The following is a 57,671-nucleotide window of genomic DNA, read 5'->3' on the forward strand; positions in this document are numbered from 1 at the left end:
TCGCCCTCGTTAAGAAAGGGCCGCCGGTACTCCGTCATTTCCGCATCACTGAGTTCCCGAAAAATTCCGGCCGGCAATACTTTTTCGATAAACACATTGTTTTTTAAAATCAACTCCTCGCCTGCCGGAGAGCGAAAAGCCCGGAATAAATCACGTACTTTAGGTTCAAATTCATCCCACTTAAAAGGAATCGCCAATGCTTCCATATAAACGATACCCTGAATGCGGGAACGGTTATGATTTGCCCAATCAAAGCCCAATACAGAGCCCCAGTCATGAAGCACAAGTATCACTCTTTTCTCCAGTTTCAACTCTTCCCAAAGTGCAAAAAGAAAATCGCGTTGCTCTAAATAAGAATACCGTCCGGGCCCTGAGTTGGGAAGCTTTTCCGAGTCGCCCATGCCAATCAAATCGCAGGCAATAAGGCGACCAAGACCACGGCAATAAGGCATTATATTTCGCCAGAGATAGGATGAAGTAGGGTTGCCATGCTGAAATACAATAGGGTCGCCTTCGCCTTCATCAATATAAGCCATGCGGCGGCCTTTAATCTCAATAAATTTCTTTTCAGCAAAAGGCTTTTCGCCGAAGATATCCTGTACGTTTGCTTTGCGTTCCATAAGTGTAATGATTTATACAACAAAGCAACGATCCCTCCGTTCGCTAAAAAATAATGTACATTAAGTTTTTTTGCGAAACATAGTTGCTTTCATTTGGCTGAAAAATTCTGGGGTAACACCGATGTACGAAGCAATATATTTTTGCGGGATCCGGTTTTCAAGATCAGGGTAAGCTTTTGTGAATAGATCATATCTTCCTTCCGCTGGTTGTGAAAGGTTGGCATTTATTCTGTTTTGATGAAAGACAAAAGCGTTTTGAAATAACACCCTGAAAAATCGTTCAAATTTTGGCGCCTGCTCGTACAAAATTTCCAGGTTGTCTTTGCTGATTTGTAATAAGGCTGTAGGCTCCAGCGCTTCCAGGTTGTTGACACTCTTCTGCCCCGAGAAAAAGCTATACAAATCACCACTGCACCACCAACCTTCGGGTGCGAACATCAAAACGTGCTCCTTGCCGCCGGGGTCAATAGTATAAGTCCGCAGGCAACCGTTGATCACAAAAAACTGATGTCTTGCAACATCACCTTCTTTCAATAAAAACTCTTTCTTCTTAACGGTTTTAGCAACCGCAAGAGATAAAAAAATTTCTATTTCTTCCCTGGTCGGCTCAATGTGCCTTCGTATATTATTTATAAAAGCTTCGTGCATGTTCTATTGCTGAAATTTGTTTATTGTCTGAACAGCCTGATTACATAAGGATCAGGCATGCGACCCTATGCCTCCCCTGGCGAAGATCTTAATAGCACCCGCCAGCATTTCCTTTGAAAAGCCGTCGCGGCTGTCCACTTCATGTTTCAGTTTATTATTGTCGTAAATAAGCACCACATAATAGGGCGGCTCACTTACACTGTCCTCATAACTCATCAGCTTCAAATGGATTCCAGCCCTGTTAAAACGCCTGGTCTTTCGTCTCAGATACTGTCGGTACTCCACTTCAAAAATATCTCCCTCAATGCGGATAGCAGCAGTGGTTTTACGAGATAGCCAGTACCATATTAGCGGTATAGCCAGTAACCCGAAAGACAAGGCGATCAGCAGCAAAACAATAGGAACGAAGACCCTGCGGATCTCATAGGGATACTTTGTACGAACAAGGGCACACGAAGCGCGGAATTCTTCCATAGTGTATACTTAAAGGCAGGGCAAAGATAGGTAAGTTCGGCCAGCCAGCCGTTTATCTTGAAGGAATGGTGCAGTATTTGCGTTACCGTAAATAAAGACTTTGATATGCCCTGGTATAATGGAGATTACCCGCCATCTTATAAAAACCAGCCGCCCAGGCTACGCGAAAAGGCTGTTGAGATTGCTAATGAGATGCTTTTAAACGGCGCAGAGGAAGGTGTAGCCATCGCTACCGGACTGAAGCAGGCAAGGCTGTATTTCAAAAAAGAGGATAAAAAAAATTTAAAGAAGACCAGATAAAACTTTAGCATCGTTACCACGAGAATGATTTCGAACCGCGATATAGCACGCCAGTTCAGCCTGTTTGCCGAATTACTGCTGGTGCATGGGAAAGATGAGCGCTTATCCCACCTCTTATCTGGCGCATCCTACCGCGTTCGTAACGCTTCCGTGGAAGTTGCATCACTTACAAAAAAAGAATTAAAGAATTTCCTGAGGCCGGAGCTGGTGAAGTTGGTGGAAGAGATGAACAAGACAGGAACAATCGCTGTTCTTGACGAACTGATCCAACTGACGCCGCCCGGACTTTTTGAAATGATGCGCATCAAGGGCCTCGGTGGTAAAAAGTTATATGCTTTATGGCACCTCGCTAAAATTGATGATGTGGAGACGCTGCTGGAGGCATGTAAAAACAACAGGCTGACCATTGCCGGTTTTGGTGCGCGGACACAACAGAACATCGCGGCCGCCATTGAAGCGCTGAACGAAAGCAAAAACCGCTACCATTATGCCAGTGTGGCATCCACAGCCGAAGGACTGGTCGACTACTTAAAAAAAGCCGCTAAAACGCCTCTTATCAGCTTATGTGGAGACATCAGGAGAAAAACACTCACGGTAGAAGGAATAGAAATCTTAACAGCGATACCTTCGTCGAGGTTCGCCTCACTGCCGCTTCAAAAAGCGCTTCTGATTAAAACGGCTTCTAAAGAAATCACCCGCGGGTACACACTTGATGAAATACCGGTAACAATCTATCATACGACAAAGACGGGCTTTTATGAAAATTTGTTTCGCCGCACGGGCGCACAGGCACATGTGGACAAGGTGATGAGCAGAATTAGCAGGATTAAAAAGCTTTCTTCGGAAGATGCCATTTACCAGGCAGCCGGTTTCCCTTTTATTGAACCGGAACTTAGGGAAGACCTTGCAGAATGGGACTTCGTCAAAAAGGGAAAGGAGCTCGTTTCCTTTGAGGACATCAAAGGAGTTGTCCACAACCATACCGACTGGAGTGATGGCGTGGATGACCTGCAGTCATTTATCACAGCCTGCAGGGATAAGGGATATGAGTATTGCGTCATCTCCGACCATTCTAAAAATGCACATTATGCCGGCGGGCTCAAAGAGAAGGATGTCCTTAAACAATTTGCTGCCATTGATGCCTTCAACAAAAAGATGAAGCCCTTCAAAATTTTTAAAAGTATTGAATGCGATATCCTTGTGTCCGGAGAACTGGATTATTCCAGTGACCTGTTAAAGCAGTTCGACCTGGTAATCATATCCGTTCACCAGCAACTGAAAATGGATGAGCAAAAAGCGACCAGGCGCCTGGTCAAGGCAATCGAAAACCCGTACACAACGATATTGGGCCACATGACCGGCAGGCAACTGCTCATACGCCCGGGTTACCCGCTTAATTTTAAAAAGGTCATTGATGCCTGCGCGGCCAATGGGGTCATCATTGAAATCAATGCCAACCCATACCGGCTGGATATGGATTGGACGCATATTCCTTACGCAATGGAGAAAGGCGTCATGATTTCCGTCAATCCCGATGCCCACAGCATTGGAGAAATAGACAATATCCGCTGGGGAATCGAGGCAGCCCGTAAAGGCGGCCTTACCAGGGATATGACCTGGAATGCCATGCCGCTGGCAAAGATTCAGCGCTGGCTCAGCAGGCGGGGCTCTATGTCGTTACGGTAGATTCGAAAGGCGCCAGTTTTACAAAGAAGCTCATTGTTCATTGACAAATTTCTCATCCATTCCCTGAGAATGCTTCGCAGGAAGCATGCTCTATTCTTGTGTATGGATGGACTGGCTAATAGCTTTCACTTTGAACACTGTTTGCCCCTTGTCCGGCAGGAATGTCTTAAACTTTTCATTGAAAAACGACTGCAAAAAATCCCACCCGCTTGCATTCATTCCGCCGCTACCATTTTTATCAAGGTGATCAACAATTTCTATGTTGCCAACAAGCTCAAAGTTGTCCCGAAACTTCATAAAGTCTTTGCGCCAGATTATAAGTGCATAAGAACTTAAATCATAAGGTTTGACTTCAGGATGAATGGTCCACATTCTTTGCAGTTCGCTGTCCGAATACTTGAAATAGTCTCTTTTACGATTGCCTATTCCATAAAACTCACTTTCATAAATACTTTCAACTGTGGGCTTGTCTACACTATCATATGTTAATGCTGCAAAGGTGAAATTCTGAGGACTTCTTTCTTTATCGGTACTCGTGCAAAGTAGCACTTTGTATCTGCCATCGGCGGCTTTGAAAGTCAGTAGGTCGCCTTGATTTACATCTTTAATTTTCTGCATGAAGTTTCAATAGCGTTGCTGGTAACAAGATACCCAAAAACTATGTATCAACAACAATAATTATCAATAACTTATACTACAAGCCTGTGTTCTGCGTGGCCTTGTAGCGGGGCGCCTTCTCCCACGGAAGGAGGCAAAGCTGCCTCCGTCCAGACAATATGCGCCTCCCACAGGTGTGCTGCAGTAGTTTATTATCGGGGGACATATCCGTACCGATACCCCGCATCCTTCATACCTCCTTTTTTATTAAGTTTACACCCATTAAACCGCCTCCTTATTGTCAACCAACGCTCCTGATATCACCAACAACCTCCTCCCGCTTGTCGCCACAGGCAACGAAGAGGCATTCCGGGAGCTGTTCCACCTCTATGCCGATCTTCTGCACATCTATATCCGGAACTTAACCAAATCAGACGAGCTGGCGGAAGACATTGTGCAGGACATCTTCCTTCAAATATGGACCAGCCGGGAAACCCTTGTCAACATCCGCAATTTCAAAAACTATCTGTTTGTTATCTCCCGCAACCATGCATTAAATATCATCAAGCAGATGATCCGGGAGAACAAACGTAAAAAACAATGGGAGGAAAACCGGGCGCTCCTGGGACAAGACCATCCCGAATACCTGGAGCCCGGCTTAAGCCTGATCGAAGAGGCCGTCCGCTTACTTCCCCCTCAGCAACAGAAGGTCTGGATCATGAGCCGGAAAGATGGCATGAAATATAGCGAAATAGCCACGGCAACCGGTCTTTCGAGGGAAACCGTCAAAAAATACCTGCAATACGCCACCGCCTCCATCATGCAATATGTTGGCTCCCGGATAGACCTCCTGCTCATTGTAGCCTTATTTGTACAGCATTAAAAAAAAAATTCCCGGACATAGCCCCTTTTTTATTTTCACGTTGTTCCTATTATAAAGCCAGATTTTTCTATGCAAACACCATCCAGGCTTTCTATATTGTTCCAACGCTGGTTCGATGGCCAGGCGACTCCTGCTGAAAGCGAGGAGTTAATGGACCTGCTGGAGCATGCAGACACCGACCAGGAGCTTCCTCCCCTATTGAAAGCCGCCTGGAACGATTTGAAGGCCGGACAGGTATATTCCACCCAAAAGAAAGACGAAATGGTGGATAAGATCCTGCGGAAGTCGACCGCCCAGGCCCGGCTACGCCCTCTCAGGTCGCGCTACTGGTGGTGGGCCGCCGCCGTACTCTGTCTTGTCGCAGGCGCAACCCTGTGGCAAACCACCCGGCCCTTAAAAAACAAACGCTTGCTAAAGTCAATATCGTTAATGACGCCGTCCCTGGCAGACAAGGCGCCATACTAACCCTGGCCAACGGAAAAGATATTGTATTGGATAGTATCGGCAACGGGATCATTGCCAGCCAGAACGGCACACAACTAAGGCTCAGCAATGGCAGTCTCCACTATGACGCTGCGGGAGCTGCAGGCGTCAGCTATAATACCATCACTACGCCTCGCGGACGTAAATTCCAGCTGGTGTTGCCGGACAATACAAAAGTCTGGCTCAATGCGGGTTCCTCCCTGCGGTACCCCACCGCCTTCACAGGCGCTGAACGCATGGTGGAGGTCACCGGGGAAGCCTACTTTGAAATAACCAAAGACGCTGCCCGGCCTTTTTCTGTCCATGTAAATGATCAGATGCAGGTGAAGGTACTGGGCACCAGCTTTAACGTTAATGCCTATCCTGATGAAGCCAGCATCAACACCACCCTACTGGAAGGGAGCGTACTAGTGGAAACTACCGGGGGCAGGAAGCTGCAGATCAATCCCGGACAGCAGGCCAGCATGCTGCCGGACGCATCCATCCGCTTGGAAAAGGATGTCAATACCAACCAGGTAATCGCATGGAAGGACGGGTATTTTAATTTTGATGGGGCTTCACTGGAGCAGGTGATGCGACAATTGGCCAGATGGTACGATATAGCAGTGATCTATGAAGGTAAAATACCCGATATCACATTTGAGGGGGAACTACCAACTTCTCTTCAATTGTCCCAGGTACTGAAGATATTAAACAGGGTTGAAGTCAGATACCGTATAGAAGAAGGAAAACGTCTTATTATTTTACAATAACCAAAATCAAAAAGAAATCGCGACAACCACGCTGTCAGCCACGTAGCAGGTAAGCTTGTAATGAAAACAGGGAAGTGTTTGCGGCACCTCCCTGCGGATAATTTCAGGTAACCAAACAAAAAAAGTCTGCGAGGACTACTTCTTATTCTTAAACCTAAAACCATTACAAAAGTATGAATTTTTGCACTTTTTGTAAGCGTAGCCCTCATGCCCGTACAGTAAGGGCGGGGCTTCCAGCCAAAGTCCACTACGCCTCCGCGGCAGGGTGTCAGCATCCTGAGCGCCGGATGTTAAAAACACTGGTGAGAACAATGAAACTGACTTCCATCCTCCTACTTGCTGCATGCCTGCACATTAGCGCTGAAAGCCACTCTCAGACAGTCACTTATTCAGGTAAGCAGGTTACACTATCAAAAGTATTTGAAGCTGTCAAAAAGCAAACAGGCTATGTTTTCTTCTACAATAAAAATATACTCAGGAACTGCGGTTCCCTGGATATAAACGCCGTTAATCAACCACTGGAGGTATTTCTGCATAACATCCTGAAAGACCGGCAGCTCGAATATGTGATAGAGGACAAAGCCATTATTATTTCCCGGAAGCCGGATGAGGAAAAACAAAAAGAAGTTCTGCCACCTGACAATGTGCTGAAGGGTAGAATTACAGACGAAAAAGGATCTCCACTGCCAGGGGTATCCATCAAAATAAAAGGCACCAACCGGGGCACCACCAGCAACGCTGATGGCGTTTACAGCCTTACTGATCTGCCGGAGAATGCCGTGTTGGAAATATCCTACCTGGGTTTTCAGTCTAAAGAAGTGAACGTACAGGGGAAAACGGTGCTGGATCTGCAGCTGGCGCCCGTCACCAAAGATATTGAAGGCGTAACTGTTGTAGGCTACACTTCCAAGAATGTTAAATACTTATCCAGCGCTGTTACTACTGTTGGCGGGGAAAAACTGCGGGATGTTACTTCCAATGACATCGCCGGTTTGTTGCAGGGTAAAGCGGCAGGCGTAGTAGTATCTACTGCTTCAGGCGATCCTACCGCAGGTTCCGCGATACTGGTACGCGGACAGGGTACGCTTGGTGCAAGTTCGGCTCCGCTCTATGTAGTAGATGGCAACATCGGCGGCACTTTCAACCCCAATGACGTGGAGTCCGTCACTATCCTGAAAGATGCTGCTGCCACCGGTCTGTATGGCTCAAGGGCCGCCAATGGCGTGATCATCGTCACCACCAAACAGGGAAAGGCCGGTAAGCCCAAAATATCATTCAGTTCTGCAGTGGGATATAATAAGGCGAACTTCGGGAAGTTCAGGCTCATGAATTCCCAGGAGTTATATGACTACCAGCAGACCTTCACCACCCGTCCTGACACGGTGCTGAAAACAAACACGAACTGGCTGGACCTCGCTTTCCAAACCGCTATAACACAGCGTTACACGCTCTCTGCATCCGGCGGCTCCGAAAGAACACAGTTCTTTGTTTCCGGGAATTATTACGACGAAGAAGGAACATTGCTCACCAATAAATCTACAGCTTACAGCTTCCGTACCAATGTTACGCATAAGATTACGGATAAGCTAAAAGTAAGTGTGCTGGTGAACGGCGTCTTCACGAAGAACAACAACCAGCAAAGCAGCACCCTGTATGATGCCTATGTGAACCTTCCCTGGGATAATCCCTATTACCCGGACGGCACACCAAAGCCAGGCAACAGCGAAGGATGGCTGGGTCGCGACCAGCACAATTTCCTGCATTCTTTGCAGTATAACCTTTCTAACGATAAAAGATTTGAAGGCACTGCAGACCTGAATATTGACTATGCGATATTCAGGCACTTTACCATCTCTTCTTACAACAGGGCTTATTACGGTTCCTATAAAGCAGTGGAATATTACGACAGGCGCTCGCAGGAAGGCACTGCAGACAATGGCTACCTCTATAACGGTAACAGCTATAGCAGCCGGTTGCTAAGCTCCAACAGGCTGCGGTATGATAACAGCTTCGGCGATCATAACCTGTCAGTACTGGCGGTACAGGAAGGCGAAAAGTACTATTATGATGAGAATATTGCCACCGGCCGCGGGCTGCCACAAGGGATGACGGCCATGTCTACCGCCACTGAAGTAAAGAACAATCCCACCGGCGGCTGGAACCAGTATTCATTCACCAAGTGGCTGGCGCAGGCCGATTATAATTTCGCTAATAAATACTTCCTGGTAGCATCTTACGTGTATGATATCTCTTCTAAGTTCGGTAATAACAATCCGGGCGGCAGCTTCTATCAGCTGGGAGCTTCCTGGATCCTGAGCAACGAACACTTTCTGTCTGGCAACAGCACCATCAGCTTCCTGAAGCTGCGCCTGGGGCATGGCACGGTGGGCAACCCGCCCACTGGCGATTACCAGGCATTGGGACTGTACTCGTATGACCAGAGCGCCAGCTATGCAGGACGAGCTGGCTCCTACCCTTCTCAGAAAGCCAACCCAGACCTGACCTGGGAAAAGATCCGGGTGAATAACATCGGCCTGGATGTCAATTTCTTCGGAGACCGTATAGGACTGATAGCAGACGTGTATGACAAACACGCCAAATCGCTGCTGATGACAAAGAACCTCCCCTACACCAGCGGCTACTCTTCCATATTAGAGAACATTGGCTCTGTAAACAACAGGGGCTTTGAATTAACGTTGAACACCCAAAACCTTACCGGCCAGTTCAAGTGGGAAACCAGCTTTAACATTGCCCATAACAGGAACAAGGTCACCAGGCTGAATGGCAACGACAAATTCGCCAGCCCCGGCGCCTGGCAGCCCGTAGGCCTGGGAGAAGACATGGATAAATGGTACATGCGTATATGGGCCGGAGTAGACCCCGCTAGCGGAGATCCGCTCTGGGAAAAAGTAGAGACAGACCAGAACGGCAAGCAGACCGTCACACTCACTAACTCCTATAACAAGGCCACGCTGCAATATACCGGCACTTCCGCCGCTGCGAAATTCACAGGCGGTATACTAAACACCTTCTCCTACCGCGGTTTCAGCCTGAGCGTCTTTTTCAATTTCGTCAGTGGCAACCAGGTGTATAATAATTCCAGGCAGTTCTTCGACTCTGACGGATTGTACGACAGCTACAACCAGATGGTGCTGGCTGACGGCTGGAACCGATGGCAACAGGCGGGCGATAAAGCCACCCATCCCAAGCCTCTGCTGGGAGGCAACAAGTCCTCTAACCAGCCATCATCAAGATACCTGGAGGACGGCAGCTATATCCGCCTGCGTAATGTGCGGCTGGCATACGACCTGCCCAAAGACCTCCTCAGCAGGATCAGTCTCAGCAGCGCTAGGATCTTCGTGAGTGGCGATAACCTCTGGACGGCCACCAGCTTTTCAGGCATGGACCCTGAAGTGGACCTCAGCTCCGGAGAATCCGGCACTAAATATCCTATCAGCAGGAAATTATTATTGGGTGTAAATATTGAATTCTAAAAACAAGCACATGAAGCGTCATATTCTCTGTATATTCCTCTCAGCCGCGCTGTTGTCTGGCACAACAGGCTGTAAAAAATACTATGAGCCGTCTACCGCTAAATCGGAAAAGGATGCGCTGAACACCCCGGAAGATGTAGCATCTGCCACCATAGGCACATACGCCGTGCTCAAAGATCCTGAGTATGTCAGGAGTATCCATTTCCTGTCGGAATACCCCAGTGATGATGTTGCCCAGGGCCAGACCTCTTCCGATGATTTGTCTAACTGCTACCGTTACACGCATCTGGTGGATGGTACACATGCTACCAATGTATGGATGCAGTCCTATTCCGTGATAAATGCGGCAAATAAGGTGATCGCCTTTGTAGCGGATAACCAGTCGGATGAACTGAACCAGCTTAAGGGGGAATGCCTTTACCTGCGCAGCATGATGTATTTCAACCTGACACGCATATTCGGCAGGCCCTTCCCGCAAAACGGCGGGGCGGGAGAAGCTGTGCCGCTGGTGCTGGAAGACACGAAGGAAGAATTTCCCAAACGGAACACCGTGAAAGAAGTATATGCCCAGGTGATCAGCGACCTGCTGAAAGCCGCCTCGCTGATGACAGAAGAGAAGAACAACAACTTCGCTTCCAGAGAAGTAGCCTATGCTTTGCTTTGCCGCGTTTACCTGTATATGGAAGACAATGACAAGGCCCTGGAATATGCCAATAAGGTGATCGGCTCCGGCCGCTACAGCCTTCTGCAGGGCGCTGACTATCAACACTACTTCAGGGGTGTACCGGAAGACAATGATGAGACAATTTTCTGCATCCGCCATATGACCACTGAGAACCGTGATTTCTCCGCCATTGGCTCCATGTATTTCAGTGAAGGCGGACAAGGCGTGACCGGATGGGGAGAGATCTATGCTTCGCGGCAGTACATCAACTTGCTGGATAGACATCCGGAGGATATCCGCCATAGCTTTATCTCGCCGTATACAACAGCTGGTACACTGGAATATCCATATAGCATCCCGGTAACGACCATACGTTATAACACCAGGCTGAACCCCAACACACCTATGTACTATATCAACAAATATAACTACCAGGAAGGCCTGGTCAATCTCAGCTCCCCCGTATACCTTCGCCTGGCAGAAATCATACTCAACCGTGCAGAAGCCAATGCCAAGAAAGGAAATTTACAGGCCGCGCTGGATGATGTGAACACGATCCGTCAGCGTGCCGGATTGAGCGGCAATTCGCTGTATACATTGGCCAGCGTTAACGCCAGCGGCAGAACAGTGCTGGACGTGGTACTGGAAGAACGGCAGCTCGAACTGGCCTTTGAAGGCCACCGCATTTATGACCTGTTCCGGAATAACCTGCCCCTGAAACGGGATTATCCGGGTACGCACAGTCTCAATAACACGCCGTCTACCAACATTACGCAAACCATACAGCCCGCTGATAACAGGGCGATCTTTTTTATTCCCAACAGGGAAATCCTGATCAATCAAAACCTGACACAAAATCCATGATGAAAACTAAACAAGCTATGCTCAGTATCTTCCTGCTCATCACCGGACTGTTTGCCTGTAGCGAAGAGCAACCCGATACAATGCCCATCCACGGCTACACGGCAAGCACCGTACCACCGGAGTCCACTTATAATGTAGCCCTGGCGGGGAACGGGTTCGTTACCACGCTGCCCGCCGGTGGCAGCGAAGTGATCACCGCCAACGGGCTGGGTAACTGGACCAGTTCATCCAGTATTACCAGTGTTTATTTCCGCCTGGGCCTCCCCGGTCAGCTCACCGTGGCCGTAAAGGCGAAGGTACCTTCAGGGAGCAGCGTTATAAAGGTAAGTATCAACGGTAAGGGCTTTAACGTGAAGCTCGCAGGAGATGCCTGGTCCACCTACACTGCAGGCAGCGTAGCTATCGCCGCAGCCGGATATGTAAAAGTGGAGCTCCAGGGTGTCAGCAAGACCGGCAACTATTTTGCGGATGTATCTGATATTATCATTAGCGGGACCTCCACAGCCAGCGATGTAGTGTATGCCAATGATCCTGATAACTATTATTGGTCAAGGCGGGGACCTTCCGTGCACCTGGGTTTTACACCTCCCTCCGGCACAACACCTGAATGGTTCTATAGCGAGCTGAATGTACCGCCTGGCCAGGATAAGATTGGTTCTTATTTTATGGCCAACGGTTTCAGCGGCGGCTATTTTGGTATACAAGTGAACAGCAACAGAGAAAGACGGGTGCTCTTCTCTGTATGGGATCCCACAACGGGTAAGACGTCACTTGTGCGGAAAGGTCCGAATGTCGTGGATAACACATTCGGCGGAGAAGGCACCGGTGGACAAAGCTACCTGCTATTCAACTGGAAGGCCGGCAATACTTATAAATTCCTGACACAAGCTAAGCCCGATGGCAACGGCGCCACCGATTTCTCGTCCTGGATCTATACCCCTGAATCCGGCAGCTGGCGCTTTATCGCAACCTGGAAAAGACCTAATACCGTTACTTACCTGACAGGCCTGTACTCTTTCCTTGAAAATTTTAATGATACAAAAGGATACCTCGGAAGAAAAGCGCTTTACAGTAACCAATGGATCAGGAGCACTGCCGGCGACTGGATCGAGCTAACCACCGCCAGGTTTACGGCAGATGCCACCGCCGCCAACGACCAACGGCGGGATTATGCAGGTGGCGTTGAATCAGGAAAATTCTATTTGCGGAATTGCGGCTTCTTTTCAGATTATGTCAACTACAATACAAACTTTACACGCACCGCTACAGGCGTACAGCCGGCTGTAGATCTCAGCACGCTGCCATGAACGTACGCCAGCTGGTACTAATCATTAACTACAAACAACTATTATGACACATCGTCGAACTTTCCTTCAGCAGAGCCTTGCTGCTGGCATTGGTCTATCGTTATTAAATACTCCGGCAAAACTATTTTCACAAATTCAAAAACCCAAAGTAAGAGTAGGCCTGATAGGCGTAGGCGCACGGGGCCAGGGTCACCTGAACCTTTGTTTACACCGCCAGGATGTGGACGTAATAGCGATCTGTGATCCGGATACTAAATGGGCCATTCCAAAATCAAGAGACCTGATCGCCAAAGCCTATGGCGGAAAAAAGAAAGTGGCGGAATACAGCAATGGCAATGAAGATTTCAGGAACATGCTGAAGCGCGATGATATTGACGCGGTGATCATTGCCACCCCCTGGGAATGGCATACCGTACAAGCGGTAGCTGCTATGAAGGCGGGTAAAACACCGGCGGTAGAAGTATGCGGCGCCAGCGATATACAGGAATGCTGGGAACTGGTGAACACCAGCGAAGAAACCGGCGTGCCCGTATTCGGGATGGAGAACGTATGTTACCGCAGGGATGTAATGGCGGTACTGAACATGGTAAGACAGGGATTGTTCGGCGAGCTCACACACCTGCAGGGCGGGTACCAGCATGACCTGCGCGGGGTGAAGTTCAACGACGGCAAACAGGTGTATGGCGGCGGTGTGGAATTTGGAGAGAAAGCGATGTCGGAAGCCAGATGGAGAACCAATCACTCCGTACATCGCAACGGGGACCTCTATCCTACACATGGCCTGGGGCCTGTTGCCAATATGATCAACGTCAACCGGGGCAACCGTTTAATATCACTCAGCTCAGTGGCCACCAAATCAAGAGGGCTGCATAAATACATCGTGGACAAGGGCGGAAAAGATCATCCCAATGCCGGAGTGCAGTTCAAGCTGGGAGATATTGTGAGCACATTGATCAAAACGAATAATGGGGAAACCATTATGCTGTCGCATGATACCAACTCTCCCCGCCCCTACTCGCTTAACTTCCGGGTGCAGGGCACTAATGGCTTGTGGATGGATGATATCGACTCCATCTACGTGGAAGGCAAAAGCCCGTATGATCAGTGGGAGAAAGCTGGTAAGCCGGATCAGGCAGACAGTTATATGAACCGGTATGACCATCCTTTATGGAAACGTTATGCCAATGATGCTTCGGGAGCAGGACATGGCGGTATGGACTGGTTTGTGATCAACTCTTTCATTGAAAGCATCAAGCGCGACGCCCCTTTTGCGCTCGATGTATATGACCTGGCCACCTGGTATGCCATAACACCGCTGAGCGAACAATCAATTTCAGAAGGCGGGAATGTGCAATATATCCCCGATTTTACACGTGGCAAATGGATAAACCGGCAGCCGGTTTTTGCGTTAAATAGCGAATGGTGAGTAATCTTCTGGTTCGAATCCAGTCACCCCGACATAGACAATAGCCTGTTTCTGATCCTATTGCTTCAAATTGAGTGAACAAGGCGGTGAACAGGTACCGATTGTATAACCTACTCTAAAGCGCATAAACGTAAACGTTTATGCGCTTTTTTCATATTTCCACTTCAAGTATTGCAAACAATTTCAGTGCTCTCGTGAACAAAGCGGTGAACGTCTTTGAGAACAAGCTGGGACCTTATATTTGTTCACAAATGGCCTTAACTATTGAAGCGGATTTCTAAAGCGTCCTGCTTCGTATTGCTTCTCTCATATCATCTAATTCCTTAAGCCAACCCTGCTTCTTCTGCAATTGAGCAGTGAGTTTAGCTATTTTTTTATCCTGTGTTTTTGTATCATTATCTGCATCGGTAGCATTTTGCGCATTCTTATAAGCCTTATTTGCTTTCTTTTTTGCGCTTTTGGCATCGCTTAAATCACCATTAGTGGCCCTCGATGCCTGTTTGCTACTTGCATTAGCGCTGCTTTCCGCATCAGCAGTGGCTTTCCCCGCTTTAGCATGATAATCGGGCAGGTTATTTTGAGCTATAGTAAGCTTAGAAGTAAGTTCAGCAATATCATTGCTGACGTCTACATATTCTTTATTTAGCTTAACAGTATCCGCAGCCGTTTTGTACTTTTGCGAATAAGCAGTCGATGCAAAAAACAGGGCTAAGCCGGCTAGTAGAAAAACTTTTGTTTGTTTCATTATGTAAGATTTTTTTGTGATGAAATAATATTCAAGACTATCGGTATTGTGCACGACTAATAGAAATAGCCAGGCGCAACCTTTCGATTATAAGATTATTTTTTAAACGCTAATGAAAAGTTAAGGAAGGCATCAGTAAGAATTGAAACCAATATGTGACAGAAGTAGGAATGGATACTGTTGCTATCGAATGCATGCAAGGTACGTTATTAAAATGGATAATGCTGAATTAGTTTTATCGTTAACTGTACAAGTAGTGGTTGCAGAAAATTAAGGCGCGAGGAATTTATAAATCTAACTTTACTTAAGAACAGATATTTGCCCATTTCATTAAGAGATTAACAGAGACGTATATTTGAGTCGTTTTGAGCTTTCGGATAATCCCGACTTATTAAGACTTCTTTTGAAGTAATTGCCCACTAATAGCAATATCAGTGGGCTTTTTCTTTTTGTTCCTATCAATTTATATCATTTAACATCATTACGCATGTGAGTAATCCCGTGAGTAAATTTTCAATTTAAATTTACTCAAATTAACGATATAACATACTTATTATCAATCAGATACATTCATTTGAAATGGTGCTGTTTGATTACTCCTCTTTTAATCCAACCCATGGGAGTATGGCAGTGTCTGATCAACGGCATATTCTTCATAGCGTTTGTGCCTATTGCTGAACATTTTTATGGACGTCGCCTAATACTTATCTATTTTGCAGCAGGCTTAGTGGGGCAAATGGTTAACTTTTATTGGCATAGATCCGGAGGCGGTTCATCAACCGCTTTATAGGGAGTAATCGGTTCATTATATTTATATATACTTATTAATCAAAAAGCTTTTCCTAAGGAATATATTTGGCTATCAACAGGCGGTTTTCTGGGTGCAACAATACTTTGCTTTTTCAAAGATGGCCATGCACCATCTTTATTGGCTGGCGGAATGCTATCTTTAAATGGGCCGTGATGGGTATAAAAGTTGTCGATTTGGACCAAATTGTCCAGAAATAGGTTCGAAAAGTGTCCAGTCATCCCGACTAAAAATGAAGCCCTTCAGATTTTTAAATTTGAAGGGCTTTTAATTTAAGTAATCTTTGGTCACCACATAGTTTGAAACATTTCCCGCCCTTATCTGAAACATATGACCACCCCATTTCCAGGAACATCCAGGTATTTTTACCCTATCAGTTAAGAGAAAGATTCCCGTTATGAAAATACGTTTACTTCCACGAAGCGTCCCGGGGCCATCCCTGCATAATGTCATCTTGTCAGCCCTTTCGCAATTATTGATTTACCTAAACCATAAACCTGTATGAAAACAACACTTCCTACGCAGTTCAGGCAAAAGGCACTTGCCTTTTTCTGGTTACTTCCCATTATTATTACACTTCAGGGCTATGAAACGAAGGCCCAAACCGGTTATACCTGGAATAATTTACCTATTGGCGGTGGCGGATTTGTTTCCGCGATCATTCCCAGTAAAACCGAGCAAAATCTGATCTATGCCCGGACGGATGTGGGCGGGGCCTACCGCTGGAACGCTTCCACTTCCAGCTGGGTACCTTTGTTAGATTGGGTGTCCGACAATGAAGTTGGTTTCCTGGGTGTTGAGTCTTTGGCCATAGATCCCAAATTGCCGGGCAGGGTGTATATGCTGGTAGGGATCTCCTATTTCAACGGTGGCAAAACAGCCATTCTGCGCTCTTCCGATTATGGCAACACCTTTACTGTTACAGATGTTACCAACCAATTCAAAGCGCACGGCAATGGTATGGGGCGGCAAACCGGCGAAAAGCTGGTAGTAGACCCTAACAACAGCAACATTCTATACTGCGGCACGCGGTGGAATGGATTATTCAGAAGCACCGATGCTGGCGCCACCTGGGCCCGGTTAAGCTCACTTAATGTAACCACCACCCCTAATGAAAACGGGATAAGCTTTGTGATCTTAGATGGGAGCAGCGTTTCAGGCGGTGTTACCCAAAGGATCATTGTGGGGGTATCACGCAGTGGAAGCACCAACCTTTACCGCAGTGATAATGGCGGGCAGTCTTTTTCGGCTGTTCCCGGCGCTACCACCACCTTTATGCCGCACCGGGCAGCATTGGCCAGTAACGGTACCCTGCTCATCACTTATGGCAATGGTGCGGGGCCGAGCGGGCATTGGGCCCTACCGGAGCCCATGGATAACGGGCAGATCTGGAAGTACAACATTTCCACCGGTGCATGGAGCAACATCACCCCTTCCGGTTTCAGCAGGGCATTTGGAGGTATCAGCGTTGCGCCTGATAATCCCAACAGGCTGGTGGCTTCTACCATCAACACCTATATGAACCAGAACGGCGCATGGGGCGACAGGATGTTCCTGAGCACAAATGGTGGTTCCAGCTGGGTGGATGTGGTAGACCGGGGATTTACCCTGAATCCCGATGGCATTACCTGGGTTAGCGGGCACGCCATCCATTGGGCCGGCTCAATAGAATTTGACCCCTTTAATACGGAAAAGGTTTGGGTTACTTCGGGCAATGGCCTTTTTGTAAATGACAACATCAGTTCCAGCGGTACCTGGCGATTTGCAGTAAAAGGGCTTGAAGAAACCGTGCCGCTTGGCCTGGAGAGTATTCCCAATGGTCCGGTGATATCTGTTATTGGCGATTATGACGGATTCAGGCACACCAATGTTGACCAATACGCCCCCATTCACAATCCGCAAATGGGCACCACCACCGGATTGGCAGTAGCTGCTCAAAACACCGGCAAAATTGTGCGGGTAGGCAACAACATGTATTACTCCACTAATATGGGATCAACCTGGACCCAGAATAGCATGAATGGCAGCCAGGGACAGGTGGCACTATCCGCTAACGGTAATACGGTGCTGCATTCGCCGAAGGAATCTTCTACCACCTACCGGTCAACGAATAACGGATCTTCCTGGTCAACGGTAAGCGGTTTAAGCTTTACCGAAGCACGGCCGGTTGGCGATCCGGTTAATTCCAATAAATTCTACGCCTACAACCCCGGAAATGGGACGATACTGGTGAGCACCAACGGCGGCGCTTCATTTTCTCAGGCCAGTTCAGTTGCCAGCGGCGGTTCAAAGATCATACGGCTGGCTCCCGGAGTGGAAGGGCATGTTTGGATAGCTTTGAACGGTGGCGGGCTGGCACGTTCAACTAATTCCGGTCAATCATTTTCAACCATAAATGGCGTCAGCAATTGCGGGGCCGTTGGTTTTGGAATAGCTGCTTCCGGAGCAAATTATCCTACCATCTTCATTTGGGGTACCATCAACAATGTCAGAGGTCTTTACCGCTCAACAGACCAGGGGGCCTCGTGGGTACGTGTAAATGATGATGCGCATGAATATGGAGGTCCGGGTAACGGGCAATTCGTGCAGGGAGATATGAATGTTTTCGGAAGAGTATATATGAGCACAGCAGGCAGAGGTATCGTTTATGGAAGCCCCGCCGCGTGTACGCCTACTGCTATCACACCATATTTAAATGTAAATAACGGCGCCTGGCAACAAACAGCCAATGCTTCCGTAGCTGCAGGCGGCAGCGTGCAGTTTGGCCCTCAACCTACACAGGGTGGCTCCTGGAGGTGGAGCGGGCCAAATAATTTTAGCGCTGCTACACGGGAAGTATACCTTTCAAACGTCCAGTCCAGCCAGGCCGGGAACTACGTGGCCACCTATACGAACAGCGGAGGATGTAAAAGCACGCAGACCTTTAACATCTCCCTGAACGGTTCTTTATTGAGAGCAGGCACTAGTGATACTTCGGTTACCAGCATATCCCAAAAAGGCGGCATTAATGAGGATGCTGTCAGCATTTATCCTAATCCCTCCAATGAGGGAAGGTTTACTATCCTGCTGAAGGAGATCTTAAAACATGCGATCGTGAGGGTTTATGATAATCAGGGCAGAATGCTTTATGAAAAGAAAACACAGGGTAGCAATAAAATAGAGATCGATTCCCGGTTGAATGCGGGGCTCTATGTCGTTACGGTAGATTCGGAAGGCGCCAGTTTTACAAAGAAGCTCATTGTTCATTGACAAATTTGCAGCATAACTAAATTTATGGCCAAAATCCTTCATATCGCAGTTCCATTATTCGCTTTGACAAACCCGCTTATTTCACGCAGGTTGATGTTTAGGCGGCTGCGTTAAATCAACGGGACTCGGCTTTTTGGCCAGCGTCCCTCTCTTGTTATATTATTCTGTTCAGGTTATTGTATGGCCAGGGAGAACCGTTCCTGATCAACATTGGACTCGGGGCACAGGACACACTTCGCTCCATTGATTTTTCACATACTATTTCAGAATACAGAAAATGTTTATTTAATTCGGCAAAATAATGTTGGCTGTTAAATTTTCATTATAATGGAACAAGAAAAAGTTTGCCTGATTACAGGAAGCAGTAGCGGCATAGGAATGGCTATTGCAAACGCCCTGGCATTGGAGAAAAAATACCGCGTAATTATCACCGCCAGGCGTGAAGAGCGTCTAAAGGAATTATCCGCCCCCAATATGGATGCTGTTGCCGGAGACCTTACCTCAGCAGGATTTCAGGACTTTTTAGCAACCTATATATGGAACAAATATGGCAGATGTGATTTTTTATTCAATTGCGCCGGATCCTTGGAAGTCGGTGCGATAGAAGAAATTGATATAGACAAAATGGTCTCCATGGTACGGCTGAATGTCGAGGCCAATTTCCGTTTGACGTACCTGTTTTTAAAAAGATTCAGACAGCAGGGTTTTGGTCATATAGTCAACATAACAAGCGTTTTGGGTACGAAAGTGAGGCCCACAGCCGGGGCCTATGCCGGAACCAAGTATGCAGTCGAGGCATTATCCGAGGCCTTACGGATGGAACTGGCTGGCAGTAACATAAAAATCTCTTGTATCGAGCCAGGTCTGGTGATGACAGAGCTACATAAAGATTGGAAGACCCATCCAAAAGAAAGCATGAACATCAAGGAACCCTTAACAACCGATGATATTGTTGAAGCTGTAAAATTTATCCTTAATCAACCGGTGGCGGTCAGTATCCCTAAACTGATGATACTACCCAATGACCATGTTATATAAAGCATCAAAAGATGCTTATTAGCATATAGCTTATACAACAATGATTTATACAACAAAAAATGGCCTTTATACATTGCTTACACCAGGCTACCGCCTGATCTTTACAAGATCAAACCATTACAAACACATGAAAAAGCAATCTTTTTTAAGCAAAATGGCGGGCCTGCTGGCCACCGTTATTGTATTGTTATCAGGCACTGTTGTTCATGCGCAAGGCACCGCTCCGGTTAAAAATATCATCCTGGTGCACGGGGCATTTGCAGATGGCTCCGGCTGGGAAGGTGTTTATAAAATACTAAGTGGCCGCGGTTATCATGTGACCATTGTGCAAAATCCGTTGTCCTCCCTCGAAGATGATGTAAACGCCACCAACCTGGCATTGGATAAAGCTGATGGGCCGGTCATCCTCGTAGGCCACTCATGGGGAGGCGCTGTTATCAGCCAGGCAGGCGTTTCTCCCAAAGTGAAAGGATTGGTATATGTAGCCGCTTTTGCGCCCGAAGCCGGTGAAACAGTATTGCAACTGGCCAGTTCAGAAGCGCCTGCTCCTGAAAACGGTATCTTGCCACCAGACGAAAAAGGCTATATCTATTTTAGCAAAGAGAAATACCATGCCGGTTTTTGTGCAGACCTTAGCAAGGAAAAGGCAGACTTTATGTATGCCAGCCAGGGAGCCTGGAGCGCCAAGTGCCCCACTACTCCCCTCACACAGGTTGCCTGGAAAACAAAACCTTCCTGGGCAGTGCTTGCAACAGAAGACAAAGCTATCAATCCAAGCATTCAACGTAAGATGTATGACCGTGCAGGAGCGAAGGTTACGGAAATAAAAGGTAGTCACGTAGTATTCATCTCCAAAGCCCAGGCTGTTGCTGACGTTATCGAAGCTGCCGCCAAAGGAGCCGCTGCCAATTAACAGCAGCACACTGATCTTCGACGGCTCGAGTAGCAAGGGCGCTAAGGCAGATAGCATTGCCTTAGCGCCCTTTACTTGGTCATTGTTGTTGTGCTGTCCGCTCCGTAACAGCAACATGGATTTCGCCTTACCCGGGAATAGCCTTACTTTTGTGGTTCATTTTTTCCGGTACATATGACTTTTGAAGACTTAAATCTGAATAAATCCCTACTGGCGGCGCTAAAGGACCTTAAATTCACCACGCCTACCACTATTCAAAGCAGGGTATTTTCCGTGACCATGTCAGGGCGCGACCTATGCGGCATTGCTCAAACAGGCACCGGTAAGACCTTCGCTTATCTCCTGCCCTGCCTGCGTATGTGGTCTTTCACCAAAGACAGGTTTCCCCAGATCCTGGTTATTGTGCCTACCCGGGAACTGGTATTGCAGGTGGTGGAATCTGTTAAACGGCTCACACCTTACATGAGCGTAGCTGTAGCAGGCTTCTATGGTGGCGTGAATATGAACCCGCAAATGGAGATAGCAAAAGGTAAGCTGGATGTGGTGGTCGCCACACCGGGCAGACTGGTGGATATTGCGCTGAGCGGCGCCTTAAAGTTAAAAGCCATCAAACAATTGGTAATAGATGAGATGGACGAAATGCTGAACCTTGGCTTTCGCACCCAATTGAAGACCATCCTGGACCTGTTGCCCGCAAAAAGACAAAACCTGCTTTTCTCCGCCACCATCACCGAGGATGTGCAGGCGCTGATCAATACTTTCTTTAATAATCCCGTTACGATTGAAGCGGCTCCTGCAGGAACTCCTTTGACGAACATCTCTCAACACGCCTACATTGTTCCCAACTTCAATACAAAAGTCAACCTGCTGAAGCTATTGATCCGCGAACAGGCAGATATGACGAAGGTACTAGTGTTTGTCTCTACCAAAAAACTGGCGGATGAGCTGTATGAACCACTGGCGGAAGAATTTCCGGAAAAGATCGGCGTGATCCATTCCAATAAAGAACAGAATTTCCGCCTGAACTCCGTAGAACAATTCAAGGAAGGCAATTATAGGATATTGATCGCTACAGACATTATTGCGCGTGGACTGGATATCTCCGAGGTTACGCATGTGATCAACTTTGATATGCCGGAACAGCCTGAAAGTTATATTCACCGTATTGGTCGTACGGGCCGCTTAGATAAAAAAGGAATAGCGCTCAGTTTCATAACAGAGAAAGAGCAGGACCTGCGCACAAAAGCAGAAGCATTGATGAATTATAAAATCCCCGAGATACCTTTACCAGCTAACCTCGAGATCTCAGATCAGCTTACGGAAGAAGAAGACCCGGTCTTTATTGTACCCAACATCGTGTTAAAACAAGCTAAGCGCGAAGGCGCCGGAGCGGCTTTCCATGAGAAATCAGCGAAGAACAGGAAAGTAAACGTAAAGATCCGGCACGCTGATAAAATGAGGATGAAATATGGCAAACCTAAAACACGGGGCGCTAAAAAGAAATAATACTATACTGCATTACTGTCCGAACCAACATCCTGCGTGCTTGCCACCATCAGAAAGTAATGAATAGTCTCAAGTGTTTCTGCATAAGATGTCGGCTTGGTAAGATAACTATGGGCGCCCTTTGAGATACACTGTTCCTTTTCAAATGCATTAAGGGACGTTGAATAGATAATGACCGGGATATGGCTAAAACGCGCGGAGGATTTCAATGATTCCAGTGTTTGCGAGCCATTCATTCTCGGCATGTTCAGGTCCAGGATGATCAGGGAAGGAACAATACCGGATATATAATCGCTATCCGCCATAACAAGCGCTTCCTCACCGTTGGTAGCATAACGGATCGTCACATCAGCATGTATATCTTTGAATACGTCGCTGAGGATCGCCAGTTCTTCGGGATCGTCATCAACGAAGAGGAAATGTGTATTATTCATAGATCATTTGTTATTGACACCAGTGGGGAATGTAACAATAAACCTGGCGCCATGTGACTGGTTGGGCAGGGCTGTAATATTCCCGTGATGTAATTCCGCAATCTTCTTGCAAATTGCCAGCCCGATACCGTTTCCCTGGTACTCCCTCCTGGAATGCAACCGTTGAAATAATTCAAACATTTTGGGGACATATTTATCTTCAAACCCGATTCCATTATCATCAAAGAATATTTTTACGGCCTCCTCCTCTTCTTTTGCATAAACATCGATCACTGGAGGAGCACCTTCCCTGCTATATTTTATAGCGTTTCCGATTATGTTTTCAAAAAGCTGTTCAAGCAGGCTCTTTTCCCCCATTATTTCCGGCAAACTGCCGATACTGACCACACCATTTTTTTCTTCCAGCCTCATTTGGAGGGCCTGGGCAGCATTTTTCGCAACATGCTCTAAATTTACGACATCAAAATTTATTTCTCCGCTGCTCACCTGTGAAAATCTGAGCAGGTCCTGGATCAGCGTGCGCATCCGCGCAGAAGCAGCATGTATGTTGGCAAGATATAATGATCCCTTTTCATCCAGCTGATCCTTATATTGGTTCAGCATGTAGTCGCAGTAATAAAGCACCTTTCTCACAGGTTCCTGCAGATCATGCGAGGCGATATAAGCAAACTGCTGCAGTTCATGATTACTCCGGTTAAGTTGGCGGATGGTCCCCTCCAGCTCGTGGTGCTTGTCTTGCAGGAGTTGCTGTGCTTCTTTGAGCGCCTTGTTGTCCTGGAGTGTTTGCTCAATGATCTTTTGTGCATGGATATCCACCATATAGCCTATCCAGGAAGAAATTTCCTGTGATTCATTTTTCAGCGGTATCACTGATACCAGGTGCCATATATATTCCTGGTCAATACAATTTCGCAACCGGCACTGCATTTTGATAGGGAAAACCGCGGAAGGCAGGTTATTGGAAAGCAGGATGGAGAACACCGTGTAATCGTCCGGGTGCACAACGTCCTGCCAGGCCTGCCTGTTCAATTCTTCCGACGTTTTACCAGTGAACGCTTCCAGCCATTCATTTGCGTAGGTGATCGCACCGGAGCTGTCCAGTGTAACTATCAGCTGCGGCAGGGTATTGGTTAAGGTTCTGTACTGCTGTTCACTTTTTAGTATTTTTTCAGACAGCTCCTGTAATTGTTCATTTTTTCTTTTTAGCTCATCGTAGGGAGAGATGGGCTTCTCATTCCGGAATATGATCCGCCATTCATCGACTTTCTGCATATCTATTTTCGCGGCGCCGGGAATCGCATAAAATAATTCTATGGTGGCTTCTTTTCCTTTTTGCGATAACTGGTACTTGCTAACCAGCTTTTTTGCATATTCGAGTCCCGCGAGCTTGTCTTCTGCTATCGGCTCTTTGTGGTTCACGGAGGCCACAAGGTAGCTGTTTAATGGAGTATTGTCCACATATAGTACCATGCAGCTGATCCCGCCTTTTTCCAATGCCCAGCGTGCAAGCTCCGATACGGCGGTAGCAAAAGTGGTTTGGGCAGAAAGTATCAACCCTGCCAGCTCCCCGAGCTTCATGGATCGCTTATGAGCCAGGATAAGATCAAATTCGTTTTCCAGCGTAATCCTGTGAAGTTCGTGCATGAGGTTACAAGTTTATTTTACAAACTACAATACCGGTATCATCTGTATGGCGCGCAAATTCGTTATATATAACAGCAGCAATAATGGAAGGGTCACTTCGTTGAATAGCGCTATGCCGGGTCAGGTCTACCCTGCTTTTAATGCCATCACTGCAAAACAGCAGGTACTGGCCAGGCTCATATGGAAACTCGCGTTCCTTGAGACTGGTGGGAATGTTCATGCCGATGATCCCGTTATAAGGCATATAACCATATTGGTTGCTATGGCTTGTCAGCCTTGTATAAATGTTCCCAACCCCGCAAAGGCTCCACATCTTCCCCGGGATATCCAGTATTCCAATAGTCCCAACCAGTCCACGCGTTTTCTTAACATGTTCATGCATGTGCCTTATCATGGCAACGGCATTAGTAGAAGTACATGTTTCCAGTGATTCAATAGCCGCCAATACTGCCGTCTCGGCATGTAGCCCGTGGCCGAGGCCATCGCCGAGGAAGACAATCAGTTTATTCTGGTCAAGCCTTGAATAATAACCGTCTCCGCAATACTTTTCATTTGATTTTGGTACCAGCAGGGAACTGATCTCAAACGCAGCTTTCTTCTTAAATAGCGGCTGGCCTTCATTGAAGATCCGGGAAAGAACAACAGTTCCCCAATTCGGCAGCGAATAGATCTGAAAGTTATCCGATAATCTTTTTATAGCGCCAAGTCCCTGTCCCAGTGTATTTTTTGTAGAAACGCCGTCTACCATCATCCGGTTAACGTCTGCCATCCCGGGTCCTTTATCCAGCGCAAGGATCTCTATACCCTGCTGGCCATTGTCTTCAATCAATTTCACCAGTACTTCTCCACCGCCGCCATGATTCACCAGGTTAGTGCCCATTTCCGCTACAACAATGTCAATCTCGCCGATCTTCCGATCATTAAATCCCGCGCCAGCTACCAGGTGATGTATCTCTCTTTTCAAAAGTGCAAGATAGCTTCTCTCTGCCGCCTTAATGCCAATATTCGTGCGGCTAACCATTTTTCCATTTAATTATAGTAACTACAGTTCCTTTTCCTACTACACTTTTGATATCGAATTCATTTACCAGCCTTTTGGCTCCCGGGAGCCCTATTCCCAGGCTTTTGCCGGTAGAAAAACCGTCTTTCAGCGCAAGGGCTATATCCTCGATACCGGGGCCCTTATCATCAAAGACCAGTCTTATACCATTGTCTCTTCCCTGGTTGATGATCTCGATGGCAACGCTGCCGCCATCCGCATATTTCAACATGTTCCGCACCAGCTCACTTGCTGCGGTGATCAACTTTGTCTGGTTTACCAGGCTCATGCCTATTTTTGTTGCAGACTCTTTAACCCGGTTTCGGAATGGAACTACATCCTGTTCCTTTTCTATTTTCATGGTTGTTTTACTCAGCACCGTCTTCATCGTCAGCTGGTTCATTCTGATTTCCAATCTTCTCCTGTAAGAAAAGCATCCCCTTTTCGACGTTTAGTGCGGTACTTACCCCTTGTAATTCCAAACCAAGTTCAACTAATGTGATGGCAACTGCAGGCTGCATGCCTACAACAACCGTTTCAGCGTCCATAATTTTGGACATGTTGCCAATGTTACCTAAAATGCGGCCCATAAAGGAGTCCACAATAGTCAATGCCGATATGTCGATCAGTACTCCCCTCGCACCGGTTTTACTCACCATTTGTACCAGGTCTGACTCAAGGTTCACGGCAAGCCGATCATATAAATCGATTTGGATGGTTACAAGTAAGAACTGCCCCATTTTTAAAATAGGAATCCTATCCATGCAATATATTAGTTTTTTCCTTTTGCGATTTTCTTACTTCCAGCTGCAGTAATCCAAATGAATATTTAAGCGCAGAAGCAAGGCTTGATTTCGTCATTATTTTCGACAGGTCAATCCCTAAATGCACGATCGTCTGCGCAATTTCAGGGCGGATGCCGCTAATGATACATTCTGCGCCCATTAAACGGGTAGCTGCCACTGTCTTAATTAAATGCTGGGCAACCAGCGAATCGACAGTAGGTACTCCGGAAATATCAAGTATCGCAATGCTGCTCCCTGTTGCCACAATTTCCTGGAGAAGCGCTTCCATTACCACCTGCGTACGGGAGCTGTCCAGCGTACCGATGATCGGAAGGGCCAATATGCCATCCCATACGCGGATCACAGGCGTGGATATTTCAGTGATCTCGTCTGTTTGCCTGAGGATCACTTCTTCGCGCCCATGGATAAAAGTTTCAAAGGTTACGACGCCAAACCTATCGAAGAGCCTGCTGATCTTCAACATTAAATCATACAGCAGAACGGGGTCATTGGGTATTTCCGCCTGCAGGGAATGGATGACCGCATCCTTCAGGCTGAAAATGAAAACACCGGTTTCCCTGGGAGAAAACCCCTGCTGTGCACGGGAGATCGAAAGTGCCTGCAGCATGTCATTAACAGGTTCAAAATCGGTAGAGGATGGGTCTGCTATATTCGTATTACTAATGGAATCTAACAAAGCGTCCAGTAAAGCAGTACTTTGCTCTCTCGCTTCTTCATTACTTATCAGGTCTTCACGGAGTGATTCGTCAAGCAGCTGGTTATTTAACCAGGATTCAAATATTTCTTTTTTCTTCTTCTTAAGCAGCTTAGAGAACGTCTACTTTCATTGTGCATATGATTTGATGCTAAATATAGGGGTATTTCATTGTTTAAAATAAGATTGTTCATTTTGAATGAGATATAACATACCTGCTACTGCCTAGTTCGCTAGTGCAGCAACGTAAATGACTATATTAAAATGTTCATGTTTAACATTACAGCTGCGGGGGAGCGGCCTGATCTTTCTTAGATGGCATTTTGCTTTTTTGCCAATAGTTGATAATCCGGGCTAAGGATTCGCGCCAGTCTTCATAGGTGGCCTCCTTAATAAAGAAACCGTGCACTTTTAATTCATAAGCTTTGTGTATCTGGGCTTCGGATGGAGTGAGCGACCAAAAAATGAAGGGAACAGAATGAAATTTTGAATTCGTGGCCGCCAATAATCTTTCGCGCAATTCAAAGCCATCCATTCCGGGCAGATTCACTTCTGAAATGATAATAAAGGGAGCTTCTTCTGCGATGTCAAGACGGGCAAGCAGATCTTCCGGATGAGTAAAAAGTACCAGGGCGTTTTCGATCTTAAGATCTTCAAAGATATCCCGGATCAACTCGTGCTCATCTATGTCATCATCCACAATCCATATAGGTCCTTCAAGCATAGCGTAAGGTTTTGTCTTGCTTAACCAAATTACATGCCGGTAACCAGGCGGCGAGTGGCACGATTTTTCCCGCCTCACCTGTAAAAGATATCATGGATAGCATCAACCAACAGCAACCCGAGCAAAACCGTAAAAACCTGCAGGGGCATGAAGCACATCTTAAGTTGAAACACCTCGCCGAAAAGGCAGGCAACTGCTTCTTCTGTACCCGCATCAGGTCTGGCGGGCAGTTCAATACCCGTCCCATGGCGGTATTGAAAGTAGATGAGGATGGCATTTGTTGGTTCCTGAGCGAAAAAGACAGTCAAAAAAACCTGGATATTGCCACAGATCCCATGGTACAATTGCTCTTTAAAGGAAGCGACCATGCAGATTTTATGTCCCTCTATGGGCAGGCTACTATCAACGAAGACCGGGAGAAGATCAAAGCGCTCTGGACCCCGCTTGCCAAGACCTGGTTTACGGAAGGAGTGGACGACCCACGCATTTCCGTGATAAGATTTGAACCGCATGAAGGTTATTACTGGGATACAAAGCATGGACAAGTTGTTGCATTTGTGAAACAGCTCATTGGCGCAGCTACCGGCAAAACCCTGGATGACTCGATTGAAGGCAAACTTAAAGCATAAGCGGGCAATAAACTTACCTGGAAAGGGCTGATCTGCGGACCGGCCCTTTTTTTATATTTTCCATTTAAATGTAGTTTTCCCGTCTTTTATGCAACTAATAAAGAAAAGCGCATCAGAAAATACATTCAATGGCAAGATCTATCGATAAGGACTTTATTGAACAGGTAAATCAGCATCTGGGCATTGCACACAAAGTATGCAGGATGCATTTTTCGCAACCAACCGAACAGGAAGATGTATTGCAGGAAATGATGTTCCAGCTATGGCGTTCGTATAAAAGCTACGGCGGTGCAGCAAAATTTTCAACATGGATGTACCGGGTCTGCCTGAATACAGCATTGGTGCAGCTACGCACTCATAAAAAAATGGCTACTGTTCCATTTTCGCAGGATCATCTTCAAATACCCAGCTTACCAGCCAGCAGCAAAAAGCAGGAAACCGAACTGCTCATGCAAGCGATCACTGCCTTATCGCCTGTTAACAAGTCGATCATACTGTTATACCTCGAAGATCTGTCGTACCAGGAAATAGCGGACATCACAGGATTTACCAGATCCAACATTAGCGTAAGGATTGTCAGGATTAAACAGGAATTGGAAAATAAATTAGCTGAAAAATATAAATCGATACATCATGATGACAATAGATGAATTAAAGCAACAGTGGGGACAACATGAAGAAAAACCAGTAAAGCCCTCCCCCTACAGCGGGGAAGATTTTAATAAAATAATTAAATCCAGGATGATGAAAAATAAGAACATTGCCTTTCAATACTTTTGGGCATCCTTCACCTTACAAATGATGGTATATGCCATGCTTTGCCATGTGATTATCAGGTATTGGCCGCAACAGCCTGTAAAAATCGCCGGTCTGATCGGGATAGTCCTTTATATTCCTTTCACCTGGATGTTGCTGAAAAAATATAAAAGAATAGCCAATGCAGGCTTAATGAATAAAGTAGATGCCTCTTTATATGAGCACATTGCTTTTTGCCGCCACGAATTAGGGAGCTTTTACCGGTTTAAAAAATGGTATGAAATAATCCTGGTTCCAATAAGCGCAGCAATAGGTGTTTTTCTGACCTTTGAGCTGTACCTTGCGGGTGGTGTATTTGCCCATCCCGTAGGCGCAGTCATCACACTCGTCATTGCATTACTATCCTGCTTATATGCGATCAGGATGGAGAATGAGAAAAACTTCAGACGGCCATTGGCGCAGTTTCAGCAAATGCTGGACGAAATGGGATGAGGGCGGATGCTTTCACACCTGCCCTTTCACTCCCTGGCTCAAAATAACAACGTCTCTTCCTCGCCTCTTTCCCTATTGAAAATCAGTTTATTATAGCTACAATTCGGCTGTAACTCGCTGCTGTTTTGGCTTTGACTGGGGATATCTGCCCTATATAAGGGAGTTGTAAGCGGGTTATAAGCGAGATATAAGCCCCTTTATAGATAGCAGTTATCCTTGTAGTATCTGGTATAGTACTAGCAGGTAGCAGTAAGTTCTCATACAGTATTAATAAAGTACTAATAGATTATAAACACAAAATCAACATCATACAGGCCAACAATAAAAAATGAAGACAACTTATCCTGACCCGGCCATGAATTCCGGCCGCAGTAATCAGATTAGCTCGTTTTTAATTACATTTATATTAAATAGGACAGTATTACTTGGGCACTTATACCTTAAATAATGAGGGGACTTTACTAACGCTGCTCGCTAATGGCGACGAGGAGGCCTATACCACCGTTTACAGGCATTACAGCCGTCCTGTTTATGAGGCAGCGCTGGTATACGTGAAAGAACCTTCCCTTGCCAGAGAGGTCGTACAGGAAGTATTTCTGAAGGTTTGGATCAAGCGGGCGCAGTTTAACAAAGTGGAACGCCTGCAGGATTACCTGTTTATATTGGCCCGTAACTGCATCTTTGATCATTTCCGCAAAAAAGCGGCTGCCCACGCTGCGCAGGAGCAGCTAATACAGGAGCAGCCCATCATGGTGAACGATACAGACCATCGCGTGCAGGAGCAGCAATACAGCCAGCTCTTACATGAGGCCGTGGCCGCCTTGCCACCCCAGCGGCGCCGGATCTTTATCCTGGCCAAGGAAGAAGGCCTCAGCTATGCGGAAATCGCCTCCCGGATGCATCTATCCAGGTTTACGGTAAAAAACCAGGTAGCGCAGGCTTTACAGTTCATCCGCGTTTATATGGACCAGCACTATGCCGTGATCCTGCCGTTGGCTGTGATAGAATTGGTATTTACCATGCCCGGTCACTGACCGGAATTTTTTTTCTTCCCCGATAGTCCTCGCGCCTTTTTCCTACGTCTTTATCCTGAATGCTATACAATGACGGACCAGGAATTTCTCATCTTACTTGAAAAGTACAAGCAAAACCAGCTTGACCAGGAGGGCATCCATCACCTGATGCAGGAAATTGCACAGGGCAGGCGCCCTGCTTTAATACAAGAGGATATCCTGCGAACCGTAGCAAATATGGAGGTCAGCGACAGTACTTTGACTGCAGAAGACCAGGAGCTGATGCTGTCGGAACTACTGGAAAACATCCGTCCGTCCAAACTAGGGCCTTTGCTGCTCCGCTATCGCTGGTCGGTTGCTGCTACCCTGGCATTGTTAATAGTGACGACGAGCGCATTCTATATATGGCAGTCACAAAAGCGCGCAACAGCCCCTGTAACGGCTGGCGCCCTTATCCGTCCGGATGCCAAACCAGGCACTAATAAAGCGCTGCTCACATTGGCGGATGGCGCGGTAGTAGAACTGGATAGCACCCGTATCGGTCCCATACCAGCACAGGGTAATGCCAGCGTGCTGGCCCGGCCCGGACAGCTGGTATATAACAAAAGCGCATCACAGGCCCCCGCGGCTGTTTCCTATAATCTATTACGTACGCCCAAAGGAGGACAATACCAGCTGGTATTGCCAGACGGCACCAAGGTATGGCTGAATGCAGCTTCCTCCCTGCGCTTTCCTACGCAATTTACGGAAGCAACGCGGAGTGTGGACCTCACCGGTGAAGCATATTTTGAGGTGGCAAAAAATGCATCCCAACCCTTTCATGTGAGGGTGGAAGGCATGGACATCACGGTGTTGGGCACCAGCTTTAACATCATGGCCTATACAGATGAAAATGCCATTAAAACTACTTTAGTGGAAGGCGCCGTAAAAGTAGCAAAAGGAAAAGAGGAACGCTTGCTGAAGCCCGGACAGCAATCCCAACTGGAGGAGGGGAACAGTATAAAAGTGATCAACGATGCGGACATTGAACTGGCCCTGGCCTGGAAGAACGGCTTCACTTCCTTCAGGAGTGCAGACATCCGGACGATCATGAGACAAGTAATGCGCTGGTATAATATAGAAGTAGACTATGAAGGCGAGATCCCACCACGTGTATTTACGGGCGATATTCCACGGGACGCCCGGCTCGCTGAGCTATTACAGTTGCTTGAAGTTAGTAAGATCCATTTTAAGATGAACAATGAAAGACTTGTTGTAATGCCGTAGCGCTTGTTATAGTACTTATTGCAAACCAAAATCGCTCGCTATGAATAAAGGTCCATAGGAATTGCCGCTATGACCCTGATCAACCGTGAGGGTCATCTATTCCATCAGACAACCATTACGAATATTGATCTATTACACCCAAAACTTGCATGTTATGCAATTAAAATTCTACAAGATCACTATTGTTCTACTCACCATTGCCTGCTTACAGGTTGGCGCAAAGGGCTTATCACAACAGATCACCTTATCACAAAAACGCTCCCCGATTATAAAAGTATTTGAAGAGATCAAGAAGCAGACAGGCTACCGCTTCTGGTATGAAGACAAACTCATCGCCAAAAGTAAACCGGTAGATATATCAGTAGAGAATGCCACGCTGGAACAAGTGCTGGACCTGGTGTTCCGCAACCAGCCTTTCACGTATGAGATCATCGGCAAGGTCATTGCCCTCAAAGAAAAAACAGCACAGTTGGAGGCCATCAATGCACCGCCGCTGCCCGACCAGGATAAGCGGATCACCGGTGTAGTAAGAGATAGCCTGGGCACTCCGATACCAGGAGTATCCTATTCCATAAAGGGCACCAAAACAGGCGGCGCTACGGATGTTAACGGCCGTTTCAGCATTACCGTCCCAAACGACAATGCGATCCTTGTTTTCAGCTCTGTTGGCTTTCAAAGCAAGGAAGTAAGCGCAGGCAGCGGCTCCTTTCTGACCATAACGCTCTCCTCCGCAGCCACCGGTTTAAGCGATGTGGTGGTAACGGCATTAGGTATCAAGCGTAACAGGGCTTCGCTGGGTTACGCCATCAGTACCATCAAAGGAGAAGAGCTCACTAAAGCCGGCGCCACTATGAACCCATTCCTGGCGCTCTACGGCAAGGCCTCCGGCGTAGGGGTAAATGTTGGCGCAGCAGGCCCGCAGGGCGGTGTCCGGATCAACATCCGCGGAGCCGCCAGTATGAACCCCGATCAGAACACACGCCCGCTGTTTGTAGTGGATGGGGTGATACTGGCAGACAGGAGAACCTCCATAGGCGGATCCGTAGGCGCAGGCTTTGATTACGGCGCAGGCATCAATGATATCAACTCCGCCGATATTGAATCCATTGAAATACTGAAAGGCGCTAAAGCTACAGTCTTGTATGGCAGCGACGCCGCCAACGGCGTGGTGCTGATCACCACCAAAAGCGGCCGCAATACAAGAGGCTTTGGCATGACCGGCTCTTATCAATACACCATAGAGCAACCTGCCAATTACCTGAAGCTGCAGAACACCTACGGCTTAGGCGCAAATATATACGACACCGCCTATGCTACCGTGAACGGCCAGCGAACCAGGGTAGTGCCTAATTACCGGTATAATTTCGGGCCTAAATTCGATGGTGCAGATGTGATGATGTATGATAGCAGCATCATCAAAAACAATCCACATCCCAACAATTACAGGGACCTGTTTCAGACAGGCTTTTCTTCTACCGCCAACGTTGCTATTGCAGGAAGTAATGAAAAGGGCGCCCTGAGAGCCTCCTACACCAATTACTACTACAAAGACATTATCAGCGACAACTCCTGGCAGAAAAGGAATACTTTCAGCTTCAATGGAAGCATCAAAGCCTCTGATCTGGCAACGTTTGAAGTGGTTACCAATATTTACAACGTAAGCTCCCAGAACCGCAGGGGCATGAACTCGCAGTCCATCGCCTGGGGTTTTCCAAGGGATTATTCCTTTGACAAAGTTTGGTCATTGTATACCGACGAGTTGGGCTACAAGCGGGATCTGAGCAACATGGGCGTGCCACAGGCCGTTAGTGAGCTGGGGTCGTACCTGTGGGAGCTCGAAAAGAACCGCTATAAAGATGATAAGGTGCATTTCGTCACTTCTGCTAAGGTTACCCTCAACTTTACGCCGCATCTCTTCCTGGTAGGACAGGCAGGCCTGGATTATGACAATACTACCTACAAAAGCGAGAAAAGCGTGGACAGGATACTCCCTGCTATTGCTGGCGGAAGTTTCAGCGCAGCAAAAGAAAATACCACCGTACAAACCTACCAGGCTTTGCTGAACTATGATAACAACCTTGTGGGCGAAGACCTCCACCTGTACGCTTTTGCAGGGGCTATTTACCGGCTGCGCAGCTCCGAATATCTTGGCAGCACCACCGTTGGAGGGCTCACTTACCCGGACTGGTATTCCTTTGCCAACGAAGTAGGCCCTCCCAGCGCGGATAATCTCTACCTGATCAGGAACTACAACAGAGGCAGTGATGTGTTGTATAGCGCAGTGGCTTCTGCCACGCTTTCGTGGAGAAATGAGCTGTACCTGGAGCTGCAGGGAAGACAGGACTGGAACTCTACCCTGCCGCCTGAGAACAACAGCTATTTTTACCCGGGCGCTTCCGTTACCTGGAACTACACAGAGCGCTTCTCTATACCCAAAATGAACAGAGGGCAGGTAAGACTGGCCTGGGCTGATGTGGGCAATGGTACTAACCGTTATTTCGCCAACAACCTGTATAGTTTCAACCGCCTGCCCGGTACGGATGCTGTTTCCGTTCAACCTCCCGCCAATATCCTGCCAGGCGCGCTGAAACCGGAGCGTAAAAGGGAGTTTGAGATCGGAATCAATAATACTTTCTTCCATAATAACAGAGTAGTGCTGGATGTTTCTTACTACCGGAATAATATATACGACCAGATTATGAACCTGGCCATCTCTCCCACTTCCAGCTCCAATGCGCTTAAGATCAACGCAGGTAATGTAAGGAACTGGGGCCTGGAAGTGGCCATCACCGGAACGCCCATTGTAACCAAGAATCTGCGCTGGGATATCACCGTAAACGGTGCACGCCAGGGATCCAAAGTGATAAAGCTGTATCCCGGCATTACCCAGAACTTCCTGTATAATCTCATCAATGGCTCAGCAGCTGCCGTACGGGCAGATCAGGGCAAGCCTTACGGACAGATCGTAATGAACGATTATCAGCGTGATGAGGCAGGTAACAGGGTGGTAAACGAAAATGGGATCTATATCCTGAACTCCCAGAGTTATATCGACGTGGCCAACATCATGCCCAAGTTCTATGGCGGTATACTGTCTGACCTGCACTACAAGTCATTTGACCTGCGCATAGGCCTGGACTTCAAATCAGGCGGCACGGTGTTTTCGTATACCAATAACCGTATGTTCGGCCTGGGACAGCTGGAAAACACCCTGCAATACCGGGACGAAGAACATGGCGGGCTGGCCTACTATATCGACGCTAATAACAAAAAGATAGCCTGGCAGCACAATCAACCTGCACCCGCAGGGGCTGTTGACGGAAGAGTGTATCATGACGGCGTGATCCTTCCTGGTGTTAAAAAGGATGCTAACGACAAGTATGTGCAGAATGATATCATTGCAGCTGCCTCAGACTATTATCTGTCTTATGTGAATGACCTGGCCAGTTCATTTCCACCGGATGGCTTGTACAAGAACAATTATGTAAAAGTGCGGGAAGTTGCGCTGGCATATACACTGCCGAGAGCAATGACCGAAAGATTACGGCTGCAAAAGCTGACAGTGAACCTGGCAGCCCGTAACCTGTTCTACCTCTATAAATCCATCCCAAACATTGATTCAGAATCAGCGCTGGGTGCAGACGTTTATGTGGAGAATACGGTGTATCCCGGACAGCGCACCTATTCCCTGGGCGTGACAGTAGCTTTTTAACGCATTAAATGGAGTAACATGAAAAAGGTATTTTTATTGATCATCATATCTGCAATAACTGTCAGCTCCTGTAAAAAAGACCTGGAGGACAGATATTACAACCCGGACCAGCTGAGAAGCGGCACGTCGGACATTGTGCCCGGCCTTTTCACCCAGCTGCTTACCACCAATAAGATCTTTGTACAGGATTATGGCGAATGGTTTTATCTGCTGTCCGGCGGCACCAGCATCACCGGCTATGAGCAGGTATGCAACCGCTACATCTCCTATCGTTATGACTGGTTCTCTACTTATAACGATCTTACTACGGGCAATGGCTTCGACGATTACCCCATTACCGGCCAGTCCTATTTCGAAAGCAGCTATACGCGGCTCAAAAACTGGGAAACGATCAAAAGCGAAATGGATCAACGCAGCGGAAAGGATAAGACCGATGCCGAGCTGTATTTCAAACTGGCTACATTGATAAAACTGTACCAGGTGGCCAAACTGGTGGACCTCTTCAATTCCATTCCCTACTCGCAGGCATTTCAGGGCAGCAGCGGTGGTACTGAACATTATTTCCCTGCCTACGATGATCCGAAGACCATCTACCAGTCTGTTATAGCAGACCTGGGTGAGGTAGTCAATACGCTGGAAACATCCTACAACCAGGTGTCTGAGCTGGGTAAATCTACCTTCCGTTCCCAGGATGTGGCTTTCAAAGGCGATATCAGCAAATGGGTGGCCTTTGCCAATGCCGTCCGCTTAAGGCTGCTGGTAAGGATCTCCGGGGTAGAGGAAGCATATGCAAAGCCGCTGATCGCCGAAGCATTGACCAAACCTTTGCCCACAACAGACCTCACCTGGCAGTTGTGGTATACCATAGACCCCACCGGCGGTGGCTTCTGGATACGCGGCTTGTATGAAACTACCTACGCTGCATTCGTGCCCGGTATCATCATGAAAAGGCTGAATTACGGAGCGCCCACTTATAATGAGGGAGAGGATGACCCAAGGCTGCCCGTATTAGCGCTTCGCACCAAATACAACGACTACAGGCCCATCTCTTATAACATAGACGCACAAACGCCGATATACGATGCTGGCGACAAGTACTATCCTTTTGCAGATGATATCAGGTCTTCCCTGGAGCAGAATGCCAAGTCCATGTACAATCACGCCACCTTTCAACGGAATGCCAATATGCCCGTCTATATGTTCTCCCTGGCAGAGCTGGACCTCCTGAAAGCAGAGATAGCAGTGAAAGGCCTGGGCAACACCGGTAAAACAGCCGGCGAACATATCAGGGACGCCGTCACCCATTCTGTTGATTTCTGGTACTGGCTCAACCAGTTAAGTGTATATGAAAGAGGCACGGCAGATTCTGTATTGTATCCCACAAAGCCTTCAGCTGGTGTAATAGCTGCCTGGGCAGACAAGGTAGGCGTCAAATTCGATGCAGCCGCTGGCGTGGACGGCAAGATGGAAATACTGATGCAGCAGAAGTATATTCACCTGAACCTCTTAATGCCCTACGAACTGTGGGCAGAGCTGCGGCGGACGCGCCACCCAAAGCTGGAGCCTTTTACCTGGCGAGGAAATGTTTGGAAACCCATGCCGGAGCGGGTACGCTATCCCACTTCAGAACAAAGCGCTAACCCGGATAATTTCCAGAAAGTGGCGAGTCAGAACAACCTGACCGCTCCTATTTTCTGGGTGCCCACTGCTTTACGCACGGTTGTGCCCTACTGGAACGATTATAATTACGAATAGGACATGAGAGCAACCATGGCGCCCCGTCACCGTTTAGCGGTACGGGGCGTCTCTTTTTGTATCCTTGTAAGATATTGAAGAACCGCATAAACGAACAAAGCAGGATAAAAAAATTCCCTGATGCATTATGGAATTTTTATATTCACGCATCTCTAGCCATGAATCTCTAACTATGAAAACAAACTTTATCAAACGTTGCTGGCGCATTGCCCGCTGGCTGCTTGCCTTTTACCTGGTACTCTTCCTGTTCCGCTTTCTGTATACCTTCATCAAAAATGATGGCCCCGCCATCAGCCAACAGAGCAGCTTTTTCGACGGAGTGGCCAACCTGCGTAAAAACTATGCGTCCGAGAAGGCCATATTGAGCGAGATCCACCTGCAGGCGCCTCCCTCTCCTGGTAGCGCCGTACCCGCGAGCGCCCAGAAATATGAAAAAACGGCGGTGGTCACTTCTGAATCAACTGATTTTGACAAGGATGACCAATCAATACGCAGCCAGACAACGGCCTTTAAAGGCATTATCCAGTATGAAAGGGCTTTTGGCCTTAAAGGCAGCCGGGAACTGCATATGTTGATCGGGATTTCACCTGCGGTATTTGACTCTTTTTACACGGAGATCCGGAAGATCGGTAAGATTCAGTCCATGTCTGTTACCAAGGAGGACAAGACCAATGAATACCGACAGCTCAATGCGCAGAAGGCATCGCTGGAAAAGACATTAGCCTCCTTACAAGACCTCAAGTCGAAGAACGGCGAGGTGGGCGATTTTGTTTCCCTGCATGATAAGATCCTGGAGATCGAGGCTAAACTGCAGGACCTGGGTGTGGAGCTGGGTAACTTTAATGCGGAGAATGAATTCTGTACGGTAAAGCTGTCTTTATTTGAAGGCAGGCCTAAAAAAGCGATCAGCTTTTTTTATCGCGTGCGGATTGCCCTGGAATGGTCTATACGGTACTATTCTTACAGCATGATTGGTGTGTGCTTCGCTGTGGCGGCAGGTTTCATTATCCTGCTGATCGTGGAAAAGCTGAAAATAATGCAGCTGATCCGGCAGGAATAAGATCAGTTCAGGGTCCGTTGTTCGCGGTGCCGGGTACCTTCCTCCTTCCACTGCTCCAGCACATGACCGGTCTTTCTCTGTAGTGCCCTGAAGGCTCTTACCATCTTCAGTAAGACCTCCAGGTCTTCTGTTTCTTTGGCGGTGAGCACCAGCCTTTTAAAGCCTGGCAGCTGCCGTATGCAACCATACAGGAAGCCGTAAAGGAGCTCTGTGCTCTGCAGGAATTCCTGTACTACGGCGCTGATACTGGCCAGGTTTTCGGCAGTGATCCCTTCCAGGAAAAGCGGGCCGTGCTTATCAGACAGGGTCTGCAGTTGCGCCACTATTTGCTCCTGGACCTGGTGTTGGTACACCGTGAGGATTCGCTGGTAAGTGCCCATCGTTTCCAGGAGCTGCTTATAAATGGCAGGCCGTCTTTTCAGGCTGCGAAAACGCTCTCCCAGGCGGGCGTGCTCAGACTGAATCCGCTGCAGCAGTTCAGCGGCAAGGGGAATGTCCTGCTGTTGCAGCTTTACCAGCAGGATGCGGGCATGCAGGCTGCCATCGCGGTTAGCGTTGTAGCTGTCCAGCAGTCCTGCTGTATTGTCGCCGGCGGCATATCGCTTGTAAATAAACCGGCCATGTTGTTCCAGCGCTGCAAAAGGAAAGAAAGAAAAACCCTCGCAAAACCTTTCCTGTAATTCGGCGTAGGTGAAAGATCGGTACATGACAAATGCGCTTTATACAACAAATATTCGGGAAAAGAAGGGATTTGAACAATGATCCGCATCAAGATAAATGCTGATCGTGGTCAATAAAATCCAACAAGGGCATGCTTTTGGTGTACCTTATCAGGGGGGCACAGCCATGAGTGAAATCATTTCCGGAAATGACCGCCATCATGCCTGCTTGCAGTAAACTTTTGCATCTTGTACATCAAAAGTGAACAAATGAAAACGGTCCTGCTTATTGAAGACAACGAAGGCATCCGGGAGAACACAGCAGAGATCCTTGACATGTCTGGCTACAAGGTACTGACCGCGGACAACGGCAAAGCCGGCGTGGAACTGGCCCTGGAGCACAAGCCTGACCTGGTGATCTGCGACATCATGATGCCTGTACTGGATGGTTACGGCGTATTGCACATGCTGCAGCGTAACAGGGAAACGAAAGATATTCCCTTCATCTTTCTCACCGCCAAAGCCGAACGCAGCGCTTTCCGCAAGGGCATGGAAATGGGCGCGGATGATTACATCACCAAGCCCTTCCACGGCAAAGAATTGCTGCAGGCCGTCCAGAGCCGATTGAAAAAAGCATCGCTGAGAAAACAGGCTTTTGCGCCTGACCTGCAGGGGCTCACCAGGCTCATGGAAGCCGCCACTGGCAAAGCATCGCTGATAGCCCTGGCAGCAGGAAGGAATATTGAAAAATACAGGAAACGGGAATTGATCTATTCGGAAGGCAACCGCCCGCTAAGCCTTTTTTATATCGAGAAAGGAAAGGTGAAAACATTCAAACGGAATGAGGATGGCAAAGACCTGGTAGTGGACCTGTACAAGGCCGGGGATTTCCTGGGTTATGTAGCGCTGCTGGAAGGAGGCCTGTACAAGGAAACCGCAGAAGCGCTGGACGACAGCGAGATTGCGGTGATACCGCGGGAAGAGTTCGAAAAGCTGATGAACAGTCACCGGGAAGCAGCGGCCGTGTTTATCCGCATGCTGGCCAGGAATGTGACGGGTAAAGAACAGCAGCTTTTAGGACTGGCCTATAATTCCCTGCGTAAGAAAGTAGCGGAGGCGCTGATGAGCCTTTACAAGAAATATAATGCAAAAAAGGAAACGCCTTTCGCCATTGAGATCAGCCGGGAGAACCTGGCGACTATTGCAGGTACGGCAACAGAATCAGTGATCCGTACACTGGGAGATTTCAGGGAGGAAGGAATGGTGGATATCAAGGACGGGATGGTGATTGTACTGGATGAAAGGAAGCTGCGGGATTGCTGTCTTAAATGTTAGTGTTTATACTTACCAATATTATCTCAGCCCGGTAAATACAAAGTTTACCGGGCTTTTTTATGTGTCCTTCAAAATAAATTTGCGTAGTTAAATAGCTACACATATATTTGTAGTCACATAGCTACATATATGGAACTAAAAACAAAAGTGCATGCCGAGAACGGCAAACAGGAATTGCTGATCACCAGGGAATTTGATCTGCCCCTGGAACTGCTTTTCAGGGCGTATACAGATCCTGAGATCTTTGAGGAATGGATGGGCACAAAAGTACTGCAGCTTGAAACTGAAAAATACGGCCGCTGGCTGTTTGAAACCACTGATCCTACCGGGAACAAATTCAGGCTGAGTGGCGTGTTCCATGAGTTTATCCCCGAACAACGGATCACCCGCACATTTGAAATGGAAAATACCGGGATGGGGGTGCAGCTGGAATTCCTGGAATTCCAGGCGCTCAGTGAAGATACCAGTAACCTCAATATGCACGTGATATACAGGTCAGTAGCAGAGCGGGACCGCTATGTGGAGATCGGCATGGTAAGAGGCGTAGCGCTGGCGCATAATCGTTTACAAAAAGTAGCTGATAAATTTAAATAACCACCTATGACAAAGAGAAACAAAATCATCTATTGGATCTTCACTATCTGGATGTCTTTAGGACTGGTATCCAGCGCCGTTGTGCAGTTATTGCGGGTGAAAGACGAAGTGGATACTATTACACAACTTGGCTATCCTGTCTATTTTATGACGATCATCGGCGCATGGAAGATCCTGGGCGTGATCGCCGTGCTGATCCCTAAACGGCCTTTACTGAAGGAATGGGCCTATGCAGGCTTCTTCTTTACCCTGTCTGGCGCCGCCATTTCACACATCGTATCCGGCGATCCCTTCAGCAAGACATTCCCGTCTTTGTTCCTGCTGGTGCTCACGGTGATCTCATGGTATTTCAGGCCTGCCAACAGAAAGGTAATGGCATTGAGCGTTTCCATTTAATGTAGTAAATTATAAGTATGAAAAACTCCACCGGCAATAAGCAAAGAATATCAGCAGCAGCACAGGAAAAACTGTTCAAGGCATTGCAAACGCGATTTGAGAAGCACATGCAACGCCATAAAGGTATTGCATGGGCGGATGTGCAGGCCAGGCTGGAAGCGCATCCTCAAAAACTATGGTCGCTCAATGAAATGGAAACAACAGAAGGGGAACCTGATGTTGTTGGCTATGATAAAAAGACAGGCGAGTATATTTTCTATGATTGTGCTGCAGAAACGCCCAAAGGGCGCAGGAATACCTGTTACGACTATGAAGCGCAGACCTCCAGGAAAGAGCATCCACCTAAAAATAATGCGATTGGTATGGCTGCTGATATGGGCATCGAGATCTTGACAGAAGAACAATACCGCGAGCTGCAGCAGCTGGGAGCTTTCGACCTGAAAACATCCAGCTGGGTGCGCACGCCCGATGCGATCAGGGAGCTGGGCGGCGCGCTCTTTTGCGACAGGCGTTATGATCATGTATTCACATATCACAATGGCGCGCAGTCTTATTACAGCTCCAGGGCTTTCCGTGCTTCGTTAAGGGTTTGATCCGTTTACCAATAAATTGTGTATTATGAATCCAAAGGTTGATTCTATTATAGATAAAGAAGAAAAATGGCAGAAAGAATTTGAAAAGCTCAGGGAGATTGCCCTGGAATGCCAGCTGGATGAAGATCTGAAATGGGGTTGCCCCTGTTACAGTTACCAGGGAGGCAATGTTGTGCTGATACACGGATTTAAAGAATACTGTGCGCTGCTGCTCTTCAAAGGCGCGCTCCTGGGCGACCCCGAAGGTATCCTGATCCAGCAGACCGAGAATGTGCAATCGGCACGCCAGATAAGGTTCACCAGCCTGAAACAGATCAGCGGAATGGCACGGGTGCTGAAAGCTTATATCTATGAAGCGATCGAAGTGGAAAAGGCCGGTTTGAAAGTAAAAATGAAAAAGACCGCAGACTATCCCGTACCGGAAGAATTCCAGCTCAAGCTGGATAAAATGCCTGCCCTGAGAAAGGCTTTCGAGGCATTGACGCCGGGACGGCAAAGAGGGTACCTCTTTTATTTTTCTTCGGCCAAACAATCCAAGACCAGGGCTTCCAGGGTGGAAAAATATATACCGCAGATTTTGGAAGGAAGGGGATTAGAAGATTAGTCGCAGCCCAATATTCAGACAATGAACTTAAGAAGAGATGTATTCCAGGCCATTGCCGATCCCACCAGGAGGGCTATCCTGCTGCTGGTTGCGTCGCAGGCCATGACTGCCGGAGCCATTGCTGCCAATTTTGATACGGCCCGACCAACCGTTTCCAGGCACCTGCAGATACTCACGGAGTGCGAACTGCTGAAGCAGGAGCAGAACGGCAGGGAAATTTACTATCACATCAATGCCAAAAAGATGAAAGAGGTAGCTGATTTTATAGAACCATTCCGCAAAATATGGGATGACCGGTTTAACAAACTGGAGGAGATCATGCAAAAGCACAAAACCAAAAAGTAGGATCACCCGCGCCTGAGGATCTGCGCAAGGCTGCGGCTGGATTTACCTTTCAGCTGTCCTTTCAGGAGCTCATTTACTGCGGCAAAAAGTAGTTCAAGGAAGTTGAGTAACATAGATCTTACGCTAAGGTTATACGAAAGTTACTGATTCCCGGTGTAATTGCCAAGCGGGCGCTCAGGTTTTGCCTCCCTGTAGGGAATGGAAAACCGGAAAGTGGCCCCTGCTCCTTCCCTGCTTTCTACCGCGATCTTACCACCGTGGCGGCGGATGATCTCCGAGCTGATGTACAGGCCAAGGCCCAGGCCCGGATAGGTTTGCGTTTGTGCGTTGTGCACCCGGTAAAAACGGTCAAATACATGGTTTTGCGCCTGCTCCGGTATACCGATACCCCTATCGGCTACGGTAACGGTCACAGCATCCTGTGTGGAACCTGTGCTGATCAGTACATTCCCACCCTGTGGAGAATATTTCACAGCATTGGACAACAGGTTTGTTAACACCTGGCTAATACGTTCGCGGTCAGCGGTGATTACCCCTGCGCCATCCGGGCTGAACTGCAGCTGATGCCTGGAGGAAAGCCGCTGGATCTCTTCTACCCGTTCATGAATAAGATCGTTAAGGTCAAAAGGCTCCAGGTTAAGGGCCAGCTGGCCATCAGTGATACGGGTAGTATCCAGCAGGTCGCGGATAAGGTCTGCCAGGCGGTCTACCTGCACATTCATCCGTCCCATAAATGTTGCATATTCAAGGTTACCGGCGGCTTCAAACTTCTCTTGTAACATTTCTGTATATACTCTGAGGCTGGTGACGGGCGTTTTCAATTCATGGCTGGCGATACCGATGAAATCCTCTTTCTGTTGCTGCAGCGCTTTCAACTCGTGAATGTCTGTGGCGGACCCGAACCAGCCCGCCAGGCGGCCGTCATCACCCACCAGGGGCACGTTGCGGACGATATGCCATCGGAAAGCGCCGTCTGCCCTGCGCAGGCGGTATTCAGCGGTAAAAGCCTGCTGTTCTTCCACGGCCTCCTGCCACTGCGCAATAATAGCCTGCGCTTCTTCCGGGTGCAGCACGGCTTTCCAGGCAGTGCCCCTCGACTGGTCAAAGCTAAGTCCCGTATACTCATACCATCTTCTGTTAAAGTAAACCGGTTGGCCTGTTCCATCATTTGACCAGATCAGCTGCGGCACCACATCCGTAAGGGTACGAAAGCGTTGTTCCGACTGCCGCAGTGTTTCGGCGGTAGATGCCACCAGTCCGTACAGGGTGATGGACTCCCGCAGGAGCACGGAGATAACAAAAGAGGAGGCCAGCAAACCGTAGATCCTTCCCAGGTAGAACCCCAGCTCATAGCGGGCGTCTACCAGCAATCCGCTAAGCGCCATTGAGATCATGCAGGCGACCAATACAACGGCCAGCCAGGCATCTATTACGCGCCTGAAGCCGGTAGCTGAAGCAAGCATCATGAGCGCCAGGAAATAACTGACCCAGCCGATAGTAAGAATAAGGGAGGTGGTTGTGGAACGGTAGCGGTTTCCCTGCATCAGCGGCGGAAGCAGGTGCCCTCCCAGTGTGGTGAATAACACAATAGCCAGGGCCAGGGCAAGGGTAGCGGCAACCGCAAGGACCACTGTACGGCGGCTTACCAGGTTTGTATGTGCAATTGTGGCTGTTGCCCGCCTCCGCAAAACGGCATAGCCAATAATAAACAGGGGAAACAGGCTATGCCAGGCCATAAATAACCAGGCCGTAGTCTGCTCGCTGCCAATAAGGCTTCCTTTTACAAAAGCGTCCGGGAAGGCGAGCGCGTGGCCAACCGCCAATACCGGAGCGAAAAAATACCCGCATACAAGCGCCAGGAAGGCAGGTTCCTTCAGCTTACGGAGATGCGCCAGCAGGAGCACAGCGGTAAGCAGGTCCAGCACAATGACAGCAGTATTGTAAACGGGAACAAAGACCGAGAAGGCGGGCAATGGCTGCCGGGCCCAGGGAGCGGTGATAAGGAATGCCGCCAGCAATAATATTGTGGTGATGAGCGCCGGCCTCAAGGTACGCCGGCCTGCTGTGGCGGTGTTAAGAAAAACGGCCGTCTTAGCCCCTTGCATATAGTAGTTTAAAGTATTTACACGTGGCCGCCCACTTCCTGCTGTACGCCCAATAACCTGGCAATGCATTCGCGGAGCGCCTTTACCCGGAAAGGTTTCTCCAGTACATCATCAGCCCCTGCGGCTGCAGCCATGGCCTTAATACCTGGAGTAGCTGAAATGATAATCACCGGGATATGACGTGTGTCATCCTCCTGCTTTAATAGCCGGCAAAGATCGAGTCCATCCGTACCGGAGAGCTGCTTATCCAGCACAAACAGATCCGGCCGTTCAAAAGTACCATTCAGTATGGCTGAACCGTCGGCATAAGTGCTTACCTGGTAGCTTTCTCCTAAAACCAATCTCAAAACATCCAGGATACTGGGGTCATCGTCAATAATAATTAACCTTTTCATACGTGTTCTTTAGACGGGATATACCACACCGTAAAATCCTTCTCAATACTCATGCCGGGAAATGAGCCGGTTTACATGGTAGTACGTTATATCAGGCCGTTCCGGGCGGCGAACATCACCAGTCCGGCGGTATTGCGCACCCCTACTTTTTCTATTAAACGCTGGCGAATGTTTTCCACAGAACGATGGCTGAGGAACAGTTCCTTCCCGATTTCGGGGGCTGTCTTTTCTTCACAGATGAGCTTGAGCACCTGCAGCTCGCGTTCAGAGAACTCAATACCGTGGTTGAAGGAAGGCTTCACGTTGCCTTTCAGCACCAGTTTTTTGAGGAGGGCCTTGCTCACCACATCGTTGAAGTAATAGCCGTTTTCATGCACGGCATAGATGGCCTTACGGATCTCTGCAGAGTCGGTATCCTTCAGCAGGTAACCGTTGGCGCCGTTCTCCATCATATGGATCACAAATTTCTCGTCGTCGTACATGGTTACCACGAGGATCTTGATGCCGCTGAACCTGCTCCTGACAATGCGGGTAGCTTCTATGCCGTCCATTACGGGAAGCTTCAGGTCCATCAGGATCACATCAGGCGTGATCGTTTCCAGCTTACGCAGCAGCTCTTCACCGTCGCCGGCTTCCAGTACTACTTCAAAGTTCTCATCGGCAGTAACGCCCACCTTCAGGCCGTCCCTGAAAATAACGTAGTCATCCACGATGGCAATGCTGATTTTCTTCATAACAAGTTATACGGAGGGAATATGTAAACGAATGTAATAGCCGTTAGCTTCCTGGGAAAAGGCGATCTCACCTTTCAGGGAAATGATCCTGTTCTGGATGGTTTTCAGGCCCAGGCCTTCTTTCCTGAAGCGCAGCTCTTCGTACTGCTGCTGGGTAAGGCCTTTGCCATCGTGAAAAATAGTAAGGTTGAAGGTGTCGCCCGTGGGAAAGATGCGGATATTGATGTTGGCCGCCCGGGCGTGCTTGATGATGTTGTTGATCAGCTCCTGCACCAGGCGGTAGATGCTCATATCATTGGCCGTAGTACGGGCCGGAGCGTGATCATCAAAAGAGACGGTAGACTGGATCATGCCATCCTTTGTGAGCCTGGTCATGAAATGGCTGATGGCCTCATTGAGCCCGAATTCTTTCAGGATACTGGAATGGAGGTTGTGGGAGATGTCGCGTATTTTGATGACCGCCTCGCCCAGCAGCTCCTCTCCTTTTTTATAGCGTTTCCACGTTTGTGCATCCAGGTTATCCTGCTTCATGTCCTGGAAATGCAGCTTGGCAGAGGATAAGATAGCGCCTACTTCGTCGTGCAGGGCTTCGGCGATACGGTGGCGTTCTTCTTCTTCGCTGCGTACGGCAGCTTCTATCAGCTGGTTCTGTTGTGTTTCCCGCAGGGCCTGGATACTTTTCTGGTATCCCATTTTTTTACGCTGCATGAAGATAAATACCAGGAGAAAACCCACAAAGAGCAGCAGCATGGCTGCAATGCCCATCATCGTTAAAAAGGCGATATCATCGTTTGGCTTCATAGAATGCTTTTGCCAGGAAGAGGTTTAAAATAATGTATGAGATGTTATGTACATTCCAGATGACGACCGCAAAGTTCAGCAATTCTTTCGTAAGCCGGTTATACAGGAGGAATATAAAGAAATTTACTGCAACGTAAATGCCTAAGCCGGTTGCTATCCAAAAGTCGGACCGGTTGGTGCTGATGCCTTCGTCCACCTGTAACATAAAGAGGTAATACTGCAGGGTATAGAACAGGAGAAAAATAGCTTCTACAGACAGCAGGCGGCTGCTCAGCAGCTGGTAATTGAAGAAATGTTCAAAGAAGGCAAAGTTAATGGCCAGGAATAGCAGGAACCCGAGCACCAGCAGCTTTTTGATCCTGACCAGGAAGGGCTGCTGCAGGCGGATAAAGTAAATGCTGAAAAGAAGGAGCCGTACAATGGAGTGTAGGTTATACAGGTAATTATTGCCATTGTACGGTTCCGGGATCATTGTACGGAACTTCCAGATCAGGTCTATGCACAGGTTAGTGAACAGTGCAAAGTATAAATAATATACGACCGGCTTATTAACGCCGGGTTGTTTCCCCTTCCATGCCAGTACGGCAAGGGGTATCCCCAAAGACCAAACTTCTGACCAGTCCAGTATGCTCCTTACAAGTGTGTCCATTTAATTATTCAGATACGATCAGGGTGCCGGAGGTACCATTGTTGCGGGGGGTGAAGGATTTGTTTCCACCGGAACCGTACCACCTGGTACTGGCACCTGTGGATCAGGGGCATTCGGTACCCGTAGATGCCTTCTGAATTTGTAATATACGAAATTACTTTCGCTCACGTCGGGTATCAGCACCAGGTAGTCTGGCGTTACACCGTTTGCAGGCGCAATGGCATCCAGCATCTGTTGCTTGGATACGATGTTATTAGACATGATGATCGGGCCGCTTACCTGCAGTGCATTGTTCTTGTACACCGGGAGGATGTCCCTGTTAGCTGAGTAGCTGTCACCGCTGTCTTCACGGTTGTAGCCATAGGCTATCAGCTGGAAACCGTTTCCGCTTCCTTCCTCGTCGCCGGGAATGTAGAAAGGGAATACAAAGTAATCCAGGTCGGGATTGGTAGCCATCATGCTAACGATGTCGGCTACCTCGTACTGCAGCCAATAGAACTTCAGGGACTGAGGACATTTTGAATGCATAGGATTGTTTGATTTTACAATTATACGTTAGGGTGAGTATATCAGCGGATAAATATATAGACATTTTTACTATTATCAGTAGCCTTTTTAATAATAGAGTAATTCTACTCTATTTTGAAGAGAGAGTAATTTCACTCTGTCCCGGCACTTTGGTTTGCCCTTACTTTGTACCGTGATTATTCAAGAAAAGGGGACGGGTACCTCAATGGACAATCGAAGCAACATACCCGGTATTTCATTCATCAACCAGCTGCCCTATGCGGTTAATATATACGATTCGGGGGGCTGGAAGGACCCGGATAACTATCTCGGAAAACTGACGCTGTTAGGAACGGCTGCCGCCAATGCCACAACGTATTTGCAGCCTTTACAGGTCACCTGCGTGTTTGTTGTGAGCAACGCCGCAAATGAAAGCCCGCTGGCCAGGTATGTGAAAACCTCTTTTGACGGCGACAGCGCTTTTAACATCACAACAGCAAATGAAGCGGCCATGAGGGCCACCTTCCAGTTCATTGACGACATTACGCATAACACAGACGGTCAGCTATCCGCCGCATTCAAAGCCATCCGTACGGGCACGCCGAACAGTATACTGATGGAAACGGTGAATTATTTCTTTTCACAGCAGCCACAATATACCGCCTGCACCTTCGAGACCTACATGATGGCGGTAAGCGCGGCAGAAGCATGGGCCCGCAGCGTAAAGCGCGCAATGATCAATATCGTGAACCCTATGGGGGACATACTACGGTATGCGTTTGGAAAGAACGCTTCCGAAACAGCCTTTATCCTCAGAAATGCAGGATTTTCCGCCAGGGAGATCGCTGCCATCCTTAAAAGCAGTTTTGAGCAAACTGCTGGCCAGACAGCCTTTGTGATGAACCAGGCCAGCTATCCGCCAAACGAAGTAGTAAGCGCACTGAAGACAATTTTCAGCCTGCAGGAGATCGCATCCGTATTAAGGGATGTATATGGTTTCAATATGCAGCGCATCAACGATATACTGCAAAAGGCAGGTTATCCGGCCAACACAATTGAGGGCGCTTTCAAATCCCTGGGTGGCGATTACGCAAATTTTGCAAAAAAAGTGTGGGACAGATTAAATCCCTCACATTGGTAAAATAATACCCGGATTATGTTTAGCAGTATCAGTAGCATTGCCGGCTCCGTGCTGGGATGCATCCGTAAAGATATCACCGGCGCATCGCCCTGGTATTTTGACCCGCTGATCAGGTTTGCACAGCGTGTTCCCGCCTATTCGGGAAATATGATCGAGCTTCATTTTGACCGTAAACACTGGTTTGACTTTTCCCTCAGAATAAATACCCAATTCGACCGGGTGCTAATCCCAGAGTGGCCCTTGCGGGAGCAACTGTCCTGCTCCCTGCAAGAAGGCTACCAACAGCTGCTCAATGAAAACAGGAACGGGTTCCGTTACGGGATCGAGAATCTCTGGTTTGAGTACGACTTTCCCGTTACTGCGGACCCTTCCTTGTTCTTTGACCTGCACAGGAGCACCGGCTTATCGTTTAACAAGCGGATGAAAGATCTCGCAAAAGTGTGCAGCCTGTTTGGGTATGCGCTGCCGGAGGGCCTTACAGATCTGCTGGCCATACTCAATGAACATGAGCTGCCGGTGCTTTACTATGGCCTGATGTTCTCGCGGCAACCACAATGCCTGCGCTTCACCATTCCGAATATCGCGCCGGGACAAGTGGCAGCCGTGCTGCAAAAGATCAGCTGGAAAGGTGATTACAGCCTGGTAGAAGCCCTGGAAGCACAGTATCTGCAGTCGTTCGACAAGGTCTCCCTTGCGCTGGACTATCACGGTCAGCTGGGCAGCCGGCTGGGCGTAGAGGCTTACACGGAAGATACTGATGCCGCTGTGGAAATGTTCCACCACAAAGGCGCGTTCAATAAAGACCAGTACCAGCTGCTGAAGCAGTGGCAGGGAAAAGTGACGCTGGATCCCGGTATTTCTACCGCCTTATCTGAACTACATGAACGTGAGATCTGTTATGTACACAAAAGGATCAATCATTTCAAGTTCTTACTGGATAACGGCCAGGTCACGGGAAAAGCATACCTGTATTATTGCTATTAAGAATATCCTTTCACTCACAATAAACCATTCAAGAAATGACCAGTACAACTATCCCTCCTGAAAATCCGGGTGCAGACAACAGTGTCTATGCAACATTTGATGTACTGTACACGCTGTGGTTCCCGATCAGCGAGCTGCCCATCGCTCCCCTGGCGCAGCCCGACATAGCAGCGATCTCCAGACAGGTGCAGGCCGGGTTCTGGGCATCCGTAAGCGCAGGCCCCAACCCATTGCTGAGCATCTTCCAGGGCCTCACCTACCCTCAAAACCTGCCATTTTATGCAGCCCTGAAAAATGCTGCTAACCCCGCTATACAAAAATTCATCAGCGTAGCCGGTGGTATGGGCGCACTGACGCCCGATGAGGCCTCACAGGTACTGTCCTTCTTCTTTGAAGGAACCGCAGGCCCGCTGTCTACCGAAATGGCGATGGTCATCCGCGAAGCGTATCTGACCGTGATCTGGGACCTGCCACTGGGCGTGCCCCTCACCGGTATCCAGGTACCGGAGACCTTTGTAAGCAATACCGCTGTTTATTCAAAGATCAATTATCCCAATATTCCTCCCAGCCGCCTGGTATATGATCCCGGCACTCAAAGTATCCGGGCCAAAGAAGGCGAGATCGATTACCTGGTGATCGGCAGCGGACCTGCCGGGGCTACGGTAGCGCATGAACTGCAGCAGGCCGGGAAAAAGTAGTGCTGGTAGAACAAGGCCCCTTTGTAGTATGGGGATCCATGAACACCATGAGCTATTCCAAACTGATGTTCGGTAACGATGCAGTGACCACAGCAGACAACGGCATCCTGGTACGCAGCGGCCAGGCCATGGGCGGCGGCACTACCGTGAATATAGACCTGGCTTTCTCTCCGCTGGAAGATACGATCCACTCCCGCATCGCCAACTGGATAGAGAAGGGCTACATTGACGGCCGCTTCTATACAACGGATCGCCTGGCAGCTACTTACCAGTGGGTGCGCAATATCATCCAAACCCGCGCGGTAACGCAATGTGAACTGAACAGCGACAACCGCGCGCTGTGGGATGGCGCCAATGCTTACGGCGTTGATCCGTCCCTGTATCATTTGAACCGCTTCCCGCTGGACGGCTCTCCTTCCCCGGTAACGCAGAAACGCGATGCCGCCCGGCAGCTGATCCTTCCCGCTATGGAAGACAGCATGAACCCGCTGAGCGTGATCCCTGACGTGGCAGTGCAGGAGCTGTTGTTTGACACAAACTCTGATGGCAGCGTATATGCCAGCGGCGCCAGCCTGCTGGTGAATACCCCCTGGACGGAGTATGGCAATACCATCGTTGATCCCTGCGGGTTAAAGATCCCTCCGGGCACGCAGGTAAAGATCTATGCAAAGAACGTGATCCTTTCCGCCGGTACTATCGGCTCTACCAAAATACTATTGAACAGTGCACAAAAGCAGCCCGCGCTGAACAACCCCAGGATCGGCAAAGGCCTGATCATGCATCCTTCCTTCCCGCTGATCGGCGTATTCAACGAGCGCATCAACCTGCTGGAAGGACTGGACAGCGCCACTTACCTGGATGCATTCGGTGTAACGCCGGGCTTCATCTTCGAGACCATGTCGGGCATGCCAGCATATGGGGCCGTGCTCATTCCCGGCAACGGTCTGGATGTATTCAGGCAGATCACGAAGTTCAATCAATCTGTAGGCTTCGGCGTGATGCTGGTAGATACCCCTGCTGACAATAACTGCATCACACTGAATAATGGATCAGTAGTGCTGAACTATACGCTCAGTGAAGACGATAAGGCGCGCTTCCGCACCGGTGTAGCCATTGCCATCCGTATGATGTTCCTGGCAGGGGCCAAACAGGTGATCATCCCCACCAATGAGAACGTACTGGGACTGGACAATTTTGACCCGATGAGAGGCAGCTACCTGGACAACATCCAACAGGCCGACCTGGTGGAACAAAACCTGCAGTTCATCCCTAACCGTACCGTGCTCACATCTGCCCACCTGCAGGCCACCAACAAGCTGGGCGCTACTGCCGATAGCTCTGTGGCCTCAACCCGGCAACGGATCTGGAACATGGTAACGAAAGAAGAGATACCCAACCTGTACCTGATGGACAGCAGCATGTATCCCACTTCTGTAGGCGCCAATCCGATGCAGTCGCTGTACACCTTTGCGAAAATATTCTCCGAACGCCTGCTGGGCGATATGGATACTCCCGGCGAGGTCCATTTCCGCTCCATTCAAAGCGACAGGCTGGCCCGCGGCCCTATCCTGGGACCGGTGAGAACGGAGCAGCGGATAACACTCCATTGATCACACTATACACTCACAGCATCTCGCACTCTCCTCGCCCGTAAACGTTCTGTTTACGGGCATTTTTTGTTATGAAGAAATTTGATGAGCGGAAAAAGGGCCAGCAATTAGTTCACTAATTTGGCGGCCAACAAAACTATGCTATGAAATTACATTACCTGCTTTTGCCGCTGCTGGCTACCGGCCTCTTTTCTGCTCCCGGTGACAGACAAGCGACTATTACGGTGGCAGCGCCTGCTGCTGTTCCAGACACCAGTCTTACTTTGTTTGGCCGGGGCACCTATCCCGGAGATGACAGCAGCTACCAGCTGATCAAAGCTTCGGGGTTCAACACGGTGATCCTTTCCAGCTTTTATATCAAATCTAACGGTGACCTATACTCGGGCGATGACAACAAAAACCCGGTCATCCACGATGGTAAATATGTAGGCGACAGATCCTGGCTGAAGCGCGTAGCTTCCCTGAAGAAAAAGAACAGCACTGTACAGCGCATAGAAATATTGCTGGAAGGCCGCTGGTTTAACCAGGCGCCCAACACCTATGATTTCATACTGGACTGGGCAGACGGTACCAAAACATTTCCCGGCATTGTAACCGGTACCGGTAACAACAGCACATTATATAAGATCTGCAAGGTACTGAAGGAAGAAGTGGGCGCAGACGCCATCTGTATTGACGATGAATCTGTTTACAACAGCGCATCTATCGTACTGCTGGGGGCCATGGTAAAGCGGCTCAACATGCATATGACGCTCTGCCCTTACAAGAACTATACTTACTGGAAAGAAATCATGGACGGATCGCCCAAAGGCCTGATAGACGCCATTTACCTGCAGTGTTATGACGGCGGCGCCAGGAACGTACCTGCTGATTGGATACGGGAACTGCAGCCAGCTATGCCCTTGTACCCGATCTTCCTTTGCCGCGGCGCATTCAGCACCTGCGCTACCAATCATAATAGTAAAACGCCTGCTGAGATCAAGGCTGAAATGATCCGGTTCAAGAAAGACTACCCGGGCATGAGCGGCGGAGCGATCTGGCAGATGGCAGATATAAAGGGATATGTGAGAAGGGGCTGTGCAGTGCAGGACAGTACCTCCGGCAGCGCCACCTCTGTAGGCGAGTATCTTTCACAGCTGAAGAACAGCCTGAAAGAAGGGCTGTGATCAATGCAACACGAATTCCAGTCCATCTACGATATCCCCATCCATACGGGGCCTGATGGTAAAAGGAATGATGGCAGGCACTGCACTCAATTTCAGTTTAGTTAACTGGCCGGCGTCTATACGGGCAGTATAGGCGCCGGGAGGCAGTCCCAGGAAACTGAAATATCCATCTGCCTGTGTAAGCGTCTTTGCTGCCAGGGTACCATCTTCCCGGTAAAAACCCACCGTGATGCGGGCCATCTCCCGTTTCCCCTCTTTCTCCTGCAGGAATACTTTACCGGATACTTCTCCCATCACACTCACGGGAACGGCTATTGGCTTCAGCCGGTGAGGATCTATTGTTACATACATGGTTTGCCAGGCCAGTTTCCAGGCGATGTTGTCAAAATTGCTGCGGCCCAGGTCTACAAAATAGGAAGTGTAGGGCTCCAGTTCCAGGATGCGCACGGTCGTATCTTTGTCATCCGTGATCACGCGGCCGGTATTAATGCTCACTTTAACGCCGGGCACCCTGATCTCGCCTGCGTCTCTTTTCCCGTTACCGTTAATGTCCAGGAAGGGCAGCAGCACAATACCGCCGCTGGCTACATTGATGCGGTTATTGGCAGCCAGGTAATGCGTGTTGGCATCATAGATAAAGCCGCCGCGGGCCGCCTGCACCAGAGTACTACCGCTGTTGCCACCCAGCGCAGAAACGGCTACCTGTCCGAAATCCAGATCATAACGAAGGCTGATACCAATGTTGTTGATATTGCTCCGGAAGTTCTGTTCGTAGAAGCAGGTCACATACCCATGAAAGAACAGGTATTTACTGATCTCACATTTTGCGGAGATAATACGGGGACTGTTATAGGCATATTGTACCTGTGGTGTGATCAGCATGCGCTGGGAAGGCACCGGGATAGACAGGGAGAAATTGCTGTACACATAAGGAGACGGCTGCTGTCCCTTCGCAAACAAAGCAAAGGTGGAAAAATTAGCGCCGATACCGCCCACGGCGCCGGAGAAGATATTTTCTACTGTAGTGTAACGGGTACCGGGCAGCTCGATCTGGCTCAGGGCCAGGCGCGAATACACCGAAAAGGCCCTGGCCGTAAACGGTTTTGCTATGCTCAGCTTGCGTTCCTCCAGGTAATTGAAATTAATAGCCTGCTGGCCCCTTTTGTAACGCGTGTAGCTGGCCTCTACTTCCAGGCGCGAGGGATGACGATAGCTTAAGATGCCCATGCCTCTTACCGCATAGTTATACTCGCCGCTCAACAGCAGGTTATGGGCTAAACGTAAGGAAGCATTTACAAAAGGCATGTTCTTGCTTTGCAGTACGGAAGAAACATACTCATTACCTGCACCAATAGTGAGATGACGGGTAGCGCCGTAGTTGAACTGCGCGCGGGAGTACTGGGTATTGCGGCCATCCTGTACAATGCCGCCGCTGATGTTGTATTCAAAAGTATGGGCAGGTAAGAAATTAAAGGGAACGTTCACCAGCATTTCGCTGCTCCGCTCTTCTCCGAAGGGACTATAAAAGCGCAGGCGTACCTGCGTATTGCCATACACCAGCGGCACCTGGAAGGTGTAGAAGCCCGCTGCATCCGCCAGGGTATAATCTACCAGCACACCGTTGATGTACAGCTCTACCGTCCAGCCGGGATTGGTATAGTTGCTGAGCGTGTAGGAGCCATAGGAACGGCGCATGGTACTGGGCGTGTTGGTGAACTGTACACCCACGATCGGCGCGTAAATAGTAGCCGTAGCATTGGTAAAGATCTTACCTGCCGTGATCTGTCTGACGCCGCTCCAGTCGTTATTAACATAACGCCAGCGGTAAAACTGCAGGCGTTCATCAAAGGCGCGGGTAATGCCGCTTACTTTATATACATCCGGCAGGGTACTGCTGCTATAATAGTTGTTATAGTTCAGGGATACGATGGTTTCTCCACCGGCTACAATGCCACCCAGCGAAAGGTTCACACGGGTATCGCTGTTCTGTTTAAGACGCTGTGTAGCGATCACCGACCAATCAGCCATACCGAAATGAAAGAAGGGACGTTTGCTGCCGAAGGAAGTATCTGCCCTGGCTTCTCCTTTCAAACGGCTGATGTTGCGGCGCATATCTTCCAGCTTTTTTTCCCGGATGGCAGGTAGCTCTGTGCGGCTGGTAATGGTGGCGGAAAGGCTACGGAAATTAAATTTACCGGTAAGTCCAAATACTTTATCGAAATAATCCAGTTTAAGGTACAGGTTGGCGTTGGTGCGAATGATGTCGTTTTGTTGCAGCGGAAATACTTTTCCCTGGTAAAGGATGCGCCGCTGCGTATAGTCGATCAGGTAGTCCGACTGCGCTTGTATAAAAGTACCCGATACCGAGTCCATCCCCCTGGAAAGGGTATTGCGGATACGCAGGAAATCAAAGAGGTCTGCAACAGGTAGGTAGAGCGATTCTTCATAAATAACGGCGGGCATTTCCATACCGCCGATGTCCTGTACGGAGAGGTAAACAGAGATCTCTTCGTATTCTTCGTTACGCGCGGGAATGGCGGCACTGAACAACAGCATACCGGAGAGCAGGTACATGATCTGCATCATATACCGTACAGGTTTTATTGCGATATGCGGTTTGCCTTGCTGCATGCTCTCTTGCTACTCCTGTATAAATGTGACAGTAAATGAGCCGCTGTAAGCGCCCGGCGGATTGGCCAGGGGGCTGCCAACGGTCAGGGTCCCTCCTATCCTTACCTGTGTTCGCCCCGGCGGCGCCACGGTGGCAACGAAGGGAGAGCCGGTACTGGAAGTGCCCAGGTGTAATATGAGGGCGCCGCCGTTGCTGCCATGCAGCGTTACGTCCGGCCCGTTCAATATAGAGATGAGCGTACCCGGCTGCGCCTCTATCTCGAAGATAGCGGGCGAGTAAGGTATGCCTAAATTAGCCTGTACGATATCGCCGGTAACAGACCGGGAACCATCCGGGTAGACGATTACCGTGCCGCCGGCAATACCCTGGAAAAATGCACCGAAGATCAGCCCCTGTGCCGGGTTCACATACACGGCGATAGGCCGCGGCGGAGGCGGCTGGGCGGCAACACGGCTGCTCCAGGCCAATGCCATGCAGGCACACAGGATCCATTGACAGTACCTACTCATGTGTTATCAGTATTTTCCTGGAGCGCAGGCCCTGCTTTGAAAAATAATTCACCATATATATACCGGTGTTACAGCCGGGCAGTAATTCGTAATGACCCGCTGCGTTGAATGATCGCTGATATGCTACCTGTCCGGCCAGGCTGGTAATGGACACCTGGCCCTGTTCTCCCGCAGGTATCGGCAGATATACATGTACAACGTTCCCTATACTATAAGCCCGGAAATCATCTGCTGTAGGCTCCCCTGCCAACGGACGGCGGCTGAACACCAGTGAAAAACGCTGATCATACATCCCTTCATCCAGGTATAAACGATACTGCGCATTGCGCTGCAGGTCCTGCAGCGTGTTCGCTACTGCATCTTTCAGGTAGATATGCCAGCCTGCTGGCAGGCGGACAATATCGCGTGCATAGAAAGTGATCCAGCCATTCCTTTTGCTTTGCAGCACGAGCGGAATGGTGGTACTGCTATCCTGCAGGTAAGGCAGGGCGCTGATCGATAATGGCTGTCCGTCAGCTGCCAGTGTATACAGGCTGGGTGTAAGCGGATCAGTGTTCATCAGCTTTAATGCATCGAGTGTTTTTTCAAAACCGGGGCCTGCAGTTGCTTCAAAGTAGATCACTACCGGATCAGGCGGATAGGCCTCATCGTTATAGCCGGCTTCCAATCGTAACAAGGGCGCATCAGCGCCGGTGATACGGTGATAGGAAGGTGTAAGGTTATTGACGCGTGC

General features: G+C 48.6%; 54 protein-coding genes (2 of these 54 only partly in view). 32 read left to right on the forward strand and 22 right to left on the reverse strand.

The genetic code is table 11. From position 1 onward, the window contains the following. The 3 genes in view from ACR9Y8_RS04560 to ACR9Y8_RS04570 are tightly spaced (at most 60 nt apart) and all read right to left on the reverse strand, a layout consistent with a single transcriptional unit that may run on beyond the window. Positions 1–620 carry the 5' portion of a haloalkane dehalogenase gene (locus ACR9Y8_RS04560; protein WP_481212050.1) on the reverse strand. It extends 289 nt beyond the left edge of the window, so the window shows 620 of its 909 coding nt (coding positions 1–620); it begins with the start codon at positions 618–620; the stop codon falls past the left edge of the window. A gap of 60 nt (positions 621–680) precedes the next feature. After that, on the reverse strand, positions 681–1,268 hold the full coding sequence (locus ACR9Y8_RS04565; RefSeq protein WP_481212051.1) for a Crp/Fnr family transcriptional regulator: 588 nt from the start codon (positions 1,266–1,268) through the stop codon (positions 681–683). A gap of 51 nt (positions 1,269–1,319) precedes the next feature. Continuing rightward, positions 1,320–1,742 (reverse strand): hypothetical protein, encoded by a 423-nt coding sequence (locus tag ACR9Y8_RS04570; RefSeq protein ID WP_481212052.1) that lies wholly within the window; start codon positions 1,740–1,742, stop codon positions 1,320–1,322. A gap of 105 nt (positions 1,743–1,847) precedes the next feature. On the opposite strand from ACR9Y8_RS04570, the gene ACR9Y8_RS04575 reads away from it, so the two are divergent. Beyond that, positions 1,848–2,042 (forward strand): DUF2188 domain-containing protein, encoded by a 195-nt coding sequence (locus tag ACR9Y8_RS04575; RefSeq protein ID WP_481212053.1) that lies wholly within the window; start codon positions 1,848–1,850, stop codon positions 2,040–2,042. A 24-nt stretch (positions 2,043–2,066) separates the two neighbouring features. Further along, positions 2,067–3,728, forward strand: coding sequence for a DNA polymerase/3'-5' exonuclease PolX (locus ACR9Y8_RS04580; RefSeq protein WP_481212054.1), 1,662 nt, complete (start codon positions 2,067–2,069; stop codon positions 3,726–3,728). 90 nt (positions 3,729–3,818) lie between these two features. On the opposite strand, the gene ACR9Y8_RS04585 is transcribed toward ACR9Y8_RS04580, so the two are convergent. Continuing rightward, positions 3,819–4,346 (reverse strand): hypothetical protein, encoded by a 528-nt coding sequence (locus ACR9Y8_RS04585; RefSeq protein WP_481212055.1) that lies wholly within the window; start codon positions 4,344–4,346, stop codon positions 3,819–3,821. Between the two features lie 277 nt (positions 4,347–4,623). Between ACR9Y8_RS04585 and ACR9Y8_RS04590 the strand changes: the two genes are divergently transcribed. The 7 genes from ACR9Y8_RS04590 to ACR9Y8_RS04620 all read left to right on the forward strand — a co-directional run bounded on the left by ACR9Y8_RS04590 (position 4,624) and on the right by ACR9Y8_RS04620 (position 14,198). Then, complete coding sequence (locus tag ACR9Y8_RS04590; protein ID WP_481212056.1) at positions 4,624–5,208, forward strand: RNA polymerase sigma factor; 585 nt, start codon at positions 4,624–4,626, stop codon at positions 5,206–5,208. A gap of 69 nt (positions 5,209–5,277) precedes the next feature. After that, positions 5,278–5,673 carry a hypothetical protein gene (locus ACR9Y8_RS04595; RefSeq protein WP_481212057.1) on the forward strand — a complete coding sequence of 132 codons (396 nt, stop codon included), beginning with the start codon at positions 5,278–5,280 and terminating at the stop codon, positions 5,671–5,673. Next, complete coding sequence (locus ACR9Y8_RS04600) at positions 5,583–6,443, forward strand: FecR family protein (RefSeq protein ID WP_481212058.1); 861 nt, start codon at positions 5,583–5,585, stop codon at positions 6,441–6,443. Before ACR9Y8_RS04595 ends, ACR9Y8_RS04600 begins: the two co-directional genes overlap by 91 nt. A gap of 311 nt (positions 6,444–6,754) precedes the next feature. After that, positions 6,755–9,937, forward strand: a complete 3,183-nt coding sequence (locus tag ACR9Y8_RS04605; RefSeq protein ID WP_481212059.1) for a TonB-dependent receptor — start codon at positions 6,755–6,757, stop codon at positions 9,935–9,937. Between the two features lie 10 nt (positions 9,938–9,947). Beyond that, complete coding sequence (locus tag ACR9Y8_RS04610; RefSeq protein WP_481212060.1) at positions 9,948–11,465, forward strand: RagB/SusD family nutrient uptake outer membrane protein; 1,518 nt, start codon at positions 9,948–9,950, stop codon at positions 11,463–11,465. Positions 11,466–11,482: 17 nt separating this feature from the next. Beyond that, entirely contained in the window at positions 11,483–12,772 is a 1,290-nt protein-coding gene (locus tag ACR9Y8_RS04615; protein ID WP_481212061.1) for a DUF3472 domain-containing protein, read from the forward strand. A 43-nt stretch (positions 12,773–12,815) separates the two neighbouring features. After that, on the forward strand, positions 12,816–14,198 hold the full coding sequence (locus ACR9Y8_RS04620) for a Gfo/Idh/MocA family protein (RefSeq protein WP_481212062.1): 1,383 nt from the start codon (positions 12,816–12,818) through the stop codon (positions 14,196–14,198). A gap of 277 nt (positions 14,199–14,475) precedes the next feature. Here ACR9Y8_RS04620 and ACR9Y8_RS04625 read toward each other — a convergent pair whose 3' ends face one another. Next, on the reverse strand, positions 14,476–14,943 hold the full coding sequence (locus ACR9Y8_RS04625) for a hypothetical protein (protein WP_481212063.1): 468 nt from the start codon (positions 14,941–14,943) through the stop codon (positions 14,476–14,478). Between the two features lie 1,309 nt (positions 14,944–16,252). Here ACR9Y8_RS04625 and ACR9Y8_RS04630 point away from each other — a divergent pair. The 4 genes from ACR9Y8_RS04630 to ACR9Y8_RS04645 all read left to right on the forward strand — a co-directional run bounded on the left by ACR9Y8_RS04630 (position 16,253) and on the right by ACR9Y8_RS04645 (position 22,457). Further along, the gene (locus tag ACR9Y8_RS04630) at positions 16,253–19,000 is read left to right on the forward strand and encodes a T9SS type A sorting domain-containing protein (RefSeq protein ID WP_481212064.1); all 2,748 of its coding nucleotides are present in this window, start codon (positions 16,253–16,255) and stop codon (positions 18,998–19,000) included. Between the two features lie 327 nt (positions 19,001–19,327). Next, the gene (locus tag ACR9Y8_RS04635; RefSeq protein ID WP_481212065.1) at positions 19,328–20,038 is read left to right on the forward strand and encodes an SDR family oxidoreductase; all 711 of its coding nucleotides are present in this window, start codon (positions 19,328–19,330) and stop codon (positions 20,036–20,038) included. Between the two features lie 127 nt (positions 20,039–20,165). Beyond that, the gene (locus tag ACR9Y8_RS04640) at positions 20,166–20,951 is read left to right on the forward strand and encodes an alpha/beta hydrolase (protein WP_481212066.1); all 786 of its coding nucleotides are present in this window, start codon (positions 20,166–20,168) and stop codon (positions 20,949–20,951) included. A 174-nt stretch (positions 20,952–21,125) separates the two neighbouring features. Continuing rightward, positions 21,126–22,457: a DEAD/DEAH box helicase gene (locus ACR9Y8_RS04645; RefSeq protein ID WP_481212067.1), complete on the forward strand. Its 1,332-nt coding sequence runs from the start codon at positions 21,126–21,128 to the stop codon at positions 22,455–22,457. A gap of 2 nt (positions 22,458–22,459) precedes the next feature. On the opposite strand, the gene ACR9Y8_RS04650 is transcribed toward ACR9Y8_RS04645, so the two are convergent. The 7 genes from ACR9Y8_RS04650 to ACR9Y8_RS04680 all read right to left on the reverse strand — a co-directional run bounded on the left by ACR9Y8_RS04650 (position 22,460) and on the right by ACR9Y8_RS04680 (position 27,798). Next, positions 22,460–22,891, reverse strand: coding sequence for a response regulator (locus ACR9Y8_RS04650; RefSeq protein ID WP_481212068.1), 432 nt, complete (start codon positions 22,889–22,891; stop codon positions 22,460–22,462). A gap of 3 nt (positions 22,892–22,894) precedes the next feature. Further along, on the reverse strand, positions 22,895–24,535 hold the full coding sequence (locus tag ACR9Y8_RS04655) for a sensor histidine kinase (protein WP_481212069.1): 1,641 nt from the start codon (positions 24,533–24,535) through the stop codon (positions 22,895–22,897). A gap of 4 nt (positions 24,536–24,539) precedes the next feature. Beyond that, a complete protein-coding gene (locus ACR9Y8_RS04660) occupies positions 24,540–25,556 on the reverse strand; it encodes an anti-sigma regulatory factor (RefSeq protein ID WP_481212070.1) in 1,017 nt (338 codons plus the stop codon). Continuing rightward, a complete protein-coding gene (locus ACR9Y8_RS04665) occupies positions 25,549–25,977 on the reverse strand; it encodes an anti-sigma regulatory factor (RefSeq protein ID WP_481212071.1) in 429 nt (142 codons plus the stop codon). The genes ACR9Y8_RS04660 and ACR9Y8_RS04665 overlap by 8 nt, the downstream gene beginning before the upstream one ends. Continuing rightward, complete coding sequence (locus tag ACR9Y8_RS04670; protein ID WP_481212072.1) at positions 25,943–26,338, reverse strand: STAS domain-containing protein; 396 nt, start codon at positions 26,336–26,338, stop codon at positions 25,943–25,945. The genes ACR9Y8_RS04665 and ACR9Y8_RS04670 overlap by 35 nt, the downstream gene beginning before the upstream one ends. Beyond that, positions 26,331–27,185, reverse strand: coding sequence for an STAS domain-containing protein (locus ACR9Y8_RS04675; RefSeq protein WP_481216213.1), 855 nt, complete (start codon positions 27,183–27,185; stop codon positions 26,331–26,333). The genes ACR9Y8_RS04670 and ACR9Y8_RS04675 overlap by 8 nt, the downstream gene beginning before the upstream one ends. Before the next feature lie 169 nt (positions 27,186–27,354). Next, a complete protein-coding gene (locus ACR9Y8_RS04680) occupies positions 27,355–27,798 on the reverse strand; it encodes a response regulator (protein ID WP_481212073.1) in 444 nt (147 codons plus the stop codon). Between the two features lie 92 nt (positions 27,799–27,890). On the opposite strand from ACR9Y8_RS04680, the gene ACR9Y8_RS04685 reads away from it, so the two are divergent. From ACR9Y8_RS04685 to ACR9Y8_RS04720, 8 genes are all read left to right on the forward strand, one after another. Then, positions 27,891–28,427, forward strand: coding sequence for a pyridoxamine 5'-phosphate oxidase family protein (locus tag ACR9Y8_RS04685; RefSeq protein WP_481212074.1), 537 nt, complete (start codon positions 27,891–27,893; stop codon positions 28,425–28,427). A gap of 128 nt (positions 28,428–28,555) precedes the next feature. Then, positions 28,556–29,077 (forward strand): RNA polymerase sigma factor, encoded by a 522-nt coding sequence (locus tag ACR9Y8_RS04690; protein WP_481212075.1) that lies wholly within the window; start codon positions 28,556–28,558, stop codon positions 29,075–29,077. Continuing rightward, positions 29,061–29,675 carry a hypothetical protein gene (locus tag ACR9Y8_RS04695; protein ID WP_481212076.1) on the forward strand — a complete coding sequence of 205 codons (615 nt, stop codon included), beginning with the start codon at positions 29,061–29,063 and terminating at the stop codon, positions 29,673–29,675. Before ACR9Y8_RS04690 ends, ACR9Y8_RS04695 begins: the two co-directional genes overlap by 17 nt. 425 nt (positions 29,676–30,100) lie before the next feature. Next, complete coding sequence (locus ACR9Y8_RS04700; protein WP_481212077.1) at positions 30,101–30,709, forward strand: RNA polymerase sigma factor; 609 nt, start codon at positions 30,101–30,103, stop codon at positions 30,707–30,709. Between the two features lie 69 nt (positions 30,710–30,778). Beyond that, positions 30,779–31,954: a FecR family protein gene (locus tag ACR9Y8_RS04705; protein WP_481212078.1), complete on the forward strand. Its 1,176-nt coding sequence runs from the start codon at positions 30,779–30,781 to the stop codon at positions 31,952–31,954. Positions 31,955–32,108: 154 nt separating this feature from the next. Further along, complete coding sequence (locus ACR9Y8_RS04710; protein WP_481212079.1) at positions 32,109–35,666, forward strand: SusC/RagA family TonB-linked outer membrane protein; 3,558 nt, start codon at positions 32,109–32,111, stop codon at positions 35,664–35,666. A gap of 18 nt (positions 35,667–35,684) precedes the next feature. Continuing rightward, the gene (locus tag ACR9Y8_RS04715) at positions 35,685–37,421 is read left to right on the forward strand and encodes a SusD/RagB family nutrient-binding outer membrane lipoprotein (RefSeq protein WP_481212080.1); all 1,737 of its coding nucleotides are present in this window, start codon (positions 35,685–35,687) and stop codon (positions 37,419–37,421) included. 172 nt (positions 37,422–37,593) lie between these two features. Beyond that, the gene (locus tag ACR9Y8_RS04720) at positions 37,594–38,481 is read left to right on the forward strand and encodes a DUF4349 domain-containing protein (protein ID WP_481212081.1); all 888 of its coding nucleotides are present in this window, start codon (positions 37,594–37,596) and stop codon (positions 38,479–38,481) included. 2 nt (positions 38,482–38,483) lie between these two features. On the opposite strand, the gene ACR9Y8_RS04725 is transcribed toward ACR9Y8_RS04720, so the two are convergent. Next, positions 38,484–39,188, reverse strand: coding sequence for a hypothetical protein (locus ACR9Y8_RS04725; protein ID WP_481212082.1), 705 nt, complete (start codon positions 39,186–39,188; stop codon positions 38,484–38,486). 222 nt (positions 39,189–39,410) lie between these two features. On the opposite strand from ACR9Y8_RS04725, the gene ACR9Y8_RS04730 reads away from it, so the two are divergent. From ACR9Y8_RS04730 to ACR9Y8_RS04755, 6 genes are all read left to right on the forward strand, one after another. After that, positions 39,411–40,475, forward strand: a complete 1,065-nt coding sequence (locus ACR9Y8_RS04730; protein WP_481212083.1) for a response regulator — start codon at positions 39,411–39,413, stop codon at positions 40,473–40,475. Positions 40,476–40,604: 129 nt separating this feature from the next. Continuing rightward, positions 40,605–41,069 carry an SRPBCC domain-containing protein gene (locus tag ACR9Y8_RS04735; RefSeq protein WP_481212084.1) on the forward strand — a complete coding sequence of 155 codons (465 nt, stop codon included), beginning with the start codon at positions 40,605–40,607 and terminating at the stop codon, positions 41,067–41,069. A 6-nt stretch (positions 41,070–41,075) separates the two neighbouring features. Then, positions 41,076–41,465 carry a DoxX family protein gene (locus tag ACR9Y8_RS04740; protein ID WP_481212085.1) on the forward strand — a complete coding sequence of 130 codons (390 nt, stop codon included), beginning with the start codon at positions 41,076–41,078 and terminating at the stop codon, positions 41,463–41,465. Positions 41,466–41,482: 17 nt separating this feature from the next. Beyond that, positions 41,483–42,058 (forward strand): DUF4256 domain-containing protein, encoded by a 576-nt coding sequence (locus ACR9Y8_RS04745; RefSeq protein ID WP_481212086.1) that lies wholly within the window; start codon positions 41,483–41,485, stop codon positions 42,056–42,058. Between the two features lie 25 nt (positions 42,059–42,083). Then, the gene (locus ACR9Y8_RS04750; protein WP_481212087.1) at positions 42,084–42,662 is read left to right on the forward strand and encodes a YdeI/OmpD-associated family protein; all 579 of its coding nucleotides are present in this window, start codon (positions 42,084–42,086) and stop codon (positions 42,660–42,662) included. Between the two features lie 21 nt (positions 42,663–42,683). Then, positions 42,684–43,007 (forward strand): ArsR/SmtB family transcription factor, encoded by a 324-nt coding sequence (locus ACR9Y8_RS04755; protein WP_481212088.1) that lies wholly within the window; start codon positions 42,684–42,686, stop codon positions 43,005–43,007. 140 nt (positions 43,008–43,147) lie between these two features. Here the strand turns inward: ACR9Y8_RS04755 and ACR9Y8_RS04760 are convergent, their stop codons facing one another. The 6 genes from ACR9Y8_RS04760 to ACR9Y8_RS04785 all read right to left on the reverse strand — a co-directional run bounded on the left by ACR9Y8_RS04760 (position 43,148) and on the right by ACR9Y8_RS04785 (position 48,219). Then, positions 43,148–45,112 (reverse strand): ATP-binding protein, encoded by a 1,965-nt coding sequence (locus ACR9Y8_RS04760; RefSeq protein WP_481212089.1) that lies wholly within the window; start codon positions 45,110–45,112, stop codon positions 43,148–43,150. Positions 45,113–45,129: 17 nt separating this feature from the next. Beyond that, entirely contained in the window at positions 45,130–45,507 is a 378-nt protein-coding gene (locus ACR9Y8_RS04765; RefSeq protein ID WP_481212090.1) for a response regulator, read from the reverse strand. Between the two features lie 86 nt (positions 45,508–45,593). After that, positions 45,594–46,241, reverse strand: a complete 648-nt coding sequence (locus ACR9Y8_RS04770; protein WP_481212091.1) for a response regulator — start codon at positions 46,239–46,241, stop codon at positions 45,594–45,596. A gap of 6 nt (positions 46,242–46,247) precedes the next feature. Then, positions 46,248–47,042 carry a sensor histidine kinase gene (locus ACR9Y8_RS04775; RefSeq protein WP_481212092.1) on the reverse strand — a complete coding sequence of 265 codons (795 nt, stop codon included), beginning with the start codon at positions 47,040–47,042 and terminating at the stop codon, positions 46,248–46,250. Further along, the gene (locus tag ACR9Y8_RS04780; protein WP_481212093.1) at positions 47,026–47,691 is read right to left on the reverse strand and encodes a hypothetical protein; all 666 of its coding nucleotides are present in this window, start codon (positions 47,689–47,691) and stop codon (positions 47,026–47,028) included. The genes ACR9Y8_RS04775 and ACR9Y8_RS04780 overlap by 17 nt, the downstream gene beginning before the upstream one ends. Positions 47,692–47,709: 18 nt before the next feature. Then, positions 47,710–48,219, reverse strand: coding sequence for a hypothetical protein (locus tag ACR9Y8_RS04785; RefSeq protein WP_481212094.1), 510 nt, complete (start codon positions 48,217–48,219; stop codon positions 47,710–47,712). A gap of 205 nt (positions 48,220–48,424) precedes the next feature. On the opposite strand from ACR9Y8_RS04785, the gene ACR9Y8_RS04790 reads away from it, so the two are divergent. From ACR9Y8_RS04790 to ACR9Y8_RS04810, 5 genes are all read left to right on the forward strand, one after another. Beyond that, complete coding sequence (locus tag ACR9Y8_RS04790) at positions 48,425–49,339, forward strand: hypothetical protein (protein ID WP_481212095.1); 915 nt, start codon at positions 48,425–48,427, stop codon at positions 49,337–49,339. A 15-nt stretch (positions 49,340–49,354) separates the two neighbouring features. Beyond that, on the forward strand, positions 49,355–50,323 hold the full coding sequence (locus tag ACR9Y8_RS04795; protein ID WP_481212096.1) for a hypothetical protein: 969 nt from the start codon (positions 49,355–49,357) through the stop codon (positions 50,321–50,323). Positions 50,324–50,358: 35 nt separating this feature from the next. Beyond that, positions 50,359–51,021: a hypothetical protein gene (locus ACR9Y8_RS04800; RefSeq protein WP_481212097.1), complete on the forward strand. Its 663-nt coding sequence runs from the start codon at positions 50,359–50,361 to the stop codon at positions 51,019–51,021. After that, positions 51,021–52,631, forward strand: coding sequence for a GMC oxidoreductase (locus ACR9Y8_RS04805; RefSeq protein WP_481212098.1), 1,611 nt, complete (start codon positions 51,021–51,023; stop codon positions 52,629–52,631). Before ACR9Y8_RS04800 ends, ACR9Y8_RS04805 begins: the two co-directional genes overlap by 1 nt. Before the next feature lie 143 nt (positions 52,632–52,774). Continuing rightward, positions 52,775–53,797 carry a hypothetical protein gene (locus tag ACR9Y8_RS04810; protein ID WP_481212099.1) on the forward strand — a complete coding sequence of 341 codons (1,023 nt, stop codon included), beginning with the start codon at positions 52,775–52,777 and terminating at the stop codon, positions 53,795–53,797. Here ACR9Y8_RS04810 and ACR9Y8_RS04815 read toward each other — a convergent pair whose 3' ends face one another. The 3 genes in view from ACR9Y8_RS04815 to ACR9Y8_RS04825 are tightly spaced (at most 54 nt apart) and all read right to left on the reverse strand, a layout consistent with a single transcriptional unit that may run on beyond the window. Beyond that, positions 53,798–56,383, reverse strand: a complete 2,586-nt coding sequence (locus tag ACR9Y8_RS04815) for an MSCRAMM family protein (protein ID WP_481212100.1) — start codon at positions 56,381–56,383, stop codon at positions 53,798–53,800. A gap of 54 nt (positions 56,384–56,437) precedes the next feature. Beyond that, positions 56,438–56,938, reverse strand: coding sequence for a DUF4402 domain-containing protein (locus tag ACR9Y8_RS04820; RefSeq protein ID WP_481212101.1), 501 nt, complete (start codon positions 56,936–56,938; stop codon positions 56,438–56,440). Then, positions 56,931–57,671, reverse strand: partial view of a beta strand repeat-containing protein gene (locus tag ACR9Y8_RS04825; protein ID WP_481212102.1) — the end only. Its footprint extends 7,215 nt past the window's final position; the window shows 741 of its 7,956 coding nt (coding positions 7,216–7,956); its start codon lies beyond the right edge, outside the window — the gene reads right to left on this strand; its stop codon occupies positions 56,931–56,933. Before ACR9Y8_RS04825 ends, ACR9Y8_RS04820 begins: the two co-directional genes overlap by 8 nt.

Source organism: Chitinophaga sp. SVR4-12A (assembly GCF_056754765.1).

Bases quoted from the DNA above. Each gene is read 5' to 3' on its own strand.
- ACR9Y8_RS04735 (WP_481212084.1), top strand. From the start codon at position 40,605: ATGGAACTAAAAACAAAAGTGCATGCCGAGAACGGCAAACAGGAATTG.
- ACR9Y8_RS04750 (WP_481212087.1), top strand. From the start codon at position 42,084: ATGAATCCAAAGGTTGATTCTATTATAGATAAAGAAGAAAAATGGCAG.
- ACR9Y8_RS04625 (WP_481212063.1), bottom strand. From the start codon at position 14,943: ATGAAACAAACAAAAGTTTTTCTACTAGCCGGCTTAGCCCTGTTTTTT.
- ACR9Y8_RS04575 (WP_481212053.1), top strand. From the start codon at position 1,848: ATGCCCTGGTATAATGGAGATTACCCGCCATCTTATAAAAACCAGCCG.
- ACR9Y8_RS04615 (WP_481212061.1), top strand. From the start codon at position 11,483: ATGCTCAGTATCTTCCTGCTCATCACCGGACTGTTTGCCTGTAGCGAA.
- ACR9Y8_RS04680 (WP_481212073.1), bottom strand. From the start codon at position 27,798: ATGCTTGAAGGACCTATATGGATTGTGGATGATGACATAGATGAGCAC.
- ACR9Y8_RS04650 (WP_481212068.1), bottom strand. From the start codon at position 22,891: ATGAATAATACACATTTCCTCTTCGTTGATGACGATCCCGAAGAACTG.
- ACR9Y8_RS04765 (WP_481212090.1), bottom strand. From the start codon at position 45,507: ATGAAAAGGTTAATTATTATTGACGATGACCCCAGTATCCTGGATGTT.
- ACR9Y8_RS04785 (WP_481212094.1), bottom strand. From the start codon at position 48,219: ATGCATTCAAAATGTCCTCAGTCCCTGAAGTTCTATTGGCTGCAGTAC.
- ACR9Y8_RS04720 (WP_481212081.1), top strand. From the start codon at position 37,594: ATGAAAACAAACTTTATCAAACGTTGCTGGCGCATTGCCCGCTGGCTG.
- ACR9Y8_RS04800 (WP_481212097.1), top strand. From the start codon at position 50,359: ATGACCAGTACAACTATCCCTCCTGAAAATCCGGGTGCAGACAACAGT.
- ACR9Y8_RS04755 (WP_481212088.1), top strand. From the start codon at position 42,684: ATGAACTTAAGAAGAGATGTATTCCAGGCCATTGCCGATCCCACCAGG.
- ACR9Y8_RS04730 (WP_481212083.1), top strand. From the start codon at position 39,411: ATGAAAACGGTCCTGCTTATTGAAGACAACGAAGGCATCCGGGAGAAC.
- ACR9Y8_RS04790 (WP_481212095.1), top strand. From the start codon at position 48,425: ATGGACAATCGAAGCAACATACCCGGTATTTCATTCATCAACCAGCTG.
- ACR9Y8_RS04605 (WP_481212059.1), top strand. From the start codon at position 6,755: ATGAAACTGACTTCCATCCTCCTACTTGCTGCATGCCTGCACATTAGC.
- ACR9Y8_RS04745 (WP_481212086.1), top strand. From the start codon at position 41,483: ATGAAAAACTCCACCGGCAATAAGCAAAGAATATCAGCAGCAGCACAG.
- ACR9Y8_RS04640 (WP_481212066.1), top strand. From the start codon at position 20,166: ATGAAAAAGCAATCTTTTTTAAGCAAAATGGCGGGCCTGCTGGCCACC.
- ACR9Y8_RS04655 (WP_481212069.1), bottom strand. From the start codon at position 24,535: ATGCACGAACTTCACAGGATTACGCTGGAAAACGAATTTGATCTTATC.
- ACR9Y8_RS04620 (WP_481212062.1), top strand. From the start codon at position 12,816: ATGACACATCGTCGAACTTTCCTTCAGCAGAGCCTTGCTGCTGGCATT.
- ACR9Y8_RS04670 (WP_481212072.1), bottom strand. From the start codon at position 26,338: ATGGATAGGATTCCTATTTTAAAAATGGGGCAGTTCTTACTTGTAACC.
- ACR9Y8_RS04795 (WP_481212096.1), top strand. From the start codon at position 49,355: ATGTTTAGCAGTATCAGTAGCATTGCCGGCTCCGTGCTGGGATGCATC.
- ACR9Y8_RS04710 (WP_481212079.1), top strand. From the start codon at position 32,109: ATGCAATTAAAATTCTACAAGATCACTATTGTTCTACTCACCATTGCC.
- ACR9Y8_RS04660 (WP_481212070.1), bottom strand. From the start codon at position 25,556: ATGGTTAGCCGCACGAATATTGGCATTAAGGCGGCAGAGAGAAGCTAT.
- ACR9Y8_RS04715 (WP_481212080.1), top strand. From the start codon at position 35,685: ATGAAAAAGGTATTTTTATTGATCATCATATCTGCAATAACTGTCAGC.
- ACR9Y8_RS04695 (WP_481212076.1), top strand. From the start codon at position 29,061: ATGATGACAATAGATGAATTAAAGCAACAGTGGGGACAACATGAAGAA.
- ACR9Y8_RS04685 (WP_481212074.1), top strand. From the start codon at position 27,891: ATGGATAGCATCAACCAACAGCAACCCGAGCAAAACCGTAAAAACCTG.
- ACR9Y8_RS04665 (WP_481212071.1), bottom strand. From the start codon at position 25,977: ATGAACCAGCTGACGATGAAGACGGTGCTGAGTAAAACAACCATGAAA.
- ACR9Y8_RS04570 (WP_481212052.1), bottom strand. From the start codon at position 1,742: ATGGAAGAATTCCGCGCTTCGTGTGCCCTTGTTCGTACAAAGTATCCC.
- ACR9Y8_RS04815 (WP_481212100.1), bottom strand. From the start codon at position 56,383: ATGATGCAGATCATGTACCTGCTCTCCGGTATGCTGTTGTTCAGTGCC.
- ACR9Y8_RS04565 (WP_481212051.1), bottom strand. From the start codon at position 1,268: ATGCACGAAGCTTTTATAAATAATATACGAAGGCACATTGAGCCGACC.
- ACR9Y8_RS04820 (WP_481212101.1), bottom strand. From the start codon at position 56,938: ATGAGTAGGTACTGTCAATGGATCCTGTGTGCCTGCATGGCATTGGCC.
- ACR9Y8_RS04780 (WP_481212093.1), bottom strand. From the start codon at position 47,691: ATGGACACACTTGTAAGGAGCATACTGGACTGGTCAGAAGTTTGGTCT.
- ACR9Y8_RS04775 (WP_481212092.1), bottom strand. From the start codon at position 47,042: ATGAAGCCAAACGATGATATCGCCTTTTTAACGATGATGGGCATTGCA.
- ACR9Y8_RS04725 (WP_481212082.1), bottom strand. From the start codon at position 39,188: ATGTACCGATCTTTCACCTACGCCGAATTACAGGAAAGGTTTTGCGAG.
- ACR9Y8_RS04595 (WP_481212057.1), top strand. From the start codon at position 5,278: ATGCAAACACCATCCAGGCTTTCTATATTGTTCCAACGCTGGTTCGAT.
- ACR9Y8_RS04740 (WP_481212085.1), top strand. From the start codon at position 41,076: ATGACAAAGAGAAACAAAATCATCTATTGGATCTTCACTATCTGGATG.
- ACR9Y8_RS04580 (WP_481212054.1), top strand. From the start codon at position 2,067: ATGATTTCGAACCGCGATATAGCACGCCAGTTCAGCCTGTTTGCCGAA.
- ACR9Y8_RS04760 (WP_481212089.1), bottom strand. From the start codon at position 45,112: ATGCAAGGGGCTAAGACGGCCGTTTTTCTTAACACCGCCACAGCAGGC.
- ACR9Y8_RS04610 (WP_481212060.1), top strand. From the start codon at position 9,948: ATGAAGCGTCATATTCTCTGTATATTCCTCTCAGCCGCGCTGTTGTCT.
- ACR9Y8_RS04705 (WP_481212078.1), top strand. From the start codon at position 30,779: ATGACGGACCAGGAATTTCTCATCTTACTTGAAAAGTACAAGCAAAAC.
- ACR9Y8_RS04810 (WP_481212099.1), top strand. From the start codon at position 52,775: ATGAAATTACATTACCTGCTTTTGCCGCTGCTGGCTACCGGCCTCTTT.
- ACR9Y8_RS04690 (WP_481212075.1), top strand. From the start codon at position 28,556: ATGGCAAGATCTATCGATAAGGACTTTATTGAACAGGTAAATCAGCAT.
- ACR9Y8_RS04770 (WP_481212091.1), bottom strand. From the start codon at position 46,241: ATGAAGAAAATCAGCATTGCCATCGTGGATGACTACGTTATTTTCAGG.
- ACR9Y8_RS04645 (WP_481212067.1), top strand. From the start codon at position 21,126: ATGACTTTTGAAGACTTAAATCTGAATAAATCCCTACTGGCGGCGCTA.
- ACR9Y8_RS04635 (WP_481212065.1), top strand. From the start codon at position 19,328: ATGGAACAAGAAAAAGTTTGCCTGATTACAGGAAGCAGTAGCGGCATA.
- ACR9Y8_RS04585 (WP_481212055.1), bottom strand. From the start codon at position 4,346: ATGCAGAAAATTAAAGATGTAAATCAAGGCGACCTACTGACTTTCAAA.
- ACR9Y8_RS04630 (WP_481212064.1), top strand. From the start codon at position 16,253: ATGAAAACAACACTTCCTACGCAGTTCAGGCAAAAGGCACTTGCCTTT.